The following is a 57,671-nucleotide window of genomic DNA, read 5'->3' on the forward strand; positions in this document are numbered from 1 at the left end:
TCGAGCTTCTTGAAGATGCCTTAAAAAAGACGAATAAAACGATTCAAAAAATAATCAAAAGTCAACTACAGCAATGGATTGACGGTCTGCCTAACTATATCAAGGCTTATTTGTCGATTTCAGTCTGCGAAGTTTGAGTTATAATTTTTAATATTTTCTGATAAATACGTTTTAAATATTCTTAATATAATGATATAAAAATGCTATTTAATGTTGTTTTTTTCTATCAAACGACTTTTTCCTATATAATCGGCAACAAAAAAAGAAGCCAATTTAAGAGATTATTATCTCTTTAATAGCTTCTTTCATTTATTAATTTACTAGGGAATCCCCTTTTAATAAATTATCAACAGATACATAATCACGACCTTGGTCAATAGCTACAGCTTCATAAACTACATGACCATCTAGTGTATTAATACCTTTTTTCAATGCTTCATTATCAAGACAAGCTTGTTTATATCCTTTATTTGCAATTTGTAATGCATAAGGAACTGTATTATTAGTTAGTGCAATTGTTGACGTACGTGGTACTGCACCTGGCATATTTGCTACAGCATAATGAACTACACCATGTTTAATGTAAGTTGGATCATCATGTGTAGTTACTTTATCTGTTGTTTCAAAAATACCACCTTGGTCAATTGCAATATCAATAATTACTGAACCAGGACTCATCGCTTTCACCATTTCCTCAGTAACAAGTTTTGGAGCTCTTGCACCAGGAATTAATACAGAACCGATTACTAAATCAGATTCTTTTACTGACTCTGCAATATTAAATGGATTTGAAATTAATGTTTGAACAGATGAACCAAAGATATCTTCTAATTGACGTAAGCGTTCAGGACTTACATCTAAGATTGTTACGCTTGCACCCATACCAACTGCAATACGTGCAGCATTTGTTCCAGCAACACCGCCACCAACAATCGTTACTTTACCGCGCTGTACGCCAGATACTCCACCTAATAGAATTCCTTTTCCACCAGAAAGCTTTTCTAAATATTGTGCACCAATTTGTACTGACATTTTACCAGCAACTTCACTCATAGGCGTTAATAGTGGTAAAGAACGGTTTGGTAATTGAACTGTTTCATATGCAATACCTACAACTTTTTTGTCGATTAAATTTTGAGTTAACTCATATTCAGGTGCCAAATGTAAATAAGTAAATAAGATTAAACCTTCACGGAAATATTGATATTCACTAGAAACTGGTTCTTTTACTTTCATAACCATTTCTTGTGCCCAAGCTTCACTAGCAGTATCTACAATCACTGCACCTGCTGCACGATAGTCTTCATCTGTAAATGAAGATCCTAAACCTGCGCCTGTTTCAATAAATACTTCATGACCAGCAGTTGTTAATGTTACAACTCCAGCTGGTGTCATTGCGACACGGTTCTCATTGTTTTTAATTTCCTTTGGAACTCCTATTCTCATTGCAATACCTCTTTCTGTATCATAATTCAGACAATTCCATCTTATCAGTAATTTGTTAGTTTGCAAATATAGTTTTCTAAAATTTAGTATTTATTATTTGTTGAATAATATAAAGGTTAATAGAGAACTCAATGTCGATTTATATCAGTTTTGATTGTGCAGTTAGAGGAATAGATTACATTATGTAATTCTTCGCTAGATAGATCAAACAAGCTGGAAAAAGATTCTTACAAATTTTTGTATTTTATTAGAAATATTTGTGAATCATTTTATAGAACTACCATATTCTGTTTTCTTTAAAATGGAACTTGATATAATAAGGATATACCGATGAAGGAGGAATATTTTATGACTCAATACAAAAATATCGTAGTAGCAGTAGATGGTTCTAAGGAAGCGGAATATGCATTTAAAAAGTCAATCGATGTAGCAAAACGTAATGGTGAATCAACACTAAATCTTGTGAACGTTATTGACACGCGTTCATTTGCTGCTATTGAGGCATATGATCGTTCAATCGCTGAACGTGCTCAAAGTTTCTCTGAAGAATTATTAGCTGGTTATAAAAAACAAGCTGAGGAAGCTGGAGTAAAAAATGTTAAAGTACTTATTGAATACGGTTCTCCAAAAACAATCATTACAAAAGAACTTTCAAAAGTTGTAGATGCTGATTTAATCGTGTGTGGTGCTACAGGTTTAAATGCTGTTGAACGTTTCTTAATTGGTTCTGTTTCTGAAGCAATCGTCCGCTCTGCAAGATGTGACGTATTAGTAGTTCGTACTCCTGACAACGAAGAATAATCAATGTTTTAAAATAAAAATAGCCCTTCTAAAGAATTTAGAGGGGCTGTTTTTTTTGTTGTGATGTTATTTCTGTTTCTTCCATATTTGAACTTTTTCGAAGAATGCAGATAATGCTTGCTTATTAGACAAGTTAGGTACTTTAGCTAGAAGCACTTCACGAGGAGCACGGTGATCTTTACTTTGCTTCTGTAAAATTAACATGCTTTTTTCTAAAGATTTATTTGCAAATAATCCATCTGGTAATTGGATGACTGCTTGAATCCAGGCATGTTTTTTCAAGTAATTATGTAACTCTTTCGCTTGCTCAGATTCAAATAGATTCGCAGGTACTAAGAAAAATAAATATGCACCGTCTTTAGAATGATTGATTGATTGTTCGATTAGTAAATGATGGGCATAACTCATCCCTTCACGTGAACACAATTCATAATCTAATGCTACATCTTCATTTGGATAATATCCAACAGGTAAATCACAAACAACAACATCAACAGGGTCCACCAGCATTTTTTGTAACGCATCTTGATGATAGAGCATGATAGGCTGTTGTATTAACTCGGCTGTATCTGCAGCTAAACGAATTAACGTTTCATCCACTTCAATCCCAGTTGAAAACGTTTTTCCGTCGAACATATTCATAACTGTTAACAATAAGTTACCTGTCCCTACAGCTGGATCAAGTATTGAAATCGGCCCTTGATTTAGTTTCTCCTCAACAAATTGCTCTACAAAATAACCAACTAACAAACCTAAAGAATCCGGTGTCATTTGGTGATTTGGTTGAGAAGATTTACGCATGCCTTTTAGAATTGCTAGTTGTACTGCTTTACGAATTTCCTCTTTTGAGGCATCTTTTCCAACCCATTCAATTTTTTGGTCAAGTATATCTTCAAGTGTATTAAGTACACCTTCTAAGTAAGTTAATTCGCTATTTTGTTCATATTGCTCTGATTTTTCGTTAATAAAAGAAAAGATTTTTTCTAAATTCTCCATAGCTAACTCCTTTAAAATGAACAACCCACTCGCAAAACACTGTCGAGTGGGTTATTAGTATTACTACTAAAGAAAAGTTTGTTAAGTCTCTCTAAATATTATATTACTACAAATAGATAAGAACTCAAACAGTTATTTCGCTAAAGCCGCTTTTACCGCTTCGATTGCTGCTTCATAGTTTGGATGGCTTGTACCTTCTGGAACGTACTCAACGTAAGTTACTGTACCTGTACGGTCAATAACAAATACTGCACGTGCAAGTAAGCGAAGTTCTTTCATATAAACTCCATATGCTTCACCGAAAGATAAATCTCTGTGATCAGAAACTGTGTGTACGCCTTCGATTCCTGCTGCAGCACACCAACGTTTTTGAGCAAATGGTAAATCAACTGATACAGTATAGAATGCTACATCTCCACCGATACTTGCAACCTCTTCGTTAAAACGGCGAGTTTCCGCATCACATACACCTGTATCTAATGATGGTACAGAAATAATTAATCGAACTTTACCTTCTGTATCTTTTAGTGAAACTGGTGATAAATCATTAGCTAAAACTGTAAAGTCAGGTGCTGGATCACCTACTTTTACTTCTTTTCCAACTAAAGTTACTGGATTGTTTTTAAATGTTACTTGTGCCATTATTTGAACGCCTCCCTTTCTGTAATCATCTTACTAAAAGGTATTTCTCTAATGCAAATAAGTTATCTTATCACTGTGTAAAAATTAGTGAAATTCACCAAATTCGTATTTAGCATTATAAGGAAGGTGAAATTTGATTATGTGAGTTGATTTGAACTGATTGACCCGCTTCTTTTTTCTTCTTAATGTAAACATTTTCCTGAATCACTACTGTATCTGCGAAATAATCCGCTAAACTATTATTTTTCGGCATAAAAATAACTAATAAATATAAAATGGAAATCGTGTTATTAATAAATCTACCGATTAATTCCCTAAAAATAACTGTACTCCAATTTAGTTTTTCACCATTAATTGTTTGCACTTTTATACCAAAAATCATTTTCCCTAAAGTTTGACCGAAGTATTTTGTCATTAAAATAAAATAACCGTAATAGAAAATAGCAGATACGATTGTAATTGGAGCAAGATAATCAGTGTCAGTTATACTCCAATTTGCAACTTTAAATAGAGGATATATTACAATTCCTAATAGTGCGGATACAATAGCTTGGTCAATTATAAAGGCAAAGAAACGCAACCAAAATCCAACAGTCTTTTGTTCAAATTCATATTCAACTACATTTTGATAATTGACTGGTTTTGTTACTATTTCACTTTCGTTTGAGGAGTGATTGAATCCGTTAGAATCTTCTATTGTCATCTGAAATCCCTCCTTAAAATTCGCCGTATAGGTACATTAATCTCGGTGCATTTGATGTATTCATAAGTTTTGTAAGTAGTTGCTGTTCTGCAGATGGTCCAAAAAGAGCCCCGAGTTTCATTCCGATGATTTGACCGATACCACCTGTATCACTTTCATACTCAAAGAGTGTTGCTGTTTGTAACCCATAATCAGCTCGTAGACTTGCAATGGCATCATCTAATCCACCTAATTCATCTACTAATCCAGCTTTAACTGCTTGGGAACCACCTAAAATTCGTCCATCTGCAACAGCTTTTACTTCAGCTTCACTCATACCGCGGCCTTGTTCCACTACATCTACAAACACTTCATACGAATCGTTAATCATTTCTTGCATCATTGCTTTTTCTTCTTCTGTAGTTGGTCTTGTCCCACTAAACATATCTTTATGATCTCCGGATTTAATCGTTTCAAATTCCACACCGAAGTTTTCAGCTAACTGTGAAAAATTAAAACTAGACATAATTACACCAATTGAGCCAGTAATCGTTTCTCGATGTGCATATATTTTGTCCCCAGGTGCAGCAATATAGTAACCACCAGAAGCTGCCATTGAACCCATCGATACATAGATTGGAATATTACGTTCCTTTTTAATTTGCACTAATTTCTCATGAATTTCTGCTGATTCTATTGCTCCTCCACCAGGAGAATTGACTGATAACACGACTGCTTGTACAGTTGGATCATTTAATATTACATCAAGCTGTTTTAAAAATAATTTGTGATCATATTCTACTTCAGACCAAACTGTCCCAGAACCAACATCCTGAATTACTCCATCAACGGTTAGTAACGCAATTCTTTTTGAAAAATCTCCACCTTCAAGAACCTTTTCTTTTAGCTGTATTTCAGATGTACTAGTTACACTTGAAACAAAATCAGAACTAAAGAATCCAATAACAGCATTTAAGCCAACTGAAAAGATTAATAAAAATGCAGCAATAATGATCGCTATCCATCTTTTTGTATTCATAATAAATCATTCCCTCCTTATTATTTTTTACGTATTAGAATGGTAAATGTTTCATGAAAAATTAAGCAAAATAATAGGCTGTTCAGTAAGTAGAAACTATCTGAACAGCCTATTTATTATCATAATAAGTTTAACATATTACTGTAAATCATATCATTGATCAATACTTTTTGAATTGAATGTTATATTCTAGCTATCAAAAATTATTTCCCAAGGAATAGTTACGCCTTAACTCCGAATTCCTTTTGACGTAATTCGATTCGGCGAATTTTTCCTGATGATGTTTTTGGTAATTCATCGATAAACTCAATAGCTCTAGGGTATTTATATGGAGCTGTAATTGTTTTTACGTGGTCTTGCAATTCTTTAACGATTGTTGGACTATTTTTCAGCTCTCGATCACGAAGTACAACGAATGCTTTTACAATATTTCCTCGAATTTCATCTGGACTTGCAACTACTGCGCACTCTTTTACAGCTGGATGTTTAACAAGTGCATCTTCTACTTCAAATGGTCCAATTGTGTAACCAGAAGATACGATAATATCGTCACCACGACCTTCAAACCAGAAATAACCATCTTCATCTTTATAAGCACGGTCTCCAGTTAAGAACCATTCACCACGATATTGCATTTTTGTTCTTTCTGGGTCTTTTAAATAGCCTTTAAATAATGCTGGAGTGGAAGAATGAACCGCAATATCTCCTACTTCTCCTGGTTTTGTTGGTTCTCCTAAATCATTAATGACTTCAACTAAATTTCCTGGAGTTGGTTTACCCATAGACCCAGGTTTTGGTGTCATACCGATCATTGTTCCAACTAATAATGTATTTTCAGTTTGTCCATAACCATCACGTACTTGTAGAGAAAATACATCTAAAAATTTATTTATTACCTCACTATTTAATGGTTCCCCAGCTGAAACGGCACTTTGAACGCTAGATAAATCATATCCTTCTAACCCATCAACCTTCGCCATTAAACGGTATTCTGTTGGTGTACAACATAAAACGTTAATTTTATGATCTTGTAAAGTTTGAAGATAATCTTGTGGATTAAAATGCCCTAAATTAACAAACGCTGTAGCACCACTTCCTAATACCGCTAAAAACGGACTCCAAATCCATTTTTGCCATCCAGGTGCAGCAGTTGCCCATACAATGTCGTTTTCTTTTACGCCTAACCAGTTTGCAGCAGTTGTGCGCAAATGTGCGTATCCCCAACCATGTGAGTGTACAACACCTTTTGGATTACCAGTTGTTCCACTTGTATATGAAAGGAAAGCGATATCTGAACTTTTTGTGCGTTGTCCAGTATATTCTTCTGAAGCTTGCTCAATTTCAGTTTGCATTGAAATCCAAGAACCTTGGGAACTACCGAATACGAATTGTTGTAATCCATCTAAATGTTCCACATCATCGAATTGAGCTAATTCATTCTCAAAAGCAATTACCGCTTTTGCTCCAGAATGCAAAATACGATAGTCAATATCTTTTGCTCTTAACATTTCTGAACTTGGAATGATTGTAAGTCCAGCTTTTAGAGCTCCAATGTATGTAATATAAGCTTCAATAGAACGAGGTACCATGACAAGAATTACATCACCATGTTGGAGTCCGCGATTCGAAAAAACATTTGCAACTTTATTTGCTTTTTTTATTAACTCTTTAAAAGAGATTTTTTCAATGTCTCCATTTTCATGATTTACTAATAAAGCTAATTTTCCTTCTTCACTAGCATATCTTTCAATTTCATCTACAATATTGTAATCTTCAGGAGCTAATAAATCTTCTCTTTTCATTTCAAATTCCCCCTAGTTTAAATTCCTTGGTATTTTTTTATATATGATTTTTATTCGAAAAATAGACTTTACATAGGATGTAAATATGTTTGATGATAGATTTTTCTATTATCTATAACCTCATTATATACCAAGGTTTTAGGACTAGGTACTATTTTTTTAAAAATTATATGAATTCTTTATGTGTAAAAAAATTTGTATAGCAAAAAATAAGAGCTAGCAGCATTCGCTACTAGCCCTTATTATAGTCATTTAATTATTGACCTTGAGTACCACGTAATTGTGATTCAGCCATTTGCACTAGGCGTTTAGTGATTTCTCCTCCAACTGATCCGTTAGCACGAGAAGACGCATCTGGTCCGAGTTGAACACCAAACTCTTGTGCGATTTCATACTTCATTTGGTCTAATGCTTGGTTTGCACCAGGCACTAATAATTTGTTTCTGTTACCGTTGTTGTTTGAAGCCATTTCTCTCACCTCCTTGTGAATTTAGAATGCACCGGATTCGTTTTTTAATACACAAAAGGTGAGAGGAAATATGTTCTTGTATTTCTAGCTGATTGGTATTACCTTATTGCTTTATTTCTTGCTATAAAAAGTGAAAGCTTTCGGGATTCTTTTATAATAATCCTTCGAACTGATCTTCTTTTGGCTTCATCATAGGGAAGATATATAGTTCTCGATTTTGTACGGATTTTTCGATTAACGCATCAAAGTCAGTAAAGCTTTCATAATAATTTACTTTATCTACTTTCGGTTTTGTCTTTGGATTTGCTGGAGTGAAGATTGTACAGCAATCTTCAAACGGTTGAATTGAAGTTTCGTATGTTCCAATCTTTTCAGCGATATCAATAATTTCTAATTTATCGTATCCGATTAATGGTCTTAAAATAGGTGTATTTGTGACGTCATTAATTGCAGTTAAACTTTCTAACGTTTGGCTAGCAACTTGTCCTAAGCTTTCACCAGTTACTATTCCAAGTGCTCCAATTTCTTCACGTACTTTGTCAGCAACCTTCATCATCATTCTTCGAGTTGTTGTCATAATCATATTTTCAGGAACACGGTCTTTAATAAGTACTTGAATATCTGTAAATGGAATAACATGTAATCGAATTTTATAGCCAAATTTCGATAATTCATTTGCTAATACTTTTACTTTTTCTAATGAGTTTTGACTAGTGTAGGGAGGGCTGAAGAAATGAATCGCTTCTAGACGAACACCTCTTTTCATCATCATATAACCAGCAACAGGACTATCAATACCACCAGATAACATTAAAAGTGATTTTCCATTAGAACCAACTGGCATTCCACCTGCACCTTGAATAATTTGTGCCATCATGTAAATAGCATCTTTACGCACTTCAATTCGAAGTTCTACTTCTGGTTTTTTCACTTGAACAGTTAAATTTTCATAATGTCTTAATACAGCTCCACCAATTTCACGTTGAATTTCGTGAGATTCATGTGGAAATGACTTATCTGAACGTCTAACTTCTACTTTAAATGTAATATTTCGATCTTTGAAATCCTTCATTATTTCAATCGCTAATGATTTCATCGCATCTAAATTTTTATCACAAATAGCAACTGGACTAAAGGATTGAATACCAAATACTTTTGGCAATTTTTCCATGAGAATAGCCATTTGCTCATTGTTTTCTATTTGAATATGCATACGATCACGTTCAGTGTGAATCGCTAATGGAGAAATTTCTTTAAATGTATAACGGATATTATCACGAAGTCGGCTTATAAATTCCTTCTTATTTCTACCTTTCGTAGACAATTCTCCGTATCTAATTAATACTTCTTTCCATTTCATTATTTGTTTACTCCTTTAATCAAATTCGCCTTGGCGTAGTTGCGCCCAGATTTTATTCGAGCTCGCTCGAATATTATCATTAAAAAATCTGTGGCATCCGCCGGAGGCATCTAACTTCATACTGATTATAACTTAACCGCATTATCATGAACCAATCACATTTACTACACTAGTTAGAGTTATCAAAGTAATGGTCTGAATGAAGTTAGATCGATCATGACCTTTGTAAATTCTTCTTTAAATTTTTGAATTTCTTCATCAGTATTGAAAGCACCAAAACTTAAGCGAATCACACCATTCTTAAATTTCGGATTTAGTTTAATGGCTGTTACAACATGACTCGTTTTCTGTAGTTTCGATGAACATGCACTTGAAGTCGAAACAATAATTCCACGTTCTTGTAATGCATTGATTAAAATTTCACCTTTTAGGTCTTTCACACTAAATGATAAAATATGTGGAGCTCCTGACTCCGTTGATAAAATATGAATATGTTCACCAAATTCAGTTAAAAATTTAAATAAATCTTTTTGCCAACGACGATATTTTTCATTGGAAGCTTGTAAATTTTCGATTGCCATTCGTGCCGCTTTTGCTAAAGCTACAGCTTGAGGTACTGCTACTGTTCCACTTCTTAATCCAAACTCTTGCCCTCCACCAAGTATTAATGGAATGATGTTCAGCTTATTTCGAAAGACGATAGCACCTGAACCCTTTAAAGCATGAATTTTATGACCTGAAATGGTAATAATATCTGGACCTTTTTCTCCATTAAATGAGATAGGTACTTTCCCAAAACTTTGTACAGCGTCTACATGAAAAACTGCACGACTTTGCTCATGGATGATTTGCCCAGCTTCTTCAATCGGTTGAATCGCTCCAATTTCATTATTTACATGCATAATACTAACAAGCACTGTATCTTTTCTAATTTTTTCTTTAAGCTCATCTAATGAGATGACCCCAGATTCATCAACATGTAAATAATCGACTTCAAAACCTTCTTTTTCTATAGATTTACAAGCCTCTAATATAGAAGCATGTTCAATTTCTGTTGTAATAATATGCTTACCTTTATGAGTATTAGCTTTTGGAATACCAAATATTGCTAAATTGTTTGATTCTGTTCCACCCGCAGTAAATATGACACATTTTTCATCTGTGTTGAAAATTTGCGCTACTTGGTTTCGCGCACGATCTAGCAACAAATTCGCTTGTGTACCTGCAGCATGAATGGAAGCAGGATTTGCATAAAATTGTTCATTTACTTTTATAAATGTATCTAACACATCAGTATATGGTTTTGTTGTTGCACTGTTATCAAAATAAATCATAATAACCAACCCTTTTTAATATATATCTTGTAGTTATTCCTTATTATTGAAACAAAGTGGAAGCAATTGTTCTAAATGCTTTGCAAAAAATTCTAACAATAATGTTGCAATAATAAGAAATGGCTGTCTAGAAATATTACGTTTCTAGACAGCCCATCGCAATAATTTAGCGAGTTTTGAGCTTTAAAGTTAAGACTTGGAATACAGTTCATTTTGAACAAGTTCTTCAATACGCTTGATAGCACCTGGCTCAGCTTGCTCTACAGCAGAAACAGCGTCCTCTAATGCTTTCATATAACGGAATTGATGGAATGCTTCTTCAGCCTCTAACAATTTCTCATGAACAGCTCTGTTAGATGCTCTGTAACGATTACCATATTGAATAATTCGTTCAATTAGCATTACATTTTCAATCATTTCTTGTGCACGATCATTTACTTCTTGGATACATTGATTTGCATTTTGTAAATTCAAATGTACAAATTTCATATTAAGTGGAACTTCCTGAAGACTTTGCATACATAAGTAAATTTTTTCTTCAGCTTCCTCTAATCGTGCTTCCATTTCTTCCGGTATACCTGGAATATTTGCTTTATTTAATAAGCGATCGGTGTTTTGTAGAAGCTTTTTAAGTGAATTTAACTGTTGTCGTGCTTTGTTTTCATCAATTCGTAAGTTTTTTAAGCGATCAGATAATTCTTCTTGTTGTAGCTTAATTTGCTCGATTTCTTCACTAATTTCAATTAGTTCTTGTTGCAAGCTAGTATAAGCGGATTGTTCTTCTCTCACTCTTGTAGCTAAAACTTCATATCGTTTTTGAATCATCTCTAACTGTTTTAAACCAATTTTAGGAATTTCGGCTTCTTCTTCAGTAAGTTGATACGAAGTTTGTACATACTCAGCCTCTTCACTAACTTCTTTCGTACCCCGAATGACATCACGAATCGTTGTATACATATGTTCATAATTTTTATCGACAAAGTTTTTAGCAATAACTTCTTTTTCAAGTAAGTCATAATAATTGTCAATTTCATCATTTACTTTTTCTATACGCGTTACAACTGATGAGATGTTTAACGATTTTACTTCTTCGTTTAATTGTTCTAACTCTTTTTCGAATTGCACAATTGCTTCAGTCAATTCTAAATGATTTAAATAATAAGACCCTTCTTCCATTTCACGTTGTCCATTTTTTAAATCTTGAATAGCATTTGGAATTTTAGTATGTATTTCCGTAATAATACTAGGAATTTCATTTATAAAATAATCAAATTTCTCAGCATCCGAAGTTAAAGTAAGAACAATTTCCCGTGCTTGAAGATAATTTCCTTCCATCGTTAACATATCGTACTGTTCGAATTTAGCAGGAATTTCTTCAAGTAATTTTTCTAAACTAGGTAAAGCTTGACCAAATGAATATTGGTGAGCAAGTAATGTTTTTCTTGCGGAACGGTAATATTCTTTTAGCTGTTCAATTTCAATGCGGTTCTTTTCTTCACTTCCAACTAACTCTTCTAATTCAGTTAGAATTTGATCTTTAATTTTTTCGCATTTTTTTAAGTATTCTTCTAATTCTTTTTCAACCTTAGAAGCTTTTTTGAAATTGAAACGATCGATATAATCCTCAGCATCAAACAACATAGAATCCATTTTAATAACATGAATATCCATGACTTCTGTCCATTGATCACGCCAAGTTTCAAACAATTTTTCCGTTTCACCATTCATATTTAGTGCTTTTACTTTAGTAAGCTCTTCAAAGATTGGATAATGCTGAACTTGTAACTTATTTTTTTCTAATCGCTGTATAATGACATTATGTTTACGTCTCATAACGAGTCCTACAACAAATAATGCTATTAGTACGATGACAATAATGATGATATAATTCATCGTAAGCCCCCTATTCCAAATCACGCAAATCGGCTAGTTCGTAACTATAATATATCATGTTTTGATAGATTTGTTGAATAAATTATTGGAAATGTACTAAGGTTTACGAATCTTTCTAAAAAGGAGGAATTTTTGTTGAAAAGAGATGGACACATTCATACACCATTTTGTCCACATGGTACAAAGGATTCCCTTGAGCAATATATTGAAAAAGCGATTGAATGTGGTTTTTCAGAAATTACTTTCACTGAGCATGCACCACTTCCAACGAATTTTGAAGATCCTACTCCAGGTAAGGACAGTGGGATGGATCCAAAACTATTACGCTCTTATATCGAAACTCTAAATGAGTTAAAATCTACATACTCAAGTAAAATCAAAATTAATATTGGTTTAGAAATCGATTACATTATAGGATATGAGACTGAAACTAGAGCGTTTTTAGATATTGTTGGACCGTTATTAGATGATTCTATTTTGTCTGTTCACTTTCTAAAATGGAATGATGATTATTGTTGTATAGACTTTTCTAAAGAAGTATTTTTAGATTTTGCTAAAAAAGTAGGTAGTGTTGAGTCGGTTTACAATTTATATTACGATGCAGTAAAAAAATCGATTGAGGCTAACTTAGGAAGATTCAAACCTAGACGGATCGGCCATCCAACACTTATTCATAAATTTCAGTTAGCCCATAGAGAGTCGATTGACGATACAACTCAAATTAAAAGTATTCTAGATTTAATGAAAGAAAAACGCCATGAGTTAGACCTTAACAGCGCAGGATTAAGTAAAGTAGATTGCCAAGAACCTTATCCTCCAAAACCGATGATTGAGTATGCTAAAACAATTGAATTGCCAATGGTGTTTGGCTCAGATGCCCATCGTGTAGAAGATTTACACCAACATTACGAAATAGTTATTCCGAAATAAAGGAGAATTAATATGTTTACAAAATCAAATTATTCAGGAACTATCGAACAACAGTATGAGTTACTTTCAAAACAACTAGACGCACTTCTTGATGGTGAAACGGATTTAATCGCTAACTTAAGTAATGCTTCAGCATTGCTTAATCAATTTTTAGATCAAATAAATTGGGTTGGATTTTACTTAAATAAAAATGGAGAGCTTGTATTAGGTCCATTCCAAGGACTTCCTGCCTGTGTTCGAATAGCGATAGGAAAAGGTGTATGTGGAACTGCAGCAATGAAAAAAGAAACAGTCGTTGTTGAGGATGTTCATGAATTCCCTGGTCACATCGCTTGTGATGCAGCTTCAAATTCAGAAATCGTACTACCTATTATTAAAAACGAAGAATTAATCGGCGTTTTAGATATTGATAGCCCGATTAAAAATCGTTTCTCTGATGAAGACCGTACAGGATTAGAGAAATTTGTAGAAATATTAATAAAACATATATAAGTCAAAAAATGGGCTGTTTTGTGAAGATATCTTCCAAAACAGCCCATTATAATTATTGTGTAACTTCTAATGATTCATCGTAAATACAAAATTGGTTTTTGCCATTATTTTTTGAATAATATAAAGCTGTATCTGCTTGTAAGAATATTGTTTTAAACTCTGGTCGATTTTCCTTATGCCATACTATTAATCCTGCAGAAACCGTAACAGTTGGGTTTGTTACTTTTGGAATCGATTCAACAACCTTTTTAGCTAACTTAAATGACTCATCATCCAAAATATTCGGTACATAGACCGATAATTCTTCCCCACCCCATCTAGCACAAATACCTCTTGTACCAATTACATTATGCAATAGTTGTGCTATTTGGATTAACACTTCGTCTCCTACTTGGTGCCCATAAGTATCATTAATCCGTTTAAAGTTATCAATATCAATTAATAAAAACATTCCCGAATCATCATTTTGTAATGATTTTTCTACGAAATGATCTAAATAACTTCTTGCATAAAGCTTGGTTAAATGATCGTGGTCAACCATCATTTGTAATTGAGTACGAAGCATTGAGTTAGCAATTGCAAGCGAAGAATGATGGATTAACGATTGCATTAGTTTATAACTATCAAATGAGAAAAAGTATGCATCGCGATGTAAAACAATACTAAAACCATAAATACGCTGCTCTACAATCATAGGAATCGCCATAATGGATTTAAATGGTACTTCTTTTGATACTAAACGATTAAAGTCTGCTATAAACATGGAGTCATGTGACTTTTTAAAATGATTAGATGCATATTCAATATACTCTAAACCTTGTGGAGTTTTGAAAAAATCAGTTGATGGGTCTGTTAATTTACAAACATCATTTTCGAGAAAGACAAAGCATAATTCCATTGGTTGGAATGATTTGAGTAACTGTTTTTGCAGAAATTTCAACATTTCATTCATATTTAAATTCATATTTAATCGATGGGATGTTTCATTTATTAATTGTAAATCACTCACTAAACGGTGGGATTGGTGATATAATTTTGCATTTTCAAGTGCATTTCCAGATGCATATGCTAACATTCGGATAAATTCTTTTTGCATATGAGTAAAAACGTATGAAGCAGGAGCACTTACTTGTAATATTCCGTAAATGGCCTGTTGACCTTTAATTGGAGCATTTAATAAACTGCAGTTTAAATCAATTGCCTGTTCAGTTGTAATATTTCCCGATACAAACGCATCAATTGCTGATGGTCTTTCAGATAAATAATCAAATTGTTTAATCGGAATTGTTGTTTGACGATCCTGATCATTTGACAGAATCAGCTCAACATGAAATGTTGGGAAATTTTCTTGTATAGTATGTAAAACGTTTTTTAATATAACATTAATATCCATTGTCGAATGGAATAAATCCGTCATGTTATATAACTTCCGATAATGATTTTCGTTTAAATGTGTTTCATTTGATTTTTTTACCATTTGTACGATATTAGCTAAAAAATCTAATGTAGTAGAGAAATATTCCGAATGAACAAATTCTTTCCATCTTAAGCTTTCTTTTATAAGGAGGAGGCTTTTATATTGATTTTGACCTTCTAGTAACACCATATGAGTCAAGTTATTAAATTCTTCTATTTCTTTTAAAAAGAATGGTATTTCTACAATGTTTTGTTGTTCAAAATACTTTTCTAACAACAGACAAGGAATAGCATTAAATTGTAATCCAAATGCGACTTGATAATTAGGAGAAATAAAGTTATCTTCTTCACTAAGGAGAAAATAACTATAATCAAGATCGAAATAATTATTAATACAATTTTGGATTAGTTCAAAATGACTATGATTAATAGAAAGTTCATCCACAGATTTAACACAAATTGCAAGTAAATCTGATTTCAAATTTATGATGGATTGCTGATGCACTTTCATAAAAATCACCTTTTCTAATCGGAAGTGAAACAAAAATTGTTATAATTTAACTAATATTAAAGTATACACTCTTTATATCTAAATGACTATAAAATTTTGACAATTCCCTTTTATGTAGTTCAAACTCTATTTTATTATATCATAGTAAATGTTAAATCATATATTTCTCCTAAAATTCAACGGAGTCATCCATGGTTTTTTCTTGACTAAGGCTACTAAACATTATACAATCTTCTTTGTGTAAAATGAATGCAGCAGTTGTATAAGCTAATATGTATTTTATTCCTCTAAGCTACTTAGATGGTGTATTGTGTAACCCTTTACGGCTGCAAGGGCGAAGATACGTGAAAATAAAATACCGATTAGTGTCGGGTACAACTGGTTTTCTTTAAACACAAAAAACCAAATTTAAAGGAGGAGACACTCTATGTCTCGTTATACAGGTCCATCTTGGAAAATTTCTCGTCGTCTTGGTATTTCATTAAGCGGCACAGGTAAAGAATTAGAAAAACGCCCTTATGCACCAGGTCAACACGGTCCAAACCAACGTAAAAAATTATCTGAATATGGTTTACAATTACAAGAAAAACAAAAACTTCGTCATATGTACGGTATGAGCGAACGCCAATTCAAAAACCTATTCGATAAAGCTGTAAAAATGAAAGGTGTTGCTGGTGAAAACTTCATGATCCTTCTTGAAACTCGCCTTGACAACCTTGTTTACCGTTTAGGTTTAGCTCGCACTCGTCGTGCAGCTCGTCAATTAGTTAACCACGGCCACGTTTTAGTTGATGGCAAACGCGTTAACATCCCATCATACAGTGTAAAACCAGGTCAAACGATTTCTCTTCGTGAAAAATCTCAAAACCTTGCTGTTGTAACTGAAGCAATCGAAGTAAACAACTTCGTTCCTGATTATTTATCATTCGACGCTGATACTAAAGTAGGTACTTTCGTACGTTTACCAGAGCGTTCTGAATTATCAGCTGAAATTAACGAATCACTAATCGTAGAGTTCTACTCTCGTTAATTAAGCATTATAATGCAAATAAAACCCTTGAAATGTTGTTAAATCAACGTTTCAGGGGTTTTTTCGTTTATATTTATTTTGCAAAATGGAGCAAGATAATGCACTAATCTGGGGCAAAAAAAAATAATAGCATGGGTGAAGGAATGGAATGAAAAACACTGCTAGCATGGAATAAAAAAGATAATGATGTAAATGTGATTTATTATGTTAAGGTTAACCGTGGTAATTTAAGAGGAAAAAGTAGGCATTGGTTAATATGCGTCGAGTGCTGAAGGTAGGAAAAACATAAATTAAAAAATGAGATGTAGTGTTCGGAAAAGCGCCCGAGTTAAGTACCAACTAGAGGAAAAACGGCAATCCATAATAGATAAGGCCTTCTTCACCTTAAAGGTTTTTATAAAGTGTCAAAAGCAAACTGTATCTTTGGATGCACTTTTTTGTCCTGTTATGCTCCTCTACGTTTAATGCATATTTTAAAATAAAATTGCAAATAATGTGTATGAATAAAATATTTAAGTACGATGTTTTCTCAATAAGAGGGATGGGATGTACATGTTTTGGAAAAAAAAACAAATTGAAAGTAAGCTTGTTGCTCAATCAATAGCTGAATCAGAATTATCGATAGAAGCTCTGAAAAAAAGCCTCGTTCAAATGGATGATGCAGAATTTGTGGAAATTGACATTTCCGATATTCGAAAAATTCATCTTGTTTACATACGAACTCTCATTGACCAAGAAAAATTAAATGAAAGCATTATAAAACCTTTAACTAATTGTTCCAAACCGTCTATTCAAGATTGCATTGTGAATTCCTCAATTATTCCCATTCCTATTTTTATAGAGGCCAAAAAACAATTGTTTTCAGGGTCCATTTTGTTATTTGATTCTTCGCAAAACCTTTGGTTAGCTGTGCCATTACAAAATCCTATTGGACGTGCCATTGAAACATCTGAAACAGAAACCATCATGTTCGGAGCAAAAGACAGCTTTAGTGAACAAGTAGAACAAAATATTACGCTTATTCGAAGACGACTCCCCATACATGAACTGAAAGCAGAGAAGTTTACTGTCGGTTCTATGAGTGAGACAAGTGTTGTTTTAATGTACATAGAGGGGCTGACTAATCCAGATTTTGTTTCAACAGTCAAAGAGAAGATTTCTGAAATTAATTTTGATCTCTTCTTTGACTCCTCTCAAGTTGCGGCATTCATGGAGGAACATCAAAACAGTATTTTTCCTCAGTTTCAGCAAACTGACCGGCCTGATGTAGTTGCTTATTCTCTGGGATTAGGAAAGATCACCCTTCTGGTAGACAATACACCATTTGCTCTTGTTGCACCCATTACTTTTTTCCATTTGTTCCAATCACCCGAGGACTATATTAATCGATGGGTAGTTGCCAGTTTTTTGCGCATCATCCGATATGCCAGTTTTGTTCTGTCAATCACATTGATTCCTTTCTATGTGGCATTGACAACTCATCACTATCAAATGATTCCTATACAAACACTTCTAGTCTTGGTCGACTCAAGGAGCAAGCTTCCTTTCACTCCTTTTTGGGAAGCATTTATCATGTTAATTTTTATCGAAATCATAAAAGAAGCAAGTTTAAGGATGCCTACAAAAACAGGTCAAACACTTGGGGTTATTGGTGGTATTGTGATTGGCCAAGCGGCTGTTGAGGCTGGATTCGCTAGCAACGTATTAATTGTCATGGTTGGGATCTCGACGATAGCTTCCTTTCTTATCCCCAACTACCTTATGACAAAAGCAAATTCATTAATGCAATTGATGCTTCTTGTTTTTTCTTCTTTACTTGGAATAATTGGGATTGCACTAGGAAGCATTGCTATTTTAGCCCATCTTAATAGCTTGTCTTCAATCAAGCAACCCTATTTTTCACCAGTTTCCCCTTTCTTTAGAAAGGATTGGATAGACTTATTCATTCGAGGGCCATTAACCAAGATGTTGGAGCGTCCAGAGCATCTTAAACCTCTACAACTGAAGAGATATAAAACTAGGAGATGACTTGATGGGAACTTACCAATTATTTAAAAAGAATGAAACCTATAATGGGCTCTATGCCATGTTGTTGGTAAATCGCCTCCAAATGCTTTACTTTTTTCTGATTATGCCAAATATCTTGATCCATCCATATATGATTTGGGTGCTTATAGCTGTCGGGATATTATCCCAACTAAACCTTCTTCTTTTATCGAAGTGGCTTTTAACCCGTTTATCTAGCAATGGATATAATGGATTTGTCCAATTGTTTGGAAAAAAATTAGTACGATTTCTCTCTTTCATCGGGTTGTTCTTTATTCTGCTTAAACTTTCCGTCATAACATTAGGATTCAGCGAAATTGTTCAAACATTTATGCTTCCAGCAACAGATACAAATTTTCTTGTCTTTTTTATTTTGTTGTTCTGTTTTTATGTCGCAGGTAAGGGCGTTGAACATACCATTCGTTTTGTGTTGATTTCTTTTTTCTGTACATTTTGTGTACTGATCCCATTTTTCGTTTATTTCTTCTTTCCTCCAATAGCTCAACTCAGTGATTTGTATCCACTTATTCCAATGGAGTGGAAAGTAGAAAATTGGAAAGCTTTTTTTTTAATTTTGTCTTCCTATTCTGGTCCGGAATTTCTGGTATTTTTGGGACCATGGCTTAAAACAAACAATAAAACTTTTCGCTATTTGTCTTACGGCAACGCTCTCACCGTTGTAGAGTATGTATTCCTATTTATAGCATCCCTATTTTTTTTCGGTTCCAATTATTTAAGTAAAACTCAATATCCAATTATTAATATGTCCCGTTATTTTCAAAACCCAGTGTTTGAACGAATAGATATGATCATGCTTTCCTTTGAATTATTTAACCTAGTTTTTGCAGTTTCTCTATTTCTACTATTGTTTTATGGAGCATCTAGAATAGCTTTTGGTAAATTGAGCAAGCCAACCAGTGGAAAAGGTTTATTATCCAATGTTTTCCTTATATTTATCGGAATGGTTCTTATGAATGAATTATTTTGGAAGTCTGAGGAGAAGCAGAACTTTTTACTTAATCTCCAAATTATAGCTGGAAGCATAAGCTATTTTCTTGTTCCACTTGTTATTGTTTTAGTAATGAAAAAAAGGGGAGTTAAAAAAAGTGCGTCTACATAAAAAGATATGTAATAGATTAATACTTCTTTTTATGACTATTTGTTTATCTGGCTGTGCCCCTTTTACCGAAAATAACCTTATTGAAGAAATTTCTCCCGTTACCTTTTTGGCAATTAGTAAGGGGGATACAGGGAAATTAAAAGTCAGTACAATTTTGCCTCCTCTAAGTAAAGAAAAGAAGTTTGTTATGTCGCAAGAAGTCAGCTTATTAAAGGAGGGAGTACAGAAGTACGATTTAAACTTCTACCAGGAAATTAAATTCGGACAAATGCGGATGCTGGTAATTAGTGATGAACTTGGAAGAGACGGCATTATGTCCATTATAAATGTATTATTGACTGATCCGGATATTTCTCCGAGAATCTATTTAGTAATCGTAAAAGGAAATTTTGATGAATACTTGGAAAGTCAATTGGACAAAGATGAAAACTTTGATTACTCGTTTTACCGTATGCTGAAGCATTATGAGGAAAAAAACCAAGGACAATTAACTGTCGTTAATCTTCATCAATTTAAAAATTTGCTCTATACTCCTTATTCAGATCCTTTTTTGCCTGTATTCAAAATAGATGAGGATGGGGTCAACTATGAAGGTACAGCCTTGTTTAAAGATGACAAGCTAGTTGAAACTATTTCATCTTTAGATGATCGTATCTTCCAGCTGATAAACAACGATCACTACTTAGCTGTTTTACCGATTCAAAAATTTGAAATTGTACTGGGTCGTGTTAGATCTAAAATAATAGTAGATATCGATAGCAGCTATTCTACAATGACCTATACCGTGACTATAGACACTAGGGTTGAGGAATACCGGGGAGAGAAGCAATTATTTGACCCAAAGCAGTTAGAAAATATGAAAAAAGATATCGAAACCCATCTTGAAAAACAAACACATGAACTAGTTAAAAAGATGCAAGAATTGAAAGTGGATCCATTACAGCTTGGCATACAAACAAAAAGACCATTCTCAAAACCAATGGAAGAAAAAAAATGGATTGAAATGTTTGAGAAGATGAACATTAAAATAAAATACAATATTAATATTGATCCTTTGACGGATGCAAATTCATAAAGGCAAAACCTTTAATTTTTCCTATTGGACAACTTATAAAGTAAACAAAATGCCCTAGAATCCAACGATTCTAGGGCATTTTGTTTACTTGACCGTTCAGTTATTCTCCGAAAGTCTAAGTGGGGCCACAACAGTGGCCATTTCTGAATAACACTACTTTAAACGTTGATATATCAAGGGTTGAGAGAATCGTAGAGTTCTACTCTCGTTAATAGTTCGATATCAAAAAACCCTAGTATTGTTGATTTCCCAACCTACTAGGGTTTTTTATTTATTATTTAATTTAGGTAATTTAATACTTTCCCTACAACTTCTTCTCCAGCATGAACCCATCTGTTTTTATTTATGATTGGTGCATCCTTATCTTTTGGTTCTTGGAACTGATTAAATCCAGTCGCATCAAGTAAAGAATTTTCGTCATAATCAAGACCACAATGAACAACATGTTTTATAACATAAGGTGTTTTAAATCTTATTTCTGCATTGTACGAATCAAGTTCTCCTTGCGTCACTACGAATGGTAATCTTAAATAGATTGTATCACAGTCTTTTTTCACTAATATTGCATCAAAAAATCCCCGATCATATTCCCAGTAGCCACCTAGGCAGAAGCCATGATGTTTCAGTTTATCACGTAAATAACCAAATTTCGCTTGTTTTCCATCTAGTTCTGTTTGTAATGTTATCATTAGTGAGTTCGCCTCCATTTGATTCTCTTTAATAGAATAGACAAAATGACATTTACAAATACGCTATCCTTATAATTTTTCAAAGTCATTATCATTCTTAAGTAAAGTATTCTAATTTGGCATCCGGGAAAAATTTCTCCATGTAGGAATATAAATGTTCCTTTATATCGTCTTCCTCTTCTTTTTGATAGATGTATTTACCAATCCCATATTTCCCCCACTTGTACCTTCTTTTCTCCTCATCTAATTCGAGCTTTGTCATCGGATAATTTTTTTCAATTACTCGTTTTGCAGGCTTCGTGAACCGATGTTGGATAAATTCAAAAGTGAGATCTTTTTTAGCTACGGATGGTAGCTCTGCTGCTAAACGCTCGAACATTTGATGATATCCTTCTTCCCAACCTTCATGAAGATATATTGGTGCAACGATAAATCCAAGTGGATATCCTGCTCTTGCAACTTTTCCTGCGGCTTCAATTCTTTTCTCTAAAGGTGAAGTGCCAGGTTCAAAGTTCTTAATTATATAATCTGCATTAACACTGAAACGAAATCTCGTTTTTCCATTATGTTTTGCATCGAGTAAATGGTCTACATGATGGAATTTCGTAACAAATCTCAACTTTCCTAGTTCCGTATTGCCAAAATGTTCAATTGCTCTTTTTAAAGTATGTGTGAGGTGATCAATTCCAACGATATCTGACGTACAAGAAGCTTCAAATCTTGTAATTTCAGGTGCTCGTTCTTCCATATATCGATCGGCAGCTTCAAGTATTTCCTCCACATTCACATATGTGCGTATATACGGTTTACTTCCCATTGTGGTTTGTAAATAACAATAATGACAATGACCCATACAACCTGTAGCAAATGGTATAGCATATTCGGCAGAAGGTTTCGAAGTATCAAATTTAAGTGTTTTTCTAACACCTACCACAAGCGTTGATTTTGCAACTCGATATTTCTGAAGTTCATTATCACCCGGTAAATTCCGGATCTGATTATGTGATGTCGTTTCTCTAATTTCAAGATTCATCTTTTTAAACTTTTCGTAAAGCTCTTTTCCTAAAGGGTATTCAAGAGCTTTTGGTTCGAAATAGACGAGCCTTGGCATAAATGGTTTATTCATTAGTTAACCTCTTTTTAGTTATTGCCATAGTAATAATTATAGGATTGATTTGCTTCTTCTTCTGTCGCGTATAGTGCCAGCTCATTCGTAATTGGATAATACGTTTCATATAGGAACAGTGCTAGCTCACCATCTTTCTCTGGATTATGAACGACAGCTGCTTCTTGAATATTTGCTACATCTTGGGTATGAGGATTACGATAAAAAACATAGACAATATCTCCTGCCTGGAATGTTTGATTTTCCATTGTTTCACCTTTTCTAAGAAATTTACTTATAGTAGAATTTTGGCTTTATGTTGAAAAAATATGTTTTCAACATTATGGAAATTTAGTGACTATCCAATTTACGCTGTATTTAAGAAAAAAAACTTCTGCTTACAAGACAAAAAAATAGGCCGAAATTCGGCCTATTCCTCTTCTTCGCTATTTTCATTGTCTTCTATTTTTTCGACTTTTATAAAATTAATCTGATGATCTTCTTTTTCGTAAATGGAAAACTGGTAACCAGCATATTGGATACTCGTTGTTTCATCAAGATCCAAATCTTGATTGTAATACCATCCACCAATTGTATCGATATCTTCGTTATTAAATTCAATGTTTAGTAAATCTTCAATATCATCGAGTAATACACTACTATCGAAAACATAGCTTCCTTCTTCCATAACCCTTACATCAGCAATTTCGTCATCATCAAACTCATCATGGATATCACCAACGATTTCTTCAATGATATCTTCAAGTGTAACAAGACCCGCTGTCCCACCATATTCATCTATTAAAATCGCAATAGGTGTTCGCTCTTTTTGCATACGTACTAATAAATCATTTATTGGTGTTGAATCAAGCACCTTAATAACAGGGTTAATAAATTCTTCTAAATTAAACGTATCTGGTTTTATACGATTATTCATACCCTGTGTTAAGAAATCCTTGATGTTCAAAAACCCAATAATATTGTCACGGTCCCCTTCAAATATAGGATATCGAGTATATCTTTCTTCAGATACAGTTGTTAGTAATTCTTCGAAAGTAACATCTTTAAAAAATCCTACCATTCTCGTTCTTGGAACCATAATCTCACGAGCAATTCGTTCATCAAACTCGAATACATTATTTACATAATTAAGTTCGTTTTGATTGATTTCACCATTTTTATAACTCTCGGTAAGTAACAATCTTAGTTCTTCTTCTGTATGGGTAAGTTCATGTTCATTGGCAGGTTTCATACCAAAAATACCAATTAAAACACGTGCAGATCCATTTAAGAACCATATGAATGGAAAAAGAATCTTATAAAATATCATTATTGGTTTTGAGAACAATAATGTGATCTTTTCCGCTTTTTGAATAGCAACAGACTTCGGTGCTAATTCACCTACAACTACATGGAAAAATGTTGCTAGGGCAAATGCACCCGCAATAGTAAAGTAATGTACATAATCTGGACCTATACCAATTGCAGAAAACATTGGTTCTAGAATAAATTCAAAGGTTGATTCACCAACCATACCTATTCCTAAAGCTGTAACGGTAATACCCAATTGACAAGCCGATAAGTATTCATCCAGATGTGTTGTAACATGCTTTGCTGCAATAGCGCTTTTGTTCCCTTCTTCAACTAATTGGTCAATTCGAGAAGATCGAACTTTAACGATGGCAAACTCTGTTGCAACAAAAAATGCGGTTAAAATAATTAATACTATAAAAATGGTTAAATTTAATGCGGTCAACTAGTCGTCTTACTATTAAGTAAGACTCCACCTCCTAAGGTAATATAAGTTTTTATCAATGTATTTTTGAATTTTACGAATATTTAATGTTTGGTCCCCAACAAACACACCCCAATTCTTTACAATATAGATAATAGGATATCGTGATTTAACATCTAAATCAAATATTCTAGTCTGATATACATAATATCTTCAAATTTTATCCTTATTTTTTATTTAAGAATAAAAAAATAGAAACCAAACTAAAAGTGATTCGTATATAAAATTTCTAGTGAAAAAGACACGAATGACTAATTACGCTACTTATCTTAGACTGACCATATATCAAATTAACTTCCAATATCTTAGCACTTTCATACAAATAAATTAATTTGTATTCAATTTTTTTATTTTTCGTACACAAAATTTTATATTTCGTGTACACATTTTATCCTATGTACACATAATGCTGTCAATAATGCAAAAAACCTTTTCAATTAGATAATTGAAACTTATACTACTTATTAATGGGGAGTTTTTTACTATATAGGAGTCGATCAGATTGAAGAAAAAAGACATGCATGCATACACTTACGCATATGAAACTTTACGCGATCAAATATTTAATGGGGATATTGAGCCACAAACTAAATTAACTGAAGAAATGCTTGCAGATAGATTGGGCATTAGTAGAACACCCATCCGCTCTGCAATTGCTAAACTTGAACAAGAGGGCATAATCCGTAACAAACGAGTTTATATTCCAACTGCTACTGACATGCATCACATTTTCCAAGTACGCATGTTATTAGAGGGTTATGCTGCTAAATATTGTTCAAATTTCATTTCTGAAGATGCGTTAAACCGTTTAAAAAATTGTGTGGAAGTTGGATTCAACGGAACAACAGAAGAGGTAATGAAAGCGAATCATGTTTTTCATCAAATTATTGTACAGGAAACAAGAAATCCGCTCATGATTGAAATTATTGATAAAATGCAGTCCATCATTTATTTATTTAGAAAGATGGTTGTACAGCAAAAGAGACCGCATTTGTTTGATGAACATGCAAAAATTTATAAAGCAATTGAAGAACATAACGAACAATTAGCTCAAGAATTGATGATTGAACATTTAAAGAAGGATCTTGAGTTTAGTATAAGTAGGATTACTCATTAATGTTTTATATAAGATAAGACGACTCGTTGTGAGTCGTCTTTTTTCTTTAGTTGAATTTCACCATATGATATTTTTTCTTTCCACGTCGGATGATTGCGAACTCATCTTCGAGACGGTCTTTACTGTCTACTACATAGTCCAGATCCGTTACTTTCTCTCCATTAATGGAAATTGCACCATTTGTTACATCTTCACGTGCTTGACGTTTCGAAGATGAAATATTTGCTTCTACTAAAACATCCACAATATTTTTATCTTCTTTTGGAAGTTCTGATGATGGCACATCTTTAAATGCATTTTTCATCTCACTTGCAGATAAAGTTTTTAAATCGCCAGAGAATAATGCATCTGTAATACGTTTAGCAGTTTCTAGTGCCTCTTCCCCGTGGATTAAACGAGTCATTTCTTCAGCTAATGTTTTTTGCGCTTTACGTAAATGTGGTTCTTCTTGAACAGATACTTCTAATGCTTCAATTTCTTTACGACTTAAGAAAGTAAAGATTTTTAAGTATTTGATCACATCAGCATCTGCGGAGTTAATCCAGAATTGGTAAAATTCATAAGGTGTTGTTTTCTCAGGATCTAACCAAACTGCTCCACCAGCTGTTTTACCAAATTTCGTACCATCTGCCTTCGTTACAAGCGGAATCGTAATTCCAAATGCTTTTGCATTTTCGTCGTGTGTTTTACGAATCACTTCAAGACCTGTTGTAATATTCCCCCATTGGTCAGAACCACCTACTTGAATTCGTACATCATAATGATCGTATAAATGATTGAAATCAAGTCCTTGAATTAATGTATAGGAAAATTCTGTAAAGGAAATACCTGTATCAAGGCGAGAAGCAATTGTATCTTTGGCTAACATGTAGTTAACGTTAATCAATTTTCCATAATCACGCAGAAAATCAATAACGCTCATTTTTCCAACCCAATCAAAGTTATTCACTAGTTGAGCACCATTGCCATCTTCACCAAAGTCAAAAATACGTTCCATTTGTGCTTTTAACCCAGCTACGTTACGTGCAATTTGTTCTTGAGTTAATAGGTTACGCTCTTCTGAACGGCCAGATGGATCTCCAATCATTCCTGTTGCTCCACCTACTAATAGAATTGGACGGTGACCAGCTTGTTGGAAACGGCGTAATGTTAAAAGTGGTACGATATGACCAATATGCATAGAGTCCGCTGTTGGATCGACTCCTACATATAAAGATACTTTTTCATCATCAAGAAGTTTTTCCATACCTTCCGCATCTGTTTGTTGATATAACAAACCTCGCCATTGTAAATCTTCAATTAATGCATTTGCCATTTGAAATTCCTCCTTCTTAAGTAACTATTGATAGATTTTTTATACAGCTTGAGGTAGAAAGAAGTTATTTAGTCATGTCAAACTGAATTCACATATGTGGATTCTATCAAAAAAATTTTCAGCCGCTAAATAAAAAAGCCCCTACATACAAATCCTAAAATTTGTATGCAGGGACGTTAATAATAAATTAAACGCGGTACCACCCAGCTTGAAGAATAACCATAACATTCTTCCACTCATCAATGTCTTATCGCGACTTTCACGTTCAAGCTCCAAGAACGTAATTCATGTAATTCACTATGACTAGCTTGCACTAACCGCTAGCTCTCTTAACAGGGAATGAACACATTACTTCAATCTTTTCACTGCTTGAAAAAACTATAATGATTATTTTACTTCTTTTTGTCACATTGTCAATAAATTGATTACTGAATATTAGAATTATGCTATAATAGACAAGATTTTAGGGGGTCGATAAAGTGGATGAAATTAAAAAGCGTATCGAACAACTCAATGAAAAAATCGAATTATTGTCTACTTCTGAGCGTTCACGCCCGCTTCGAATTGGTATAAGAGTTGTATGGAACTTATCTTTATTATTTCTTTTTATAATTATTACAGGGTTTGTATTTGTTGGTGCTGTTGGTGCAGGTTACTTTGCATCATTAGTAAAGGACGAGCATTTGCAAACTAAAGAAGAGATGTTATCTCAAATTTATAATTATGAAGAAACAAGTGAAATCTACTTCGCAAATAATATTTACATAGGTAAACTTCGCACAGATTTAGAACGTAGAGAAACAACATTAGATCAAGTTTCTCCGCTTTTAATTAATGCGGTACTTGCGACAGAAGACGAATATTTCAGAGAACATAATGGAATTGTTCCAAAAGCTGTATTACGAGGATTATTACAAGATGTATTAAGTATGAGTACTCAAACAGGTGGATCTACCTTAACGCAACAGCTTATTAAAAATCAAATCTTAACAAATGAAGTTTCTTATGAACGTAAAGCTCGAGAAATCTTACTTGCTTTACGACTTGAGAAGTTTATGACAAAAGATGAAATTTTAGAGACATATCTAAATATTATTCCTTATGGTCGAAATTCATCGGGACGTAATATTGCTGGTGTAGAAACAGCTGCTCGCGGTATTTTTGGTATAAGTGCAAAAGATTTAAATTTACCACAAGCCGCATACATTGCAGGTATTCCCCAATCTCCTTTTGCTCATACACCTTTTACCCAATACGGGAAATTAAAGGATGAAAAAGGTTTACAAAAAGGAATTGAACGTATGGAAACTGTATTATCTCGTATGTTAGAAGTTGGGTATATTACAGAGTCTGAGTATAATGAAGCTATTTCATATGATATTACGAAGGATTTCCGTGAACCTGAACAACTAGCTAGAGATAACTATCCTTGGTTAACATATGAGTTAGAAAATCGTGCAATACGAATTATCGCTGAGATATTAGCCGAAAAAGATGGAATCGATCCAAAACGTTTCGAAGAAGAAGATAACTTACTTAAAAAATATGAAATACTTGCTGACCGTGACATTCGTTCAAGCGGTTACCGTATTTATTCGACAATTGATAAAGAAATGTACGATGCTATGCAAGAAGCTGCCAATAACTTTAACTATTATGGACATACATTTACTAGAACTGAAATAGATCCAGATTCTGGCGAAGAATATGAAGTACAAATTCCAGTGCAAGTTGGTGGAATGCTAATTGAAAATAAAACTGGAAAGATACTAAGCTTTGTCGGTGGCCGTGATTTTGATATTAGCGAATTGAATTACTCAACACAAGCTTACCGCTCTAATGGTTCAACAATGAAACCACTACTTGCATATGGTCCAGCAATGGATTATGGGCTAATCGGAGCAGGAAGTCCTGTAGTGGATGTGAAGTTTACACTTCCAGGATGGGAACCTAAAAACTATTTAGAAAATGAAGAACGAGGAATCATGCCTGTAAGGGAAGCTTTAGCGCATTCACAAAACCTAACTGCACTCAGATTGTATGATTCTATACTAGATCAACGTCCTGTTACTTATTTAGAGAAACTAGGCTTTTCTAAAATAGTACCTGTCGATTATGAAAGTATAGCTATAGCGATAGGTGCCATGACAGTCGGTACAACTGTAGAGGAAAACACAAATGCTTATACAGCCTTTGCAAACAATGGAAAGTTCGTCGATGCATATATGATTGAAAAAATTGTAGATGTTGATGGAAATATTATTTACGAACATGAATCTGAAGCAGTTGATGTGTATACTCCAGAAACGGCATATATGATCACTGATGCATTACATGATGTATTGGAATATGGTACTGGTGCTAGAGCAAATAGTTTATTGAAATTCTCATCTGACTTTGCAGCTAAAACTGGTACATCCCAAAATTATCGAGACGTGTGGTTTGTTGGTTACAATCCAAATATTTCACTTGGATTATGGATGGGTTATGACGATATTAAAGAAGCACGTTCGTTAAACCAGTTTAACAATACGTATTATCAACCAAGTACACGCGTTAATATGCTTTGGGCAAATTTAATGAATGCAGTATATGACGTAAACCCAGAGTTGATTGGAACTTCTGAAAAATTCACACCTCCTCCTGGAGTAGTGAATGCAGCATTCTGTGGAATATCCGGACTTGCTCCATCAGATGCATGTACAGAAGCTGGTCTTGTAAAATCAGATTTATTTAATAAAAACTTTTTACCAACTAAACTAGATGATAGTTTAATTCAATCATCAACTGTTATGATTGATGGAACTGCATACGAGGCATTAGATTCGACACCAAGAGAATTTGTAACGGAAAACGGAATTGGTTTAAATCCTGACTTTATTAAACGTATGCTTGGAAGATTAGGCGGAGATGGTTCAAAATTATTACCGAAAGAATCTTCACTAAGTGAAAAAGTAGTTTCAACGGCAACATTAGAACCAGCTAATGGAAATCCACCAGCAGTTACTGCTACTTTACAAGGTAATATAATTACATGGACTAAATCGGCTGCCAATGACGTAATTGGTTACCGAGTATATAATGTTACAAATGGTGAACGTACAATATTTGCTACTATTAAAGATGGCGAAGAACTTCAATATACTATTGGAAATGGTTCCTATATGGTTGTTGCAGTAGATATTACCGGATTAGAATCAGCAAATTCTAATCCAATTACAATAGAAGATCCCGGTGATATAAACTTACCAGAATTACCTGGAGATGTAATTGAGGGTGAACCTGGTACAAATCCTGGTAATGGAAATAACGGTGATAATCATAATGGTGGCAACAATAATGGTGACAATGAAGACGGAGATATTGACTTGATTGATGACCTTATTAATCAAGGCCGGAATTAAATAAATCAAAAGCTTCTAAGCAACTTATTATTGTTCTGAATAAATTTAGATTTGTCCTCGAGGTGATATGGCTTCGAGGACATTTTTTTGATTTTCTTGTGAAGAGTGGTTTCTCGAGGACAGTTTTCTCTGAATTTCACGAATCTTGTCCTCGAGAATCTATAAATTAATCATCACTCAATTACTTTAAAAAACTCGCCATCATTAATGGCGAGTTTTTTTGTATATTATTTATTTCACTAACTGTGAAAGCACTACACTTTCTAATATGTTAATTGCTTGATCGATTTCTTCATAGCTTACTGTTAAAGGTGGTAATAGTCGTAAAACATGTGCACCTGCACTTACTACAAGTAAGCCTGCCTCTTCAAGTTTTGAGACGAATGGTGCCACTTCTACATCCCCGAAGTCGATTCCAATCAGTAACCCTTTTCCACGTACTATAACCGGTTCATTTGAAAAGACTTCATTTAGTTTATTGACTAAATAAGCTCCTTTTTCTTTTACTTCTTCTAAAAATAAATCTTGGAACACAGTATCGATAACCGCTTGAGATACAGCTACCCCTAACGGATTTCCACCATATGTTGTACCATGAGATCCTGGGCTAAAGGTATCGTATAGTTTAGACGTACCTAGTACGCCTGCAAATGGGAACCCTCCCCCTAATCCTTTAGCCATAGAAACTAAATCAGGTTTAAGTGCAGTTTGTTCAAATGCAAAGCGTGTTCCAGTACGTCCGATACCTGTTTGAACTTCGTCTACAATTAATATAATATCGTTTTCAGAACAGATTTTTTGGATTGCTTCCGCAAATTCATCGGTAATTGGGTTTACCCCACCTTCACCTTGCACTACTTCTAACATAATTGCAGCGATTGAATCATCAATTGAATTTTCTAAACGTTTTACATCATTAAAAGGTAAATATGTGAATTGATCTACTAAAGGACCAAAACCTTTATGAATTTTTTCTTGTCCAGTTGCAGACATAGCACCAAAAGTTCGGCCATGGAATGAATTTTCAAAAGTAATAATATGATGTTTTCCTGTATGTTTTCTCGCCATTTTTATCGCGGCTTCATTTGCTTCGGCACCACTATTACAGAAAAATGCGTGATCCAAATGTAAATCTTTAACTAACGATTCAGCAAGTTTTACTTGGCCAGGACTCTCAAACAAATTACTTGTATGCCAGATCTTTTCACTTTGTTCTTGTAATGCTTTAACTAGTGAAGGATGTGAATGACCTAAACATAATACCGCAATCCCACTAGTAAAATCTAAATAACTTTTCCCTTCACTATCTTTGACAATTGTCCCCTTACCTTCTACTAAACTAATTGGTCTTCTAGAATAGTTGTTAAACAATGCGTTCATTTGACTCGACTCAACTCCTGTCTTAAAATTTTTGTTCCAATTAAACGATCATTCACAATTTGAACTGAAGGAATTCCAGCATTTAATACTTGGATTGCCCCTTGTACTTTAGGAATCATTCCTCCATATATATGGCCTTCTTCAATCCATTTATCAATAGCCGCTATTGTTGCTTGCTGTTGATATTCTTCTCCAATTCTTATACCTGAAACATCTGTTACTAGTAATAAACTTTCCGCATTGACTGCTAGTGCAACTTCACTTGCAACTGTGTCACCATTTATATTAAGACCTTGACCATCCATCGTTACTCCAATACAAGCAATAACTGGAACAATTCCTTGAGAAAGTAGCGTTTGTAATAACGCAGTATTTACTTCTATCACTTCTCCAACATAGCCATACGTTTCTTGATCCAAGTAATCTGCATGTATGAGAAATTGGTCATATCCACTTAGTCCAATTGCAGAAATGCCAGCTTTGTTTAATTCAAACACGAGTTTAGGATTCACTTTTCCTATTAAAGTGGATTGCACTATACCAAGTGCTTTCTCACTTGTTACACGAATACCATTCAATGAGTGCGACTCTACATTTTGATTTGCCAATTCTTGATTAATTGCAGGTCCTCCACCATGGGTAATGATGATGTTATACCCTTGTTCTTGCAATAATTTAAAATTGGAAAAGAAGGCTTCATTTAAGCCTTCTAAAGTACTTCCCCCAAGTTTGATAACTATGGTTTTACGAGCGGTAGGATGCGTTAATTTGGACGTAGTCATAAGTTAAATCACACCCCCAAGCAAATCCATGACCAATTCCTTGTTCAAGTGAAACGTAAATTTTCACTTCATTGGCCTTTAAGATTTGAATTAACTCTTCTTCGGAGAACGGTACCGGTTCCCCATGTTCAACCATTAATGCATTACCAATTTTGATTGTGATTTTTTCTGGATCCACCGTTGCACCACTATACCCTACAGCAGCGATGATACGTCCCCAGTTTGCATCACAGCCAAATACCGCTGTTTTTACTAATGGAGAACCAACAACTGTTTTAGCAATTTTAATAGCTTCTTCATCTGAAATGGCGCCTTCAACTTCTACTTCGATTAATTTCGTTGCACCTTCACCATCTCTAGCGATGGATTTAGCTAAATCTTCGCAAACAGCTTTTAATGCATTGTAGAAGTTTTCCCAATCAGGATGTAATGGACTTAATGGTTCATTGCCCGCTAAACCGTTTGCCATCACTAACACTGTATCATTAGTAGATGTATCACCATCAACTGTAATGGCATTAAAAGTCTTATTTGTAATTTCAGATAAAGCCTTTTGTAATTCTTCTGATTCAATTTTGGCATCCGTTGTGATAAACCCTAACATTGTCGCCATATTTGGTTCAATCATTCCTGATCCTTTAGCAGTACCTGCAATTTGCACTTCTTTTCCATCAATAACCGTGCTATATGCAGTGTTTTTCATAACTGTATCTGTTGTCATAATTGCTTGAGAAAAATCAATGGCATTTTCTAAAGATTGACCGATTTCAATTATCTCGATTCCCTTACGAACCGGATCCATTTTCATTAACTCCCCTATTACTCCAGTTGATGCAATACCAACTAATGAAGGGTCGATTCCTAACTTAGTCGCAGCAAGTTGTTGCATTTCATATGCATCAGCAATCCCTTGTTTACCTGTACATGCATTTGCATTCCCTGAGTTAACAAAGATTGCTTGCATTTTTTTCGTATTGTAAACTACTTCTTTTGTAACTTTTAATGGTGCTGCTTGAACTGCATTTGTTGTGAATACTCCAGCTACACTAGCTGGTACTTCACTTACTAGTAGAGCTAAATCTTTTTTCTTATGTTTAATTCCACAGTGAATACCTGCTGCCTTAAATCCCTTTGGTGAAACGATATTATTACTTGAAATTCTTTTTAGTTCATAACCTGTTGTCCCCATAAATTTCCCCCCAATGATCAAATTCGTCCTATCGTATTTGAGCCAAGATTAAATGAAATATTTTATTTTACTAATAGAATTTTAGATTTAAATGTATTAGATAAATAAAGGCACGACATCTAAGCCGTAAGATTGAGGCAAACCAAATTGAACATTCATATTTTGAATTGCCTGACCTGCTGCACCTTTTACTAAATTGTCAATTACACTTACAATCGTTACGCGATTCGTTCTTTCATCTAGCTTTACTGTAATATCACAGTAATTTGAACCTTTTACTCGGTTTGTTCCGAATGATGATGCACCATTGATAACCCTTACAAAAGAATCATTTTTATATGTTTCTACTAAACATTCATACAATTGATCAGTCGTAACTCCTGATGTAACTGGCGTATACGTAGTTGATAAAATCCCTCTCGTCATCGGCACAAGATGTGTATTAAAAGTAATGTTTGTATCAATTCCAGTAAATTGTTGAATTGCTTGCTCAATTTCTGGAATATGCTGATGTTCATTTACTTTATAGATGGTGAAGTTTTCATTTGTTTCACTAAAATGAGTGAATTGTGAAGGTTTATTTCCTGCTCCTGAAATCCCACTCTTTGCATCTATGATTAATAAATTCGGGTCAATTAAATTTTCTTTAATAAACGGCAGAATGGATAATAATACAGCTGTTGGATAACAACCAGGATTCGCAATAATACGCGCTTCTTTTATCTGTTTTTCATTCCATTCCGTAAGTCCATATACACTTTCTTGTAGCAGTTCAAAAGGTGCTGGATCTTTTTTGTACCACTGTTTATATAAATCTGGTTGTTTTAATCGGTAATCCCCAGATAAATCGATTAATTTAGGGCCACTTCCAACTAATGGAGGTAATAATGTACTTGTTACTCCAGTCGGCGTACTAGTAAATACAACATCGAATTCAGCTAATGTTTCTTGATCGATTTTCTTCAAAGAATTGTCATGTATTGTGAATAGATGGCCAAATCGTGAAGAAAAAATCGTCCCCTCATCTGAAGATGTAAATAATTCAATCTTCTCGACTTCCGGGTGTGTATGTAATAAACGTATTAACTCTAATCCTCCATATCCTGTGGCACCAATAATTCCAACCTTCATTCCGTTCACTCCTTAAACAAGTTATAGTTAGTATAGTTCTGTATATTTATTAAGTCAACTGCATTTTTATATATTTTTTATTATAATTTGAATTTTTAGAAATAGTTCACAAGCATGTTATCCTTGAAAACAAACTATTTATTGATAAAAATTAAAAGGTTATTAAGAAAATCGCTACTTTTGTCGTTTATTTAACAATGTATAAATATAAGTCCAAAAGTGGATGTCGTGATTGTATTCATATCCAAAATTTATAATATAATGGTAATATCATGCTCAGGTGGTGTTCGAGGTTTTATGAAACATATTAAAAATTATTATTGTGAAGAAATGGAAACGAGGCATGGGAGGGTTATTATTGAAGGACCTATCCACTCAGAGCAACTCGCACAATATTTATTTCACGAGGATTTAACTTCTTTTAGACCACCAGAACAACAGAAGAAAGCCTTGGTTGAAATTGCTCGATTAGAAGAAGGACGGATCATCATTATTCGCAAAGAGAATGTGGTTTTAGGCTATGCCACTTATCATTATCCTGACCCGCTCGAAAGATGGGCGGAAGACAAAATCGAGAATATGATCGAATTAGGTGGGATTGAAGTCATCCCTTCATATCGTGGTTGTGGTGTAGGGAAAAAGCTTCTTGAAATTTCATTTAAAGGGGATGAAATGGAAGACTATTTGGTCATAACAACAGAATATTACTGGCATTGGGACTTAAAAGGCTCAGGCTTAACGATATGGGATTATCGAAAAATGATGGAAAAGCTAATGAGTTCCGTCGGTTTTAAGCCTTTTGCAACAGATGACCCAGAAATTACATCTCATCCTGCAAATTGTTTAATGGCTCGTATAGGGAAACGAGTCAATGAAGATACAATTGCACGTTTTGACCGTTTACGTTTTAAAAGACTATATAAGTAAGTCTTATAAGGGGGATACACAATGCTTGTTGAAGAAATTATGACAACTGAACTCATAACACTTTCACCAAACAGTACAATAAGTGAAGCTGTACAAATAATGAAAGATAACAAAATTAGACATATTCCTATTGTTGACGAAAACAAAAAGTTAGTTGGACTCGTTTCATCAAAAACATTAAAGAATGAAATATCATTAAATGCCATAACTGAAACAGGAACACCAATATCTGAAAAGAAGATTGAAGATGTTATGATTAAAAATGTTATCACAGGTCACCCGTTAGACTTCGTGGAAGAAATTGCGTTAACATTTTATGAAATGAAGATTAGTTGTTTACCTATCCTATCGGGTGGACAGTTAGTTGGTTTAGTTACTGCCTCTGATTTACTTTATACATATGTAGAGCTAACAGGTGCAAACAAACCATCCTCTAAAATAGACATTCGCGTGGAAGACCGACCTGGTATTCTATCAGATATTTTAGTAGTATTTAAAAAACATAATGCAAATGTTTTAAGTGTTCTTCTATTTCCTGATTCAAAAGATGAAAAATATAAAATTGTATCAATCCGAGTTCAAATTATTAACCCACTGTCTATCATTGAAGATTTGAAAAAAGAACAATTTAATGTACTTTGGCCAAATCTTCCTGGTATTTCACAATGAAAAACGCAGTATTTGTTTATTCACCAGAACAACTCGGATATAAATTCTCTGATTCACATCCATTTAACCATAAAAGACTAAAGTTAACTGTTGATCTATTAAAAAAGATTCAAGCTTTAAAAGATGAAGATATTATTCCTGCAAGAATGGCTACTGATGAGGAAATTGCTCTTGCACATGATAAAAGCTATATAGAAATTGTTAAACAAGCTGGAAAAGGATTACTAACTCCAGAACAGACCATACACTATGGCATTGGAACGGAAGATACGCCCATTTTCCCTAATATGCATGAAGCAAGTAGCTTTCTTGTTGGTGGTACATTACAAGCTGTCGACTATGTCATGCAAGGATTAAGTCGCCATGCTTTAAATTTAGGTGGGGGGTTGCACCATGGATTCTTTGGTCGAGCTTCAGGTTTTTGTATTTATAATGATAGTAGTGTAGCAATCCAATATTTACGAAAACATTATAATGTTCGAGTGTTATATATTGATACTGATGCTCATCATGGCGATGGAGTGCAATGGGCCTTTTATGATGATCCAAATGTATGTACACTATCTATTCATGAAACTGGTAGATATTTGTTTCCTGGTACAGGAAATGTTACGGAGCGTGGAAATGGTCCAGGATATGGGACAACCTTTAACTTTCCAGTCGATGCTTTTACAGAAGATGAAAGCTTTTTAATGATTTATGAAAAAGCAATGAAAGAAATCTTTGAATATTTTAAACCGGATGTTGTCTTAACTCAAAATGGTGCAGATGCCCACTATTTAGATCCATTAACCCATTTATACGGAACGATGAACATATATCGGGAAATTCCAAAACTTGCACATAGATTGGCACATGAATATTGTGATGATAAATGGATTGCTGTTGGTGGTGGTGGGTATGATGTTTGGCGAGTTGTACCGAGAGCTTGGTCTTATATATGGACAGAAATGAATGATCTCCCTACTCCTACTGGACCTTTACCAAAAGAATGGTTAGATCATTGGCAAAAAGAATCACCAGTTCCATTGTTTCCAAATTGGGAAGATCCAAATCCACTATATGAGCCCATTCCTCGAAAGCGTGAAATTGAAGAGAAAAATGCTCAAATGCTTGAGAAGGCATTGTCAATTATCCAAAGCAATCCATTTAAACAAAACTAAAAAGGATGTCCTTTCACTAGGTAGATAGAAACCTAGTTAGGACATCCTTTTATCTGTTTATCTTTTTACCGTTTGACGTTCTTCGATACGGTGTGGCAAAATAACCACTTGTTCTTCTACTTTTTCTTTATTCATAATTTTAGTTAATAAACGCATGGCAACCGCCCCAATATCATAAAGAGGGAAAACAACACTTGTTAGACGTGGACGTACCATTCTTGCTAGTTTTGAGTTTTCAAAACTAATTACTTCAATATCCTCTGGAACATTTTTCCCATCATCTTGAGCGCCGTGTATGATTCCGATTGCTAATTCATCACTTCCTGCAAAAAATGCAGTAGGCGGATTCTCTAGAGCACTTAATGTTTCCCATGCCTCTATTCCACTGTCATAAGAGCTTTCTTCAGAAACAATTAATTGCTCATCAACTTCAATATTTGCATCCTGTAATGCCTTTTTATAAGCCTCTAATTTATATTTTGAGTTAATCGTGTATGCTAGTGGACCTGATATAAATGCGATTCGTTTATGACCATTCGAAATGAGTAATTGTATAGCTTCATAGGATGCTTGGAAGTAATCAATGTTTACAGATGGTAATTCATTTGATTCATCAACTGAACCAGCTAGTACAATTGGTGCTGGCGAGTGCTTCATTGCGTGTAATAATTTATCTGTTACAGCATCACTCATCATTACAATTCCATCAACTTGTTTTCCTAACATTGTATCAAGAAGCGTTAACTCTTTATCTTCATTTTGGTCTGAGTTTGCCAAAATAATATTATATCGATACATAGTTGCAATATCTTCAATTCCACGGGCAGCTTCCGCGTAAATATTGTTTGAAATATCAGGAATGATCACACCAACAGTAGTTGTTTTTTTACTAGCTAGCCCACGCGCAACGGCATTTGGTCGGTAGTCTAATCGTTCAATTACTTCTAACACTTTTTTACGTGTAGACGGTTTGACATTTTGATTTCCATTCACTACACGTGATACTGTAGCCATCGATACATTAGCTTCTCGAGCTACATCATAAATTGTTACAGTCAAAAGTTCCGCCTCCTTTTAAATTTTTATTCCTTACATCATACGATATTCGTCTTTACAGTTTCAATGATCAATTTGTTTGCTGTAATTATATGGTATCCATTCTACCATAAATCGATATCCTTTTTATAAATAAAATGTTAAATTTATTGCACATTCGTGAATTTTTATCAAGATGAAATTTTATCCAATAACTGTTCCGATAAATTCGAAACTCAAATATAAAAAATGGACCGACCAGCAATTTACTGGTCGGTCCATTTTTTAAGCATTCAATTCATATTGCTTCATGAATTTTTGAATTTCTGAGAAGAATTGATTGAATTCTTGAATATCCATTTGCTGTTGTGAATCTGACAATGCAACTGATGGGTCTGGGTGAACTTCAGCCATTACTCCGTCTGCACCAATCGCGATTGCAGCTTTTGCACATGGTAATAGTAAATCTCTACGTCCTGTTGAATGAGTTACATCTACAAATACAGGTAAATGTGTTTCTTGTTTTAAAATAGGTACTGCAGAAATATCTAATGTGTTGCGTGTCGCTTTTTCATAAGTTCGAATTCCGCGCTCACATAACATAATATTTTCATTACCTTTTGACATGATATACTCTGCTGCATGGATGAACTCATCAATCGTTGCTGCTAAACCACGTTTTAATAAAACTGGTTTATTAGTTGATCCAACTGCTTTTAATAGTTCGAAGTTTTGCATGTTTCGTGCACCAATTTGAATTACATCAACATAATCTAATGCTTCTTCAATGTGAGCTGGTGTAACGATTTCTGTTACAACGGCTAAACCACATTCTTCCGAAACACGTTTTAAGATTTTTAAACCATCTAATCCTAAACCTTGGAAGTCATATGGTGAAGTACGTGGTTTATATGCACCACCACGAATAAATTTAAGTCCTTTAGCGCTGATCGATTCAGCCACTTTTGCTGTTTGTTCATAAGATTCAACAGAACATGGTCCAAAGATAAATGTTGGAGCACCCGACCCTACTGATTCACCGTTTATATTAATGACTGTATCTTCTGATTTTTTCTTACGTGATACAAGTAATTCTTTCTTCTTATCTACTTCTAATTGTTTAAGTGAAGTTTTAAAGATTTGTTTAAATATATAGTCAACCGTCATTTGATTTAACGGACCTTTATTGTTTTCTTTCAATAAATTTAACATATGGCGTTCACGAAGAGGGTCGTATCGGTTTACCCCTTGTTTTTCTTTGATCTTACCAATCTCATTTACAACCTCAGCTCGTTCATTTACTAAACGTAAAATCTCTAAATTTAGTTGATCTATCTGTTGACGCAATGCATCTAAATTTTGTTCGCTCATTCTCTTTTCTCCTCTCCCTGTATCCAACTCTTTCAGAAGTATGAAATCTATGGTACATTTTAAGATAATACATTTATTATAATCAAATTTTTCTAGAAAGTCACGAAAATAATTTAGCGCTTCAACTCGCTAAAGTTAAAATGGAAGAGGATGGATTGCAATGTCTGCAAAACTATTCGCATTAGATATTGGTACAAGGTCCGTTGTTGGAATCATTTTAGAAGAACAAAATAACCACTTTCATGTTGCTGATATCGTTATGAGAGAGCATAAAGAACGTGCAATGGTTGATGGTCAAATACATAATGTGCTCTATGTAGCGGAACTCATTAAAACGATTAAAAGTGAATTAGAGTTAAAACATGGTCCACTAACAAAAGTAAGTGTTGCTGCAGCTGGACGTGCGTTAAAAACTGAACAAGCAAGTGTAGCAGTATCGATCAAGAACCGACCAATCTTAACAGAAGAAGATATTAACCGGTTAGAGTTACAAGCGGTACAAGAAGCGCAAGCCCAATTACTATTACATAGTGAAGGTAATCAGTTAAACCATTATTATTGCGTCGGTTATTCTGTACTTTATTACAAACTTGATGGTGAAGAAATAGGAAGTCTTGTCGACCAACAAGGAGACGAGGCAACCGTCGAAGTAATTGCTACATTCTTACCTCGTGTTGTCGTTGAATCACTTATAGCGGCTTTAAAGAGAGCGGATTTAGAAATGGAAGCAATGACGTTAGAACCAATTGCTGCTATCAATGTATTAATTCCTACAAGTATGCGCCGGTTAAATGTAGCTCTTGTTGATATTGGAGCTGGTACATCTGATATCGCCATTACAAATGATGGTACCATTGTTGCTTATGGAATGGTTCCAGTAGCTGGAGATGAGATTACTGAAGCATTGAGTGATCATTATTTATTGGATTTTCCAGTTGCCGAAAAAACGAAAAGAATGCTAAATACCGAGTCAACTATCGTCATAGAAGATATTTTAGGTTTTAATCAAGAATATCCTCGAGAAGAAGTTATAGAAGCAATCCGACCAGCTATTAGCCATCTTGCCCAATCAATTGGAAAAGAAATATTAAATTTAAATAGCCAACGTCCACCTAAAGCAGTCATGTTAGTAGGTGGTGGTAGTCTTACTCCAATGATTACAAATGAATTATGTAAAGTACTTGAACTTCCGGATAACCGTGCAGCTGTACGTGGACTAGATGCCATTCAAAACTTAACAAAAGCACCGTCGATATCAGATTCTCCTGAACTTGTAACACCGATTGGCATTGCTATAGCTGCTAAAAAGGCACCTATTCAATACATGACTGTTACAGTAAATGAACAAGTGGTGCGACTTTTCGAATTAAAGGATATGACCGTTACGGACGCTTTTCTCGCGGCAAATATACAGGCAAAGCAACTATATGGGAAGCCAGGTAAGAGTATTTCCATCAAATTAAATAGACAGGAAATTGTTGTTCCTGGAGAGCATGGAAGTCTTGCAACAATCTATGTAAATGGAGAGATTGCTACAACGAAAACCATTATTAAACATGGCGATCAAATCGAACTGATTGAGGGGAAATCAGGAAAAGATGCTACTTGTAAAGTACGAGATTTATTAGATAATGCGCTGTTTAAAACGATTCAACTTCAGGACAAACCTTACACAGTCCAACCTAAAGTATTGTTAAATGGGCACCATACGAATCTAGATGTGATACTTAAAGATGGTGATGAGTTAACGATTGAGACAGTTGACACCATTGAAGAATTAATCAAACTTTACAATAAAGATCTGATACAAAACTTACAAAATTTTGTTGTCTCTGTTGATGGAAAACCTTTGTACCTACCTGAATTTACAGGGAAACTTTTCATCAATGGTAAGCCAGGTAAACTACATTACCAATTTTCTGATGGAGACAATATTTTTATTGAAAATACAACTTTACCAACAGTTCAAAAAATCGCTGATAAGTTAAACTTGAAAATCGAAGATAAAATTTTAGTTAAATTTCAAAATGAGGAACTACAGCTAAAAAGAAGTCATTTTGAAATATTAGTAAATGGGATAGTTTATCAATCAACTGCTGTTGTATTTAACGGAGCTGCGATTGAATTTAAGGAAAAAGAAAAGCAGCAAAAATGGATTTTTCAAGATGTATTCCGTTTTTCAAATTGGCAATTGCCTGCCCATTTTAAAGGTCAATTTACAATGATGAGAAATGGTGAACAAGCATCATTTGATAGTGAAATATTTGGTGGAGATCAATTAGAAATTATTTTAATTGAATCGTGATTATTAATATTACAACTACAAAAAAAGGTTGAATCCTTAAGAGAAATTGGCTTTCTCTTTGGATTCAACCTTTTTACATTCGATGTTAAATTGAAGATGGACGAGCAGCTTCAGAAATCTCAGTGCCCTCAATTTCATTTTCTATTAACTCTAAAGGCTCTTCACCTTCAGCAGATACTGTACCATCATCAAAAACTGTTGGTAATTTAGTTGTTTTTGATATTACTTTATCTACTAATTGAACAGATTGTTCTTTTAATTGATTTGATATTTTAACTGTTTTTTCTTTCGCAGTAGTAGATAGTTCTACTCCTTTATCGCGCAGAGTGATAGCTTGGCTAGCTACATCATTACGTAAATCTCTTCCCGTTTTAGGTGCAAGTAATAATCCTGCTGCTGCACCTACAATACCGCCAACAAGAGCACCAATAATGAAATCTTTCATATCAATTGTCTCCTCTTTGTATATTGGATCAACTGTTTCGTTATAACTCGGTGATAGATTAGATAGATTTTTCACTTCATTGTAATTTTGCTTTTCAGTTGTCATTAATCCCCAACCCCTTTAAGTTTTATTTATCGAAAATAGAAACAGAATCACCACAAGTATTACTTGTTAGTAGACTTTCGTTGTTTCCATTTATCAGCTAACTCAATTGCAATATTTCCCCATTGCACAACTTGAGCGATTTTTTCTTCATTTTTTTCAACTTCTGTCACAATGGATGTTGAGATTCTGTTGATTGATTGATTTAATCCATTAACAGAAGTACCAATGTTTTTCACAGCATCTACAACTGTATTTAATCTTTCTGACTTATTAGCTATATCTTCTGCCAAAGAATTTGTTTTTTCTAATAACGACGTTGTTTCACGAGTGATGCCTTCCATTTGTTTTTCAATCCCAGCAGCAGTACCCGCAATACTGTTTAATATATTTTTTAATGAGAATAGTGTTCTACCAATACTAATACATAATATTAGAAATGCAATTGCTGCTATTAATGCTGCGATGTATAAAATGACGATCATGCATTAAACCTCCTGTGGCTTGTTAGTATAATATTTCGACAAAACTGAATGAATTCCTTTTTCCGACATGTAAATTATCCTTTAAAATGGATATGTAAGGAAAAAACTCTTTAGATATCATACATTGAAAATACAATTATGGACAAGCAGAAGCTAATTATTTTGAGAAAAAACAGCCTACCTTAAAGATAAGCTGTCATTTTTTAGTCTTACATTCATCAAAAATACTTAAGATTCGCATCAATTAATTTTTAAGTAAATCCTCAAATGCATCTTGGAATTTATGAACATCACCAGCACCCATAAATAGGAACACTGCATTGTTATGTTTATTTAAAAATTCTATATGATCTAATTGTAAAACTTCGCTACCGTCAATAAGTTTTTTCAGATCAACAATTGTTAAATTTCCACTTTGCTCACGTGCTGAACTAAAAATATCACAAAGATATACTGCATCTGCTTGACTTAAACTGTCTGCAAAATCTTGTAAGAACGCTTCAGTTCGACTGAAAGTATGTGGTTGGAAAATTGCAATCAGTTCACGGTCTGGATACTTTTGACGAGCAGATTGAATCGTTGCTCTAATTTCCGTTGGATGATGCGCATAGTCATCTACAAGTACATTGTTACCAATTTTCGTTTCAGTAAACCTTCTTTTTACACCTGAATAAGTACTTAGTCTTTCTTGCACTAGTTCAGCAGGAATTTCTTCATAGTGGGATAACGCAATTACTGCTAATGAATTTAACACATTATGATCCCCAAACATAGGAATTGTAAATGTACTATAGAATTCATTTCGTACATAAACTTCAAAACTTGTGCCCTCAGTTGTTTTTACAATGTTTCTTGCTGCAAAATCATTTTGCGCATCAAAACCGTAATAAACCACAGGAACATTTGCTTGAATTTTTTGTAAATAATCATCATCACCACATGCAATAATAGCCTTTTTCACTTGTAAAGCTAATTGTTGAAATGCACTATATACATCATCAATATTTGCAAAATAATCAGGATGGTCGAAGTCGATATTTGTCATTACTGCATAATCCGGTTGATAAGCTAAAAAATGACGACGATATTCGCATGCTTCCATTACAAAAAATGTTGCATCTTGTTTTCCGGAACCAGTTCCATCCCCAATTAAAAAGGATGTTGGCTTATATCCACCAATCACATGACTCATTAAACCTGTTGTAGATGTTTTACCATGTGCACCTGTAATGGCAATGGATGTGTATTTTTTAATATAGTCACCTAAAAACTTATGGTAACGAATAACTTCAACGCCAATTTCTTTTGCTCGAACAATTTCTGGATGATCATCCGAAAAAGCATTTCCAGCAATGACTGTCAATCCTGGTTTAATATTATCAGGATCAAATTTTAATATTGTGATATTTCGATCCCTTAATGGCTTTTCTGTAAAATAATATGTTTCAACATCTGAACCTTGTACTTGTTCACCTGAGTCAAATAAAATTTGGGCTAATGAACTCATACCCGAACCCTTAATACCTGTAAAATGATAAATTGTCATACTGAAAACCTCCCGGGATGCTTAAATCTTGACCCCTATGATGAACTTTTTTAATTAATTTAGTAAGTAAATATAAATAAAATGATGTTTCTTTTGAACGGGGTACAATAATTCCTTCAATCAATAACAGACATGATAATACATAACAATGAGAATCTGCCTGCTTACCCTCTTAGTTTATTTTAGGTAAAAACCTATACCATTATAGCACTAAATTGGTAAAACTTTAAACGTACAATATTAGTTTACCTGTTCCGACGAATATTTATTAAACAAATTTAGACTATTTTAAAAAAAATGAAAGGGGCTTAAAAAGCCCTCTCATTAGTCAAACATTGACATTAAATCTGACTCAGTTATATACACTTCTCTAGGCTTACTTCCTCGTTGTTCTGAAATGAATCCATTCTTTTCAAGTAAATCCATCATACGTGCAGCACGATTATAACCAATATTATATTTACGTTGAATGGATGACGTAGAAGCGGTTCCTTGTTCATAAACAAATCGACAAACCTCTTCAAACAGTTCGTCATACTCCTCCACCGTTTCAGTCTTTTTCAACAATTCTTCATGTTCGAACATATAACTTGGCTTACCTTGACTACGGACATGTTCAATAATTTCTTCAATCTCATCGTCTGTAACAAAGGTTCCTTGAATACGAATTGGAGCACTCATTCCATTTCCTAAATACAACATATCCCCTCTACCTAAAAGGCGTTCTGCACCTTGACTATCTAAGATTGTTCTAGAGTCAATCTGCGAAGATACTGCGAAAGCTATACGTGTTGGGATATTGGATTTTATTAACCCAGTAATGACATCTACAGATGGTCTTTGTGTCGCAACAATTAAATGTATGCCACATGCCCTTGCTTTTTGAGCAATTCGTGCAATGGATTCTTCAACATCACTTGGCGCCATCATCATTAAGTCTGCCAATTCATCAATAACAATTAAGATATATGGTAATTTATTTTTATTACCATTCTTCTCAGCTTGCTTGTTATATCTAGATAAATCTCGAACACCTACATGAGCAAATAATTGATAACGACGTTCCATTTCTTCAACAGCCCATTTTAGTGCAGCAGTTGCAGTTTTTACATCTGTAATAACAGGGCTCACTAAATGAGGGATATTATTAAATGGTGCAAGTTCAACCACTTTTGGATCAATTAGCATTAATTTCAATTCATGTGGATCAGCTTTATACAATAAACTTACTAAAATGGAATTGATACATACAGATTTCCCTGATCCAGTAGCACCTGCTATTAAGCCATGAGGCATTTTACGTAAGTCAATTGTAATTGGCTTACCAGTTAAATCAAGTCCTAATGCAGCCTCTAACGGTGATTCCGAATGAGTGAATATATCACTAGAAACTACTTCTGAAAGTCTTACCGCTCGTGAAATACGGTTTGGTATTTCAATACCGATTGAACTTTTCCCAGGGATAGGTGCTTGAATCCGAATATCTTTTGCAGCTAATGCAAGCTTTAGATCATCCGCTAAATTTTTAATTTTACTTACTTTTGTCCCGTGACCCACAGTAATTTCAAATTGTGTAACTGCTGGACCTTGAACAATCGATTCAACTTGAGCTGTTACTTGGAAATGTGAGAGAGATTCAACTAAGTTTTCAGCTTGAGATTCCATCCATTCACGGTCTTCTGTCTTTTCTTCTGGTGGAACTAAATATTCATAAGCTGGTTTTTCATAAACATAGTTTGTTGTGATCTGTTCTTCATCATGATTTTCTGATATTGTTTCAATTTCATCACTTATCTCTGAATGATCACTCTCAACATTACCTACCGATTTTGTCACTACTATTGGTTCAACTGGCTTTTGCAATGCCTGTTTCATTTTCAATTTTTCTTTGTCTGATTTTAGCATGATTACGTTAAAAGGTAATTTACTACCTGATGACGCTTTTTCATTATCAATACCTGTATGATGAATTGATGATTTATCTTCTACTTTATTCAGATTATCCTCTAAAATTGATTCATTCGAAACAATTGTAGGCTCATCATTTTTTACTAACACTTCTTCAATGTTATTGAAATTATGATTATTGGATGCTTCTAATTTTGTTTGTGCTTCAAATTCTTCTTCCGTATCATAATATTCATCATCAAATTCTTCCAAATGTTCCTCGTAATCATCTTGAAGTTCTTCAAATGGTTCATCTTCAGTGAAATCATCATAATCTTGATCGTAATCGATTGACTCCAAACCATAAGATTCTTCTTCAAAGATTTCAAACTGATTAGTTTGTGAATCTTCATTAAACGAGATTTCACGATCTGCTAATTGTTGAACAAGTAACTGGCTCGTTTGATATTCTTCCTTATACGTTAGATTACGATTTTCTAAAATCATATTCTCTTGTAATGAAGACTGGTCATTCACTAATTGGACTTGTTCATTAACTACTTTTTCATCCTGTATATCATGAACTTCATGTTTAAACGTTAGTTCATCATAATTTGTTTTATACTGCACTGACTCATTGATTGTTTCATATAAATCTTTCACTTCTCTATTTCGAGTAAAGAGATCAGTACTAGCTATTTCTTTTTGTACTAATTCCGCTTCTTTTATTGCATTGTTCTTCTCTATCGGTAAGTTATGATCGATAGTTGTGCTATTAGATAATTCTTGCTTTTTATCTAGTAATTGATTAATAGGACTTGGTTTTCTAAAACCATGTACCGGCGAAGGAACTTGAGAAGGAGTAAATCTTCTGCGACTCTCAACTTGTTGAGGTTCAATTTCAATTTCAATTCGCTTCTTTGTTATATTTGCTTGATTATTCGGTAACGGTTTGTGCTTTATTGATTGCTTCAATTCAACTGGATTTTTCCGGACCGATTTTCCTTTTCCATTTCTTCGTTTTTCTAATAACTCTCGTATACCTGAAACTTCAACGTCATAAACGATACTACTTGGCATTGGATCATAATAGTTTTTTTCAACACGCTGAGTATGATTATTTATAGTTGGTTCAGGTTTTAACTGTTCTATTTCATCATCTGCAATAATAGGAAAACGGAATGATCGCCTCTTATTGGATTCATACGTTTCTTCTTGAATATCCATTTCTTCTAATTCTATATCTTCTTCATGGTCATTGTTTTCTTCATAAAAAAATCTACTAAATTTCTTTTTAAACCAGCTCATCATTATCACTCTCTTCTAAAACCTAACATTTCTATTATATGATAAGAATAATAGTGTTTGTAATTTACTTTTATGTATTATTTATCATGTGCTAATATGACTAAATTCCTGCAAAAAAAACCATATATTTATACCATATCATCTAATTGATAGATTAATAGTCAAAGCATACCATATAAATATTTCAATATGATAACAATGAATATACAATATAAATAAAATTGAGGATTTCTTAAAAGTCTTATTCGCAACTTTTAGGAAATCCTCTCGGAAAATTTTATAGATTTGTTGGTGTAACAAAAGGTGATCCAACTTCTGAATTGTCATCAAGAACTAGAATGCCTTTTACGCTTGGTGCATTAGGAATAGCTAATTCTCTAGCAGAACAAAGCATCCCTTCTGATGCGATACCTCTTAGTTCTGAATGTTTAATTACTAAACCAGAAGGCATAACTGCCCCGATTTTCGCAACAACAACTTTTTGTCCTGCTTCAACGTTAGGTGCTCCGCAAACGATTTGTAATGTTTCATCACCAACGTTTACTTTACAAACACTTAACTTATCTGCATCTGGATGTTTTTCTTTTTCTTCTACATAACCAACAACGAATTTTGGAGAGAAGTCCACATCTAATGATAGATCAACGTTATTTGCTACCATTGCTTTTTCAATGGCTTCTACAATTTCTTGAGTTACTTCCACATTTCCTTGTACATCTAATTTTAAATATTTACTTGCATTAAATAAGTTAAAGGCTTTCACTTCTTTTGTGGCTTCTTCTTTTAAGATAGCAAAGTCACCTTTTTTCTCTACTTCCGTTTTCACAATTGCTTCTGTAGCTAATTGAACTAATAATACGTCACCTACAAATGGTCTGTTGTAAGAAATAATCATTTTTTATCTTGCTCCTTATTCGGTTTATTTTTTGCTAGTATAAAAATTGGCTCTAATTCGCCATTTTCATAGACAAATGATAGTGAAGTAATTGGAACCATTCCAACTGTAAAGAAATGCATTGTCATTTGTGCTAAAATATCATATCCGACTTCGTTTCGAATGTCACCAATAATTAGTACATCTTGGTGTGGAACAGATACAGTCATATCGCCCTCAATTTTTGTACTCATTTCTTTTAAGAAACTTTCGTTTAATATTCTACTTGCATCGTAGCCATCGTTCTCATTTAAAAAGTAGAAAATATTACCGGCTAATTCATCCTTTTTCGTATTTGTTGCTAACTTTTTAATAGAAAACCGCGCAGCATCACGAATTTGATGTTCCGATACATTTAGTTTATCTAGCATTTTTTCATCAATTATTCGATATGTTTTACCTAAGTCTAGCGCATAATATACCCGAGTTTCAGCAGTATGTTCTGTTGTAATAAAGGGTGAACCTTCTTTTGATTTTAATGGGAAGGATGTGGAACGAATGATTGGATATATATTAGCTAAATCATAGATTACATCATTTTTTTCACTTTCCATTGCTGCAAAGGTTTGATCTATGGTATAAACAACTTCTTCGATAGCCTTTTCTTTTATCGTATGATATTTCGCTAGAATGTCAGATAAATAAATCGTCATCCCTTGTTTCAAGGTTCTATGTTCAATTCGCAACTCATCTTTTTCACTATCAAAATGATAGTCAAATCGTTCTGTACCGATGCTAGATTTTAATTTTTCAACGAGTTCTTTTGATTTCAATTTCGTTTCACCTCAAATCGCTTTAACAAAAATGAAGAGTTGTCCCGTTTGAATCGTTGGAACAACTCCAAAACGCTTTAATTTATACAGCGTATAACATGTATACAATCATATCACAATATAGTTAGTATGATACAGAACGAGCTATTTGCATCATTTCAAGTAGCATATTATCAATATTTTGTGCAGAAGACAATGTAGAAACTTTCACACCACCAACATTTACGATTAATTCAAAACTATCTTCATCATTTTGGAGGATAGAGGTAAATCCAAAAGTATCTTCTGTTTCGAACGTTTTTTCTTCCACAATTTCTTTCGCCTGATTTTCTTTATACAAATCGTAAAGCAGTTTACTATTTTTTTGTTCATTCGGATTAACAAATAATATCATTTGCTTGTTATCTTTTTTTAACAAATAATTCGTATGATCTTCACTTTCCTCAATTGTATAACCAGTAGGAAGATATACTTTTATTTTGCCTATTTCAGTATTTGGTTCAAGCGTTTCATCCTTAAATGCCGTTTCAGCATTTGTAATACCAGTGTCTATTTGTTCCTCTAATGGTTTCCCACAACCAACCAATAATAATAACATCAATACTGTTGTTAAGATCAACAACAAATTCTTTTTCACTCTGGTTCCTCACTTTCTATATTCAAGCTAGTAATGAAAGGGTTAATAGTTATCCTATTGAATGAACATAACGATTTATGCGTGATTTTTCATATACAGGTATTGTCCAATTAGTAATTTGACAATGTGTTCGAACATTTCAGTTCTATCAACAAGATTTTCTGTAAATACTCCGATTGCCCCTTTACCGTGACGAATTCCTTTTTCATTTGTATAAGCCTCCATCACTGGGCCAAGTTCTTTACCAGATCGAATCTCATTAGCGATGCTTTCGGGTAGTAAAAATAAAGCACCAGCTGCTGTAATGACCGTTCCATCTTTTAAAGCTAGAGCACCCCAATTACAGCAATACATAGAACCATCAATGATTCTAACACCACCTTCAAGTCCAAAGTTTAATTCAGCCCCTGATTGTTTTAAAGAATTTATAGCACGATTAATAGCACCTTGTCTTGTTTCCTCATCAGAAAGAGGTTGTGCAGATACATTCGACGGGACATCAAGCTGTATGTATTCAACTTGTTCAAAATAATTGTTTAGTATGTTAGTAATAGCTGCAGATTTTGCTCTGTTTTTAGTTCCTATAGATACTTGCATTATGTTCATCTCCAAAGATATATTAATCAAAATTGTGATAACGATTTAAATATGGGATTGAATAGCACATATTAAACGACGTATGAAAACGAAAAAAGATGCCGAATCGCATCGGCACCTTAAACTTTACACATTTGAATGGATGGAATCAACTGTTGAACGGTCCATAGATTTAACTAGTTTAACTAGTAATTCTTTGGCAGCAGCATAATCATCAACATGGATAATTGACGCTGCAGTATGAATATATCGTGAACAGATTCCGATTACGGCACTTGGTATCCCACTATTTGAAGTGTGAACTCGTCCAGCATCTGTCCCACCACCTGCTGAAACGAAGAATTGGTAAGGAATATTGTTAGATTCAGCTGTATCTAAGATCAACTCGCGCATACCACGATGTGTAATCATTGTACGGTCAAATATGCGGACAAGAGCACCATTTCCTAATTGGCCAAATTGGCTTTTATCACCTGTTGTATCGTTCGCTGGTGAAGCATCTAATGCGAAGAAAATATCAGGTTGAATCATATTAGCAGAAACTTGCGCACCTCTTAATCCCACTTCTTCCATTACATTTGCACCAGAATAAAGATGGTTAGAAAGTTTTTCATCTTTTAATTCTTTTAATAATTCAATGGCTAAACCGCAACCATAACGATTGTCCCAAGACTTCGCCATAATTTTCTTTGGATTTGCCATTGGTGTAAATGGACAAATAGGAATAATAGATTGACCTGGCTGAATTCCTAATTCTTTCGCATGTTCTTTACTATCTGCCCCAACATCAATTAGTAAGTTTTTAATCTCTGTTGGTTTTGAACGCTCCTGCTCAGTTAATAAATGAGGAGGAACACTTGCGATTACACCAGGAATTTCTTTATCTTTTGTATAAACTAACACTCGTTGTGCTTGTAATACTTGGTTAGACCATCCGCCAAGTGGTTGGAAACGGATCATACCATTATCCGTAATACTAGTAACCATAAATGCCACTTCATCCATATGGCCAGCTACTAAGACTTTAGGAGCATTTGGATCTTCTGATTTACGTACACCAAAGATTCCACCTAAATTGTCTTGAATAATTTCATCTGAGTATTTCGAGAGCTCGGAACGCATAAATGCTCTTACAGCATGTTCATTACCCGGAGCTCCAGGTAGTTCAGTTAATGTTTTAAATAAACTTAAAGTTTCACTGTTCAAAAAACGCACACTCCCTGTCATATTTAACTTGTTTTCTATTTTAGCACATATGGGTGTTAATTCCATATAATTACTTACATAACTTTTAGGTAAATAAAATACAATTGAATGTTACGAAATAATGCATGGTTCACGATTACTTTCCCCAAATTGATGATGGATATAAACATAAACCAAACAAGACGAAATGGAAATTTAATGATAAAATTATGGATATTGTAAAGGAGGATGGCAATTGAAACTACGTGATTTTTTAATAGGTGTTGCAACTGGACTTGCCGCTGCAATCGTAATAAAAGAAACAGCTGAACGAATCTCACCGTTCGTTCCTGCAAATCAAGTATTAAACAATGTAAAAGCTCAATTTAAAAAAGAAGCACCAATCGATGGTTCCTGGATCTACATGAAAACTGAAGACTTCTATAATGGTGTTACATCAATTCCTGTGTATAAAGGTGGCATTTCAAGACTAAACAACGGGGAAATGGAGTCATTTGAATTTTCTGCAGACGCCCGATCTGGGGTTATTGTGGATTTGAAGAGAATCTGATTGTCTCGAAATTGCGATTTACTAGACAAAATTTAATGAAATTCCGAAAAACTGTCTTGTAATCACTTCAACATCAAAAAAGCTCTCAGGAAAGTCCACCAACTTTCCTGAGAGCTTTTCGATTAATTCGTACTAAACTGAATATAAGCTTCTTTACTTCTTTTCAATGAATCTTTTATTTCTTTACCAGATTCATCCCACTGAATCATACGATAGTAAGCGTCGTGGTAGAAAATAAACTTGTACCCATTACTTAAAGCTTCTTTCATTAGCTTCTCTTTAGCGAATACACTCGTCATTGGGTAATCGTCGTATGCCATTACCCATAATGGATTTTGATGCGCGTGTGTTGGCATAATATCTGCCATATGAAGAAGTGTTTCACCATTTTGTGTCAATTTAATAATGGCATGACCTTCACTATGACCACCCGTATGAATCATTTCGATTCCAGGAGCAACAACTAATGAATTCTTAAAAGTTTCTACTAGGTGCTGAACTGGTTCCCAATTTTCTTTCCAATACGTATTGCGAGAACGGATATTTGGATTACGCATTTCTTCCCATTCCACTTCAGTTGTATAGATTTTAGCATTTGGGAATGTTGGGACTAATACATCGCCTTCCCAACGAGTTAATCCACCAGCATGATCGAAATGTAAATGAGTCATTAATACAACATCAATGTCCTCAGCAGTTAAACCTAGTGATTCTAAGCTTTCTAAAATACTAGATTCTTCTGTTACACCATAATTACGAAGTTGTTTTTCATTTAACTTATTAAATCCAACACCACTATCGATTAAATAATTTTTACCTTCATATTGAATCAAAATCGGTTCTGTTGCACACTCAATTTGATTTTTCTCATTAACTGGGTATTTTTTACTCCATAATGGTTTTGGCACAACACCAAACATTGCTCCGCCATCTAATGATGTAACTCCCCCTTCGAGCCATGTTAGTGTCATGTTGTGAAATTGTAGCTTGTCCATCCATTTCTCCCCTTTACAATTGTTCAACTACGAATATAGAATTCGTGGCTTGGCACAACGTGTTATCTATTTGAAATAAATTGTGCTTCTAATCTGTAAATCGGTTGCCCCTTTTTTGAAAACTTTTCTTCATATTCTGTCATAATATTGTCTTCTGGCATATTTGCATGTAAATCAAGTGATACATATTTTAACAACATGCCATAATGAGAAACACTAACTAACGAATATTCAAAAAGTCCTCGGTTATCCGTTTTAAAATGAACTTCTCCATTGTCTATTAAAATGGATTCATATAATTTCAAAAATCCACCCGAAGTTAAACGTCGTTTTTCATGACGTACTTTCGGCCAAGGATCAGAAAAGTTTAAGTATACTCGACTTACATCATTCTTTTGGAAGTATTTTTCTAAGTCTGCACCATTAACCTTTAATAATCTAAGATTTTTTGGTGAGTTTGCTTCTAATACTTTTTCAAGTGCACTTACAATTACGCTATCGTAAAGTTCAATTCCTATATAATTAATATCTGGATTTTGAAGTGCCATCCCAGTAACGAATTGACCTTTACCAGTACCAACCTCAATATGCACAGGATTATCATTTCCAAAGACTTCATTCCATCTTCCCTTAAACTCTTCTGGATTTGGGATGATGATTTCCGGATGTTCATTAATAAAATCTAATGCCCATGGTTTATTTCTTAATCTCACTGTATTTCCTCATTTCATAGATGTACAATAATTTTATACCATTATAGCTTAAAACTTATCATTTTGCGTAGAATTTATGTTTATGTTAACAGATGTCCAGCTTTCATTCAAAATTTTATATGTAATTGTGTTATTTTGCTCAGTAGTTAAGCCAATGATTTCTCCATCTGCATGTAAGTAAAGAGGGTCCTTTACTTGTACCTGAAATTCCGTACCTTTTAATTGAGTAACTTCTGGCAAACTCGTATGTGACCCAGTAAACACCGTCATAAACAAAAATAAAAGTTTCATATGGGAAAGGTTATGTACAATGGTAATTTCAAATTGTTGATCATTTGCTTTTGATTTAGGAGATAGTTTCATACCTCCGCCAAAGTATGGTTGGTTGCTGACTGTAACAAACCATGATTTCCGAAATTTATATTGCTTACCGTCTACAATAACTTCAACATCAAATCGCTTAAATTTAAATAAGGCAACTATAGTGGCGAAACCATAACTTAATTTACCTAAGCCGATTTTATTGAAATACTTTTTTGTTTTCGATCCATTCACTTTTCTAGCAACGAAGGCGTCAAATCCAACACCAGCATTGTTTACAAATTTCTTACTCTCATTATTATTGTAAAACATTTGTCCACAATCCATTTTAATACCTATAGGGTTTTGTACAAATTGTTCAATCTCGTAAGCACTAACAAAAGTATGATAAGCTCTTGAATAATCATTACCTGATCCCGCTTTTACATAACCTACATAGATGTTACTTGGCATTGTTATACCATTAATAATTTCATGAATGGTTCCATCCCCACCGACGGCTATTAATAGCCCTTCTCTATTTTCCTCAACTAATTTATGAGTGATTGAATGAGCTAATTGTAATGCATGTCCGCTATATTGCGTAAAATGCTCAAAGAAAGGTATTGTTAATTGGTCCTTAAATTTGTTCCATACTTTCTTTCCCTTCCCATTCCCCGCTTTTTCATTGATGATAAAATGAACCTCCACTAATACCCTCCTTTAATTACAGAATACGATTGTACGAAGTCGTTTGAACACTACTTAAAAGTGCTTTAGCAGCTTGAATTTGCATATGTTTCATCGGTGATGTTGAATGTCTCGTCTCTTGAATCCATTTCGGATATTCTCGCTTATCAACAAACTGTAAATTATAGATCGTACCAGGATAATCAAAATAACCATTTCTTGATAAAAGAATTTTACGAATCGGCATTTCTACTTTATTCTGAGTAAACACTTTCGAAATAATGGATTCCATACGGTTTAATTGAATGATTGGGTTTAATATTTTCTTATCCTGTTTGCCAACCTTTTTCACCCAAAAATGTTCCCTTTCACTATTCCCTATAAAAACAGCAAAATCCTCCCGTTCTACCATCGTAATGCAAAGGCATTCCAGAGGAGTTAAGATGATAATGTCTAACTCAATTGGAGCATTCTTTAATTTAATAACGGGATAATATAATACCAAATAATTGTCAGGTAACTTTTGCAATATCGTCCTTAAAAAACTATCACGTAAAAATCTACTATCCACAAAAGACTTTTCACGTACTGTAGAACTTGCCCACTTCATTTGAAAATGAAAGAACTGATCAATAAAGATTTTCTTTAACTCATCTAACGTTTGTGGATTGTATATGATATTAGGTTTAAAGTAGAACGTCGTATCATCATCTGGAAGTCGATCTTCGCTGTCTTCTTTTGGATTTTCAACTGGCGTTTCAAATACTTCTTCTATATTTGTATTTTGATTTCTTTTAAATAATTTCTTAAGGGAAAATCGTTTCTTTTCTTCAACTTCTACAATCTCATTTTTTTCGTCGATATGTTCCCAATTTTGAACAAGATTGCCAGATTCCCATTCTTTTTTTACTCGTTCCCAGCCACTTTTTTTCATGCGAATAAATTGCGCTGGATAACGGTTCATATCAATTTGATATCTAGATATATAATCTTGAAGTTTTATTAACTGAGCCAATTTATTCACTCCCTAAATTCCAAACAATCTATCCTAATTTAATCACAAAAAATTAGGATAGCTCTTTATTTGAGCTACCCTACTTATTATACTCTATTATTTCACTTGTAGTGATTTAGGAATTTTTGTTTCGAATTGGGCTTGTAATTTGCGTGTCCATTCGCCAACTTTACCTTCAGCGATTTTCACATCATCAATACTAATTACAGGTGTAACTTCAGATGTAGTAGAAGTAACAAATACTTCATCCATCTCTAATGTTTCTGCTTTAGTAAATGCTTCTTCTTTTACTGGTAGACCGATTTCATTTGCACATTCTAAAACAACAGTACGTGTAATTCCTTTTAAAATAAAATTATTAGCTGGGTGTGTGTAAAGAACACCGTCTTTAATACCGAATACATTAGTTGAAGAACCTTCTGTTACAACATCACCGCGATGTAATATTGCTTCATAGCAACCTTTTTCTACAGCTTCTTGTTTTGCAAGAACAGCACCTAATAAGTTTAATGATTTAATGTCACAACGTAACCAGCGAATATCTTCTACAAAAGTAGCTTTAACACCTTTTTCAAAGTTTTCTAATGGACGTGCATTTTCTTTTGTATATGCAGTAAGAACTGGTTGAATATCACCAACTGGGAAATTATGAACACGAGGTGATGTCCCACGAGTAAATTGAAGATAAATATGACCAGTACCTAATTGATCCTTTTCAACAAGTTCATGAATTAACTTGTGTAATTTATCTTTTGTCATTGGAATCGTTAGTTTAATTTTATCCGCGCTTAAATAAAGGCGATCAATATGTTCGTCAATCGTGAACATTTCACCATTATAAACTTTAATTACTTCATAAACTCCGTCACCAAATTGGTAGCCACGGTCTTCTTTGCTGATGACAACTTCATCATCGTTCACAATTTTGTCATTCCATAATGTGTAACCCATAGAATCCTCATCCTTTAAAATTATTTACTAGCTAATTCGACAATTGCCTCAGCGTAAATCGCTGCTGCTTTCACTA

General features: G+C 33.9%; 51 protein-coding genes and 1 other annotated feature (1 of these 52 running past the window's edge). Of the genes, 14 read left to right on the forward strand and 37 right to left on the reverse strand.

The window, feature by feature from the left end; translation table 11 throughout:
* Window positions 1-312: 312 nt before the first annotated feature.
* Window positions 313-1,446 (reverse strand): alanine dehydrogenase, encoded by a 1,134-nt coding sequence (gene ald / locus ACOQFO_RS11015; protein ID WP_421689712.1) that lies wholly within the window; start codon window positions 1,444-1,446, stop codon window positions 313-315.
* Window positions 1,447-1,794: 348 nt separating this feature from the next.
* Here ald and ACOQFO_RS11020 point away from each other — a divergent pair, with 348 nt between their 5' ends.
* Window positions 1,795-2,247: a universal stress protein gene (locus tag ACOQFO_RS11020; RefSeq protein WP_421689713.1), complete on the forward strand. Its 453-nt coding sequence runs from the start codon at window positions 1,795-1,797 to the stop codon at window positions 2,245-2,247.
* Between the two features lie 66 nt (window positions 2,248-2,313).
* Here ACOQFO_RS11020 and ACOQFO_RS11025 read toward each other — a convergent pair whose 3' ends face one another.
* The 9 genes from ACOQFO_RS11025 to ezrA all read right to left on the reverse strand — a co-directional run bounded on the left by ACOQFO_RS11025 (window position 2,314) and on the right by ezrA (window position 12,464).
* On the reverse strand, window positions 2,314-3,243 hold the full coding sequence (locus ACOQFO_RS11025; RefSeq protein ID WP_421689714.1) for a class I SAM-dependent methyltransferase: 930 nt from the start codon (window positions 3,241-3,243) through the stop codon (window positions 2,314-2,316).
* A gap of 132 nt (window positions 3,244-3,375) precedes the next feature.
* Entirely contained in the window at window positions 3,376-3,885 is a 510-nt protein-coding gene (gene tpx / locus ACOQFO_RS11030; RefSeq protein WP_421689715.1) for a thiol peroxidase, read from the reverse strand.
* 115 nt (window positions 3,886-4,000) lie between these two features.
* Window positions 4,001-4,588: an RDD family protein gene (locus tag ACOQFO_RS11035; RefSeq protein WP_421689716.1), complete on the reverse strand. Its 588-nt coding sequence runs from the start codon at window positions 4,586-4,588 to the stop codon at window positions 4,001-4,003.
* A 13-nt stretch (window positions 4,589-4,601) separates the two neighbouring features.
* A complete protein-coding gene (gene sppA, locus ACOQFO_RS11040) occupies window positions 4,602-5,606 on the reverse strand; it encodes a signal peptide peptidase SppA (protein ID WP_421689717.1) in 1,005 nt (334 codons plus the stop codon).
* A 221-nt stretch (window positions 5,607-5,827) separates the two neighbouring features.
* Entirely contained in the window at window positions 5,828-7,408 is a 1,581-nt protein-coding gene (mbcS, locus tag ACOQFO_RS11045; RefSeq protein ID WP_421689718.1) for an acyl-CoA synthetase MbcS, read from the reverse strand.
* A 256-nt stretch (window positions 7,409-7,664) separates the two neighbouring features.
* On the reverse strand, window positions 7,665-7,877 hold the full coding sequence (locus tag ACOQFO_RS11050; protein WP_421689719.1) for a small, acid-soluble spore protein, alpha/beta type: 213 nt from the start codon (window positions 7,875-7,877) through the stop codon (window positions 7,665-7,667).
* A 151-nt stretch (window positions 7,878-8,028) separates the two neighbouring features.
* Window positions 8,029-9,237 (reverse strand): tRNA uracil 4-sulfurtransferase ThiI, encoded by a 1,209-nt coding sequence (gene thiI / locus ACOQFO_RS11055; RefSeq protein WP_421689720.1) that lies wholly within the window; start codon window positions 9,235-9,237, stop codon window positions 8,029-8,031.
* Window positions 9,238-9,419: 182 nt separating this feature from the next.
* Window positions 9,420-10,571: a cysteine desulfurase family protein gene (locus ACOQFO_RS11060; protein ID WP_421689721.1), complete on the reverse strand. Its 1,152-nt coding sequence runs from the start codon at window positions 10,569-10,571 to the stop codon at window positions 9,420-9,422.
* Window positions 10,572-10,760: 189 nt separating this feature from the next.
* Window positions 10,761-12,464: a septation ring formation regulator EzrA gene (gene ezrA / locus ACOQFO_RS11065; RefSeq protein ID WP_421689722.1), complete on the reverse strand. Its 1,704-nt coding sequence runs from the start codon at window positions 12,462-12,464 to the stop codon at window positions 10,761-10,763.
* Between the two features lie 135 nt (window positions 12,465-12,599).
* Between ezrA and hisJ the strand changes: the two genes are divergently transcribed.
* Window positions 12,600-13,394: a histidinol-phosphatase HisJ gene (gene hisJ, locus ACOQFO_RS11070; RefSeq protein WP_421689723.1), complete on the forward strand. Its 795-nt coding sequence runs from the start codon at window positions 12,600-12,602 to the stop codon at window positions 13,392-13,394.
* A gap of 12 nt (window positions 13,395-13,406) precedes the next feature.
* Window positions 13,407-13,886 carry a GAF domain-containing protein gene (locus ACOQFO_RS11075; protein ID WP_421689724.1) on the forward strand — a complete coding sequence of 160 codons (480 nt, stop codon included), beginning with the start codon at window positions 13,407-13,409 and terminating at the stop codon, window positions 13,884-13,886.
* 52 nt (window positions 13,887-13,938) lie between these two features.
* Here the strand turns inward: ACOQFO_RS11075 and ACOQFO_RS11080 are convergent, their stop codons facing one another.
* Window positions 13,939-15,813: a diguanylate cyclase domain-containing protein gene (locus ACOQFO_RS11080; protein ID WP_421689725.1), complete on the reverse strand. Its 1,875-nt coding sequence runs from the start codon at window positions 15,811-15,813 to the stop codon at window positions 13,939-13,941.
* A 427-nt stretch (window positions 15,814-16,240) separates the two neighbouring features.
* Between ACOQFO_RS11080 and rpsD the strand changes: the two genes are divergently transcribed.
* From rpsD to ACOQFO_RS11100, 4 genes are all read left to right on the forward strand, one after another.
* Window positions 16,241-16,843 (forward strand): 30S ribosomal protein S4, encoded by a 603-nt coding sequence (rpsD, locus tag ACOQFO_RS11085; RefSeq protein ID WP_421689726.1) that lies wholly within the window; start codon window positions 16,241-16,243, stop codon window positions 16,841-16,843.
* A gap of 552 nt (window positions 16,844-17,395) precedes the next feature.
* Window positions 17,396-18,871: a spore germination protein gene (locus ACOQFO_RS11090; protein WP_421689727.1), complete on the forward strand. Its 1,476-nt coding sequence runs from the start codon at window positions 17,396-17,398 to the stop codon at window positions 18,869-18,871.
* 4 nt (window positions 18,872-18,875) lie between these two features.
* The gene (locus tag ACOQFO_RS11095) at window positions 18,876-20,009 is read left to right on the forward strand and encodes a GerAB/ArcD/ProY family transporter (RefSeq protein WP_421689728.1); all 1,134 of its coding nucleotides are present in this window, start codon (window positions 18,876-18,878) and stop codon (window positions 20,007-20,009) included.
* Window positions 19,996-21,084, forward strand: coding sequence for a Ger(x)C family spore germination protein (locus ACOQFO_RS11100; protein ID WP_421689729.1), 1,089 nt, complete (start codon window positions 19,996-19,998; stop codon window positions 21,082-21,084). The genes ACOQFO_RS11095 and ACOQFO_RS11100 overlap by 14 nt, the downstream gene beginning before the upstream one ends.
* Window positions 21,085-21,362: 278 nt before the next feature.
* Here the strand turns inward: ACOQFO_RS11100 and ACOQFO_RS11105 are convergent, their stop codons facing one another.
* The 4 genes from ACOQFO_RS11105 to ACOQFO_RS11120 all read right to left on the reverse strand — a co-directional run bounded on the left by ACOQFO_RS11105 (window position 21,363) and on the right by ACOQFO_RS11120 (window position 24,634).
* Window positions 21,363-21,773: a YugN family protein gene (locus tag ACOQFO_RS11105; RefSeq protein ID WP_421689730.1), complete on the reverse strand. Its 411-nt coding sequence runs from the start codon at window positions 21,771-21,773 to the stop codon at window positions 21,363-21,365.
* 97 nt (window positions 21,774-21,870) lie between these two features.
* On the reverse strand, window positions 21,871-22,899 hold the full coding sequence (splB, locus tag ACOQFO_RS11110; RefSeq protein WP_421689731.1) for a spore photoproduct lyase: 1,029 nt from the start codon (window positions 22,897-22,899) through the stop codon (window positions 21,871-21,873).
* A gap of 14 nt (window positions 22,900-22,913) precedes the next feature.
* A complete protein-coding gene (locus ACOQFO_RS11115; protein WP_421689732.1) occupies window positions 22,914-23,147 on the reverse strand; it encodes a transcriptional regulator SplA domain-containing protein in 234 nt (77 codons plus the stop codon).
* A gap of 161 nt (window positions 23,148-23,308) precedes the next feature.
* Window positions 23,309-24,634, reverse strand: coding sequence for a hemolysin family protein (locus ACOQFO_RS11120; RefSeq protein WP_421689733.1), 1,326 nt, complete (start codon window positions 24,632-24,634; stop codon window positions 23,309-23,311).
* 541 nt (window positions 24,635-25,175) lie between these two features.
* Between ACOQFO_RS11120 and ACOQFO_RS11125 the strand changes: the two genes are divergently transcribed.
* The gene (locus ACOQFO_RS11125; protein ID WP_421689734.1) at window positions 25,176-25,790 is read left to right on the forward strand and encodes a GntR family transcriptional regulator; all 615 of its coding nucleotides are present in this window, start codon (window positions 25,176-25,178) and stop codon (window positions 25,788-25,790) included.
* 46 nt (window positions 25,791-25,836) lie between these two features.
* Here ACOQFO_RS11125 and tyrS read toward each other — a convergent pair whose 3' ends face one another.
* Entirely contained in the window at window positions 25,837-27,105 is a 1,269-nt protein-coding gene (gene tyrS / locus ACOQFO_RS11130) for a tyrosine--tRNA ligase (protein ID WP_421689735.1), read from the reverse strand.
* A gap of 166 nt (window positions 27,106-27,271) precedes the next feature.
* Window positions 27,272-27,480 (reverse strand) — a binding site (T-box leader).
* A gap of 113 nt (window positions 27,481-27,593) precedes the next feature.
* Here tyrS and ACOQFO_RS11135 point away from each other — a divergent pair.
* Entirely contained in the window at window positions 27,594-30,509 is a 2,916-nt protein-coding gene (locus ACOQFO_RS11135) for a transglycosylase domain-containing protein (protein ID WP_421689774.1), read from the forward strand.
* 231 nt (window positions 30,510-30,740) lie between these two features.
* Here the strand turns inward: ACOQFO_RS11135 and ACOQFO_RS11140 are convergent, their stop codons facing one another.
* The 4 genes from ACOQFO_RS11140 to argC all read right to left on the reverse strand — a co-directional run bounded on the left by ACOQFO_RS11140 (window position 30,741) and on the right by argC (window position 34,991).
* Window positions 30,741-31,889 carry an acetylornithine transaminase gene (locus ACOQFO_RS11140; RefSeq protein ID WP_421689736.1) on the reverse strand — a complete coding sequence of 383 codons (1,149 nt, stop codon included), beginning with the start codon at window positions 31,887-31,889 and terminating at the stop codon, window positions 30,741-30,743.
* Window positions 31,886-32,671, reverse strand: coding sequence for an acetylglutamate kinase (gene argB, locus ACOQFO_RS11145; RefSeq protein WP_421689737.1), 786 nt, complete (start codon window positions 32,669-32,671; stop codon window positions 31,886-31,888). Before argB ends, ACOQFO_RS11140 begins: the two co-directional genes overlap by 4 nt.
* The gene (argJ, locus tag ACOQFO_RS11150) at window positions 32,634-33,860 is read right to left on the reverse strand and encodes a bifunctional ornithine acetyltransferase/N-acetylglutamate synthase (RefSeq protein ID WP_421689738.1); all 1,227 of its coding nucleotides are present in this window, start codon (window positions 33,858-33,860) and stop codon (window positions 32,634-32,636) included. The genes argB and argJ overlap by 38 nt, the downstream gene beginning before the upstream one ends.
* Window positions 33,861-33,956: 96 nt before the next feature.
* Window positions 33,957-34,991, reverse strand: coding sequence for an N-acetyl-gamma-glutamyl-phosphate reductase (gene argC, locus ACOQFO_RS11155; RefSeq protein WP_421689739.1), 1,035 nt, complete (start codon window positions 34,989-34,991; stop codon window positions 33,957-33,959).
* Between the two features lie 297 nt (window positions 34,992-35,288).
* Here argC and ACOQFO_RS11160 point away from each other — a divergent pair, with 297 nt between their 5' ends.
* From ACOQFO_RS11160 to ACOQFO_RS11170, 3 genes are read left to right on the forward strand one after another with little or no spacing between them, the layout of a single operon-like run.
* Window positions 35,289-35,918, forward strand: coding sequence for a GNAT family N-acetyltransferase (locus ACOQFO_RS11160; RefSeq protein ID WP_421689740.1), 630 nt, complete (start codon window positions 35,289-35,291; stop codon window positions 35,916-35,918).
* Between the two features lie 21 nt (window positions 35,919-35,939).
* Entirely contained in the window at window positions 35,940-36,587 is a 648-nt protein-coding gene (locus ACOQFO_RS11165; protein ID WP_421689741.1) for an acetoin utilization AcuB family protein, read from the forward strand.
* Window positions 36,584-37,750: an acetoin utilization protein AcuC gene (locus ACOQFO_RS11170; protein WP_421689742.1), complete on the forward strand. Its 1,167-nt coding sequence runs from the start codon at window positions 36,584-36,586 to the stop codon at window positions 37,748-37,750. The genes ACOQFO_RS11165 and ACOQFO_RS11170 overlap by 4 nt, the downstream gene beginning before the upstream one ends.
* A 57-nt stretch (window positions 37,751-37,807) precedes the next feature.
* Here ACOQFO_RS11170 and ccpA read toward each other — a convergent pair whose 3' ends face one another.
* Both ccpA and ACOQFO_RS11180 read right to left on the reverse strand, forming a co-directional pair.
* Window positions 37,808-38,809, reverse strand: a complete 1,002-nt coding sequence (gene ccpA / locus ACOQFO_RS11175) for a catabolite control protein A (RefSeq protein ID WP_421689743.1) — start codon at window positions 38,807-38,809, stop codon at window positions 37,808-37,810.
* A gap of 261 nt (window positions 38,810-39,070) precedes the next feature.
* Window positions 39,071-40,156: a bifunctional 3-deoxy-7-phosphoheptulonate synthase/chorismate mutase gene (locus ACOQFO_RS11180; RefSeq protein WP_421689744.1), complete on the reverse strand. Its 1,086-nt coding sequence runs from the start codon at window positions 40,154-40,156 to the stop codon at window positions 39,071-39,073.
* A gap of 160 nt (window positions 40,157-40,316) precedes the next feature.
* Here ACOQFO_RS11180 and ACOQFO_RS11185 point away from each other — a divergent pair, with 160 nt between their 5' ends.
* Window positions 40,317-42,461, forward strand: a complete 2,145-nt coding sequence (locus ACOQFO_RS11185) for a cell division protein FtsA (RefSeq protein ID WP_421689745.1) — start codon at window positions 40,317-40,319, stop codon at window positions 42,459-42,461.
* A gap of 85 nt (window positions 42,462-42,546) precedes the next feature.
* On the opposite strand, the gene ACOQFO_RS11190 is transcribed toward ACOQFO_RS11185, so the two are convergent.
* From ACOQFO_RS11190 to ACOQFO_RS11230, 9 genes are all read right to left on the reverse strand, one after another.
* Window positions 42,547-43,011, reverse strand: coding sequence for a YtxH domain-containing protein (locus ACOQFO_RS11190; RefSeq protein ID WP_421689746.1), 465 nt, complete (start codon window positions 43,009-43,011; stop codon window positions 42,547-42,549).
* 59 nt (window positions 43,012-43,070) lie between these two features.
* A complete protein-coding gene (locus ACOQFO_RS11195; protein WP_421689747.1) occupies window positions 43,071-43,493 on the reverse strand; it encodes a DUF948 domain-containing protein in 423 nt (140 codons plus the stop codon).
* 244 nt (window positions 43,494-43,737) lie between these two features.
* Window positions 43,738-45,039, reverse strand: coding sequence for a UDP-N-acetylmuramate--L-alanine ligase (gene murC / locus ACOQFO_RS11200; protein WP_421689748.1), 1,302 nt, complete (start codon window positions 45,037-45,039; stop codon window positions 43,738-43,740).
* A gap of 324 nt (window positions 45,040-45,363) precedes the next feature.
* Complete coding sequence (locus ACOQFO_RS11205) at window positions 45,364-48,234, reverse strand: DNA translocase FtsK (protein ID WP_421689749.1); 2,871 nt, start codon at window positions 48,232-48,234, stop codon at window positions 45,364-45,366.
* 277 nt (window positions 48,235-48,511) lie between these two features.
* Window positions 48,512-49,129, reverse strand: coding sequence for a YtpR family tRNA-binding protein (gene ytpR, locus ACOQFO_RS11210; RefSeq protein WP_421689750.1), 618 nt, complete (start codon window positions 49,127-49,129; stop codon window positions 48,512-48,514).
* Window positions 49,126-49,941, reverse strand: coding sequence for a DUF1444 family protein (locus tag ACOQFO_RS11215; RefSeq protein WP_421689751.1), 816 nt, complete (start codon window positions 49,939-49,941; stop codon window positions 49,126-49,128). The genes ytpR and ACOQFO_RS11215 overlap by 4 nt, the downstream gene beginning before the upstream one ends.
* A 124-nt stretch (window positions 49,942-50,065) precedes the next feature.
* Window positions 50,066-50,578 (reverse strand): hypothetical protein, encoded by a 513-nt coding sequence (locus ACOQFO_RS11220; RefSeq protein ID WP_421689752.1) that lies wholly within the window; start codon window positions 50,576-50,578, stop codon window positions 50,066-50,068.
* Window positions 50,579-50,653: 75 nt separating this feature from the next.
* On the reverse strand, window positions 50,654-51,175 hold the full coding sequence (locus tag ACOQFO_RS11225) for a DUF84 family protein (protein WP_421689753.1): 522 nt from the start codon (window positions 51,173-51,175) through the stop codon (window positions 50,654-50,656).
* Window positions 51,176-51,301: 126 nt separating this feature from the next.
* Window positions 51,302-52,381: a M42 family metallopeptidase gene (locus tag ACOQFO_RS11230; protein ID WP_421689754.1), complete on the reverse strand. Its 1,080-nt coding sequence runs from the start codon at window positions 52,379-52,381 to the stop codon at window positions 51,302-51,304.
* A gap of 235 nt (window positions 52,382-52,616) precedes the next feature.
* Here ACOQFO_RS11230 and ACOQFO_RS11235 point away from each other — a divergent pair, with 235 nt between their 5' ends.
* On the forward strand, window positions 52,617-52,931 hold the full coding sequence (locus ACOQFO_RS11235; RefSeq protein ID WP_421689755.1) for a hypothetical protein: 315 nt from the start codon (window positions 52,617-52,619) through the stop codon (window positions 52,929-52,931).
* 122 nt (window positions 52,932-53,053) lie between these two features.
* Here the strand turns inward: ACOQFO_RS11235 and ACOQFO_RS11240 are convergent, their stop codons facing one another.
* The 6 genes from ACOQFO_RS11240 to pepV form a co-directional block, all read right to left on the reverse strand.
* Window positions 53,054-53,926, reverse strand: coding sequence for a YtnP family quorum-quenching lactonase (locus ACOQFO_RS11240; RefSeq protein WP_421689756.1), 873 nt, complete (start codon window positions 53,924-53,926; stop codon window positions 53,054-53,056).
* 62 nt (window positions 53,927-53,988) lie between these two features.
* Window positions 53,989-54,639 (reverse strand): tRNA (guanosine(46)-N7)-methyltransferase TrmB, encoded by a 651-nt coding sequence (gene trmB, locus ACOQFO_RS11245; protein ID WP_421689757.1) that lies wholly within the window; start codon window positions 54,637-54,639, stop codon window positions 53,989-53,991.
* Window positions 54,640-54,687: 48 nt separating this feature from the next.
* Complete coding sequence (locus ACOQFO_RS11250; protein ID WP_421689758.1) at window positions 54,688-55,650, reverse strand: diacylglycerol/lipid kinase family protein; 963 nt, start codon at window positions 55,648-55,650, stop codon at window positions 54,688-54,690.
* A gap of 16 nt (window positions 55,651-55,666) precedes the next feature.
* Complete coding sequence (locus tag ACOQFO_RS11255; RefSeq protein WP_421689759.1) at window positions 55,667-56,644, reverse strand: nuclease-related domain-containing protein; 978 nt, start codon at window positions 56,642-56,644, stop codon at window positions 55,667-55,669.
* 96 nt (window positions 56,645-56,740) lie between these two features.
* Window positions 56,741-57,595 carry a D-amino-acid transaminase gene (gene dat, locus ACOQFO_RS11260; RefSeq protein ID WP_421689760.1) on the reverse strand — a complete coding sequence of 285 codons (855 nt, stop codon included), beginning with the start codon at window positions 57,593-57,595 and terminating at the stop codon, window positions 56,741-56,743.
* 20 nt (window positions 57,596-57,615) lie between these two features.
* Window positions 57,616-57,671, reverse strand: the 3' portion of a protein-coding gene (pepV, locus tag ACOQFO_RS11265) for a dipeptidase PepV (protein WP_421689761.1). It continues 1,336 nt past the right edge of the window; the window shows 56 of its 1,392 coding nt (coding positions 1,337-1,392); its start codon lies off the right edge, out of view — the gene reads right to left on this strand; the stop codon is at window positions 57,616-57,618.

It is taken from the genome of Ureibacillus sp. MALMAid1270 (assembly GCF_049202975.1).
Taxonomy (GTDB): domain Bacteria; phylum Bacillota; class Bacilli; order Bacillales_A; family Planococcaceae; genus Ureibacillus.

What these genes read in the sequence shown, in the direction of transcription:
- ACOQFO_RS11185 (WP_421689745.1), top strand. Translation starts at nt 40,317, where the DNA reads ATGTCTGCAAAACTATTCGCATTAGATATTGGTACAAGGTCCGTTGTT.
- ACOQFO_RS11115 (WP_421689732.1), bottom strand. Translation starts at nt 23,147, where the DNA reads ATGGAAAATCAAACATTCCAGGCAGGAGATATTGTCTATGTTTTTTAT.
- ACOQFO_RS11195 (WP_421689747.1), bottom strand. Translation starts at nt 43,493, where the DNA reads ATGATCGTCATTTTATACATCGCAGCATTAATAGCAGCAATTGCATTT.
- ACOQFO_RS11025 (WP_421689714.1), bottom strand. Translation starts at nt 3,243, where the DNA reads ATGGAGAATTTAGAAAAAATCTTTTCTTTTATTAACGAAAAATCAGAG.
- ACOQFO_RS11095 (WP_421689728.1), top strand. Translation starts at nt 18,876, where the DNA reads ATGGGAACTTACCAATTATTTAAAAAGAATGAAACCTATAATGGGCTC.
- ACOQFO_RS11080 (WP_421689725.1), bottom strand. Translation starts at nt 15,813, where the DNA reads ATGAAAGTGCATCAGCAATCCATCATAAATTTGAAATCAGATTTACTT.
- argC (WP_421689739.1), bottom strand. Translation starts at nt 34,991, where the DNA reads ATGAAGGTTGGAATTATTGGTGCCACAGGATATGGAGGATTAGAGTTA.
- ACOQFO_RS11140 (WP_421689736.1), bottom strand. Translation starts at nt 31,889, where the DNA reads ATGAACGCATTGTTTAACAACTATTCTAGAAGACCAATTAGTTTAGTA.
- ACOQFO_RS11075 (WP_421689724.1), top strand. Translation starts at nt 13,407, where the DNA reads ATGTTTACAAAATCAAATTATTCAGGAACTATCGAACAACAGTATGAG.
- rpsD (WP_421689726.1), top strand. Translation starts at nt 16,241, where the DNA reads ATGTCTCGTTATACAGGTCCATCTTGGAAAATTTCTCGTCGTCTTGGT.
- ACOQFO_RS11160 (WP_421689740.1), top strand. Translation starts at nt 35,289, where the DNA reads ATGAAACATATTAAAAATTATTATTGTGAAGAAATGGAAACGAGGCAT.
- ACOQFO_RS11180 (WP_421689744.1), bottom strand. Translation starts at nt 40,156, where the DNA reads ATGAGCGAACAAAATTTAGATGCATTGCGTCAACAGATAGATCAACTA.
- argB (WP_421689737.1), bottom strand. Translation starts at nt 32,671, where the DNA reads ATGACTACGTCCAAATTAACGCATCCTACCGCTCGTAAAACCATAGTT.
- ACOQFO_RS11170 (WP_421689742.1), top strand. Translation starts at nt 36,584, where the DNA reads ATGAAAAACGCAGTATTTGTTTATTCACCAGAACAACTCGGATATAAA.
- ACOQFO_RS11060 (WP_421689721.1), bottom strand. Translation starts at nt 10,571, where the DNA reads ATGATTTATTTTGATAACAGTGCAACAACAAAACCATATACTGATGTG.
- ACOQFO_RS11205 (WP_421689749.1), bottom strand. Translation starts at nt 48,234, where the DNA reads ATGAGCTGGTTTAAAAAGAAATTTAGTAGATTTTTTTATGAAGAAAAC.
- ACOQFO_RS11050 (WP_421689719.1), bottom strand. Translation starts at nt 7,877, where the DNA reads ATGGCTTCAAACAACAACGGTAACAGAAACAAATTATTAGTGCCTGGT.
- ACOQFO_RS11035 (WP_421689716.1), bottom strand. Translation starts at nt 4,588, where the DNA reads ATGACAATAGAAGATTCTAACGGATTCAATCACTCCTCAAACGAAAGT.
- ACOQFO_RS11165 (WP_421689741.1), top strand. Translation starts at nt 35,940, where the DNA reads ATGCTTGTTGAAGAAATTATGACAACTGAACTCATAACACTTTCACCA.
- ytpR (WP_421689750.1), bottom strand. Translation starts at nt 49,129, where the DNA reads ATGATTATTTCTTACAACAGACCATTTGTAGGTGACGTATTATTAGTT.
- ezrA (WP_421689722.1), bottom strand. Translation starts at nt 12,464, where the DNA reads ATGAATTATATCATCATTATTGTCATCGTACTAATAGCATTATTTGTT.
- splB (WP_421689731.1), bottom strand. Translation starts at nt 22,899, where the DNA reads ATGAATAAACCATTTATGCCAAGGCTCGTCTATTTCGAACCAAAAGCT.
- murC (WP_421689748.1), bottom strand. Translation starts at nt 45,039, where the DNA reads ATGACAATTTATCATTTTACAGGTATTAAGGGTTCGGGTATGAGTTCA.
- ACOQFO_RS11020 (WP_421689713.1), top strand. Translation starts at nt 1,795, where the DNA reads ATGACTCAATACAAAAATATCGTAGTAGCAGTAGATGGTTCTAAGGAA.
- sppA (WP_421689717.1), bottom strand. Translation starts at nt 5,606, where the DNA reads ATGAATACAAAAAGATGGATAGCGATCATTATTGCTGCATTTTTATTA.
- argJ (WP_421689738.1), bottom strand. Translation starts at nt 33,860, where the DNA reads ATGGGGACAACAGGTTATGAACTAAAAAGAATTTCAAGTAATAATATC.
- ACOQFO_RS11225 (WP_421689753.1), bottom strand. Translation starts at nt 51,175, where the DNA reads ATGCAAGTATCTATAGGAACTAAAAACAGAGCAAAATCTGCAGCTATT.
- ACOQFO_RS11105 (WP_421689730.1), bottom strand. Translation starts at nt 21,773, where the DNA reads ATGATAACATTACAAACAGAACTAGATGGAAAACAAGCGAAATTTGGT.
- ACOQFO_RS11190 (WP_421689746.1), bottom strand. Translation starts at nt 43,011, where the DNA reads ATGACAACTGAAAAGCAAAATTACAATGAAGTGAAAAATCTATCTAAT.
- thiI (WP_421689720.1), bottom strand. Translation starts at nt 9,237, where the DNA reads ATGAAATGGAAAGAAGTATTAATTAGATACGGAGAATTGTCTACGAAA.
- tpx (WP_421689715.1), bottom strand. Translation starts at nt 3,885, where the DNA reads ATGGCACAAGTAACATTTAAAAACAATCCAGTAACTTTAGTTGGAAAA.
- ald (WP_421689712.1), bottom strand. Translation starts at nt 1,446, where the DNA reads ATGAGAATAGGAGTTCCAAAGGAAATTAAAAACAATGAGAACCGTGTC.
- dat (WP_421689760.1), bottom strand. Translation starts at nt 57,595, where the DNA reads ATGGGTTACACATTATGGAATGACAAAATTGTGAACGATGATGAAGTT.
- tyrS (WP_421689735.1), bottom strand. Translation starts at nt 27,105, where the DNA reads ATGGCAAATGCATTAATTGAAGATTTACAATGGCGAGGTTTGTTATAT.
- mbcS (WP_421689718.1), bottom strand. Translation starts at nt 7,408, where the DNA reads ATGAAAAGAGAAGATTTATTAGCTCCTGAAGATTACAATATTGTAGAT.
- ACOQFO_RS11090 (WP_421689727.1), top strand. Translation starts at nt 17,396, where the DNA reads ATGTTTTGGAAAAAAAAACAAATTGAAAGTAAGCTTGTTGCTCAATCA.
- ACOQFO_RS11240 (WP_421689756.1), bottom strand. Translation starts at nt 53,926, where the DNA reads ATGGACAAGCTACAATTTCACAACATGACACTAACATGGCTCGAAGGG.